This is a genomic window from Rhizobium sp. 01N48 (assembly GCF_056399145.1).
Genome location: NZ_JBFTQT010000003.1, coordinates 110,822 through 164,169, shown reverse-complemented (window position 1 = coordinate 164,169; position 53,348 = coordinate 110,822). Strand labels below are relative to the sequence as shown.

The 53,348-nt window shown below is 61.8% G+C and carries 60 protein-coding genes and 1 tRNA gene (2 of these 61 running past the window's edge); 29 read left to right on the top strand and 32 right to left on the bottom strand.

The genetic code is table 11. The features are described from left to right. Positions 1 to 683, bottom strand: partial view of a hypothetical protein gene (locus tag AC1DOG_RS07190; RefSeq protein WP_477927211.1) — the 5' portion only. Its footprint begins 91 nt before the window's first position; the window shows 683 of its 774 coding nt (coding positions 1-683); its start codon is at positions 681 to 683; the stop codon falls past the left edge of the window. Between the two features lie 69 nt (positions 684 to 752). On the opposite strand from AC1DOG_RS07190, the gene AC1DOG_RS07185 reads away from it, so the two are divergent. Genes AC1DOG_RS07185 through AC1DOG_RS07170 form a run of 4 tightly spaced genes read left to right on the top strand, consistent with a single transcriptional unit; the run spans position 753 to position 4,010 of the window. Then, entirely contained in the window at positions 753 to 1,142 is a 390-nt protein-coding gene (locus AC1DOG_RS07185) for a hypothetical protein (RefSeq protein WP_477927210.1), read from the top strand. After that, positions 1,135 to 1,584 carry an HK97-gp10 family putative phage morphogenesis protein gene (locus tag AC1DOG_RS07180; RefSeq protein WP_477927209.1) on the top strand — a complete coding sequence of 150 codons (450 nt, stop codon included), beginning with the start codon at positions 1,135 to 1,137 and terminating at the stop codon, positions 1,582 to 1,584. Before AC1DOG_RS07185 ends, AC1DOG_RS07180 begins: the two co-directional genes overlap by 8 nt. Next, a complete protein-coding gene (locus AC1DOG_RS07175; RefSeq protein WP_477927208.1) occupies positions 1,585 to 3,420 on the top strand; it encodes a hypothetical protein in 1,836 nt (611 codons plus the stop codon). Beyond that, the gene (locus tag AC1DOG_RS07170) at positions 3,417 to 4,010 is read left to right on the top strand and encodes a hypothetical protein (protein WP_477927207.1); all 594 of its coding nucleotides are present in this window, start codon (positions 3,417 to 3,419) and stop codon (positions 4,008 to 4,010) included. The genes AC1DOG_RS07175 and AC1DOG_RS07170 overlap by 4 nt, the downstream gene beginning before the upstream one ends. 247 nt (positions 4,011 to 4,257) lie before the next feature. Here the strand turns inward: AC1DOG_RS07170 and AC1DOG_RS07165 are convergent, their stop codons facing one another. Next, complete coding sequence (locus AC1DOG_RS07165) at positions 4,258 to 4,434, bottom strand: hypothetical protein (protein ID WP_477927206.1); 177 nt, start codon at positions 4,432 to 4,434, stop codon at positions 4,258 to 4,260. Between the two features lie 116 nt (positions 4,435 to 4,550). On the opposite strand from AC1DOG_RS07165, the gene AC1DOG_RS07160 reads away from it, so the two are divergent. After that, the gene (locus tag AC1DOG_RS07160) at positions 4,551 to 4,808 is read left to right on the top strand and encodes a hypothetical protein (protein ID WP_477927205.1); all 258 of its coding nucleotides are present in this window, start codon (positions 4,551 to 4,553) and stop codon (positions 4,806 to 4,808) included. A gap of 699 nt (positions 4,809 to 5,507) precedes the next feature. Here AC1DOG_RS07160 and AC1DOG_RS07155 read toward each other — a convergent pair. Next, entirely contained in the window at positions 5,508 to 6,044 is a 537-nt protein-coding gene (locus tag AC1DOG_RS07155) for a hypothetical protein (protein ID WP_477927204.1), read from the bottom strand. Between the two features lie 209 nt (positions 6,045 to 6,253). Then, positions 6,254 to 6,327: transfer RNA gene (locus AC1DOG_RS07150), tRNA-Gln, on the bottom strand. A gap of 259 nt (positions 6,328 to 6,586) precedes the next feature. Here AC1DOG_RS07150 and AC1DOG_RS07145 point away from each other — a divergent pair. The 3 genes from AC1DOG_RS07145 to AC1DOG_RS07135 are packed head-to-tail and all read left to right on the top strand — an operon-like array spanning position 6,587 to position 9,348. Beyond that, positions 6,587 to 8,149, top strand: coding sequence for a Ppx/GppA phosphatase family protein (locus tag AC1DOG_RS07145; protein WP_477927203.1), 1,563 nt, complete (start codon positions 6,587 to 6,589; stop codon positions 8,147 to 8,149). A gap of 23 nt (positions 8,150 to 8,172) precedes the next feature. Next, entirely contained in the window at positions 8,173 to 8,892 is a 720-nt protein-coding gene (locus AC1DOG_RS07140) for an RlmE family RNA methyltransferase (protein WP_113199297.1), read from the top strand. Between the two features lie 60 nt (positions 8,893 to 8,952). After that, positions 8,953 to 9,348 carry a VOC family protein gene (locus AC1DOG_RS07135; RefSeq protein ID WP_113199298.1) on the top strand — a complete coding sequence of 132 codons (396 nt, stop codon included), beginning with the start codon at positions 8,953 to 8,955 and terminating at the stop codon, positions 9,346 to 9,348. A 10-nt stretch (positions 9,349 to 9,358) separates the two neighbouring features. Here the strand turns inward: AC1DOG_RS07135 and AC1DOG_RS07130 are convergent, their stop codons facing one another. After that, entirely contained in the window at positions 9,359 to 10,783 is a 1,425-nt protein-coding gene (locus AC1DOG_RS07130) for an MFS transporter (protein WP_477927202.1), read from the bottom strand. Positions 10,784 to 11,037: 254 nt separating this feature from the next. Between AC1DOG_RS07130 and AC1DOG_RS07125 the strand changes: the two genes are divergently transcribed. From AC1DOG_RS07125 to AC1DOG_RS07105, 5 genes are all read left to right on the top strand, one after another. Beyond that, positions 11,038 to 12,030 (top strand): MBL fold metallo-hydrolase, encoded by a 993-nt coding sequence (locus AC1DOG_RS07125; RefSeq protein WP_477927201.1) that lies wholly within the window; start codon positions 11,038 to 11,040, stop codon positions 12,028 to 12,030. Between the two features lie 462 nt (positions 12,031 to 12,492). Further along, positions 12,493 to 13,977 (top strand): IMP dehydrogenase, encoded by a 1,485-nt coding sequence (guaB, locus tag AC1DOG_RS07120; protein ID WP_018898529.1) that lies wholly within the window; start codon positions 12,493 to 12,495, stop codon positions 13,975 to 13,977. Further along, entirely contained in the window at positions 13,977 to 14,534 is a 558-nt protein-coding gene (locus tag AC1DOG_RS07115; protein WP_477927200.1) for a hypothetical protein, read from the top strand. Before guaB ends, AC1DOG_RS07115 begins: the two co-directional genes overlap by 1 nt. 97 nt (positions 14,535 to 14,631) lie before the next feature. Further along, positions 14,632 to 15,054: an MAPEG family protein gene (locus AC1DOG_RS07110; protein WP_112944618.1), complete on the top strand. Its 423-nt coding sequence runs from the start codon at positions 14,632 to 14,634 to the stop codon at positions 15,052 to 15,054. A gap of 288 nt (positions 15,055 to 15,342) precedes the next feature. After that, positions 15,343 to 15,990: a TetR/AcrR family transcriptional regulator gene (locus tag AC1DOG_RS07105; RefSeq protein WP_477927199.1), complete on the top strand. Its 648-nt coding sequence runs from the start codon at positions 15,343 to 15,345 to the stop codon at positions 15,988 to 15,990. Positions 15,991 to 15,996: 6 nt separating this feature from the next. Here AC1DOG_RS07105 and AC1DOG_RS07100 read toward each other — a convergent pair whose 3' ends face one another. Further along, a complete protein-coding gene (locus AC1DOG_RS07100) occupies positions 15,997 to 16,953 on the bottom strand; it encodes a LysR substrate-binding domain-containing protein (RefSeq protein ID WP_477927198.1) in 957 nt (318 codons plus the stop codon). Between the two features lie 203 nt (positions 16,954 to 17,156). On the opposite strand from AC1DOG_RS07100, the gene AC1DOG_RS07095 reads away from it, so the two are divergent. Beyond that, positions 17,157 to 17,456 (top strand): DUF1127 domain-containing protein, encoded by a 300-nt coding sequence (locus AC1DOG_RS07095; RefSeq protein ID WP_477927197.1) that lies wholly within the window; start codon positions 17,157 to 17,159, stop codon positions 17,454 to 17,456. Positions 17,457 to 17,552: 96 nt separating this feature from the next. Here the strand turns inward: AC1DOG_RS07095 and AC1DOG_RS07090 are convergent, their stop codons facing one another. The 5 genes from AC1DOG_RS07090 to AC1DOG_RS07070 form a co-directional block, all read right to left on the bottom strand. Further along, positions 17,553 to 18,428 carry a DUF937 domain-containing protein gene (locus tag AC1DOG_RS07090; RefSeq protein ID WP_477927196.1) on the bottom strand — a complete coding sequence of 292 codons (876 nt, stop codon included), beginning with the start codon at positions 18,426 to 18,428 and terminating at the stop codon, positions 17,553 to 17,555. A 99-nt stretch (positions 18,429 to 18,527) separates the two neighbouring features. Continuing rightward, positions 18,528 to 19,901: a glutamate--cysteine ligase gene (locus AC1DOG_RS07085; RefSeq protein ID WP_477927195.1), complete on the bottom strand. Its 1,374-nt coding sequence runs from the start codon at positions 19,899 to 19,901 to the stop codon at positions 18,528 to 18,530. Positions 19,902 to 20,047: 146 nt separating this feature from the next. Continuing rightward, positions 20,048 to 20,788 carry a 16S rRNA (uracil(1498)-N(3))-methyltransferase gene (locus AC1DOG_RS07080; protein ID WP_477927194.1) on the bottom strand — a complete coding sequence of 247 codons (741 nt, stop codon included), beginning with the start codon at positions 20,786 to 20,788 and terminating at the stop codon, positions 20,048 to 20,050. Between the two features lie 13 nt (positions 20,789 to 20,801). Beyond that, entirely contained in the window at positions 20,802 to 22,301 is a 1,500-nt protein-coding gene (locus AC1DOG_RS07075) for an inorganic phosphate transporter (protein ID WP_477927193.1), read from the bottom strand. A gap of 64 nt (positions 22,302 to 22,365) precedes the next feature. Continuing rightward, positions 22,366 to 22,878, bottom strand: coding sequence for an NUDIX hydrolase (locus AC1DOG_RS07070; RefSeq protein WP_113199307.1), 513 nt, complete (start codon positions 22,876 to 22,878; stop codon positions 22,366 to 22,368). A gap of 446 nt (positions 22,879 to 23,324) precedes the next feature. On the opposite strand from AC1DOG_RS07070, the gene AC1DOG_RS07065 reads away from it, so the two are divergent. After that, a complete protein-coding gene (locus AC1DOG_RS07065) occupies positions 23,325 to 24,482 on the top strand; it encodes an adenosylhomocysteinase (protein WP_477927192.1) in 1,158 nt (385 codons plus the stop codon). Positions 24,483 to 24,495: 13 nt separating this feature from the next. On the opposite strand, the gene AC1DOG_RS07060 is transcribed toward AC1DOG_RS07065, so the two are convergent. Next, positions 24,496 to 25,407 carry an agmatinase gene (locus AC1DOG_RS07060; protein WP_477927191.1) on the bottom strand — a complete coding sequence of 304 codons (912 nt, stop codon included), beginning with the start codon at positions 25,405 to 25,407 and terminating at the stop codon, positions 24,496 to 24,498. A 92-nt stretch (positions 25,408 to 25,499) separates the two neighbouring features. Further along, positions 25,500 to 26,498 (bottom strand): zinc-dependent alcohol dehydrogenase family protein, encoded by a 999-nt coding sequence (locus AC1DOG_RS07055; RefSeq protein ID WP_477927190.1) that lies wholly within the window; start codon positions 26,496 to 26,498, stop codon positions 25,500 to 25,502. A 101-nt stretch (positions 26,499 to 26,599) separates the two neighbouring features. Between AC1DOG_RS07055 and AC1DOG_RS07050 the strand changes: the two genes are divergently transcribed. Beyond that, the gene (locus AC1DOG_RS07050; protein ID WP_477927452.1) at positions 26,600 to 27,451 is read left to right on the top strand and encodes a LysR family transcriptional regulator; all 852 of its coding nucleotides are present in this window, start codon (positions 26,600 to 26,602) and stop codon (positions 27,449 to 27,451) included. Positions 27,452 to 27,454: 3 nt separating this feature from the next. Here AC1DOG_RS07050 and AC1DOG_RS07045 read toward each other — a convergent pair whose 3' ends face one another. Beyond that, complete coding sequence (locus AC1DOG_RS07045; RefSeq protein ID WP_477927189.1) at positions 27,455 to 28,351, bottom strand: LysR family transcriptional regulator; 897 nt, start codon at positions 28,349 to 28,351, stop codon at positions 27,455 to 27,457. Positions 28,352 to 28,485: 134 nt separating this feature from the next. Between AC1DOG_RS07045 and AC1DOG_RS07040 the strand changes: the two genes are divergently transcribed. The 4 genes from AC1DOG_RS07040 to AC1DOG_RS07025 all read left to right on the top strand — a co-directional run bounded on the left by AC1DOG_RS07040 (position 28,486) and on the right by AC1DOG_RS07025 (position 33,177). Further along, positions 28,486 to 29,925, top strand: a complete 1,440-nt coding sequence (locus tag AC1DOG_RS07040) for an FAD-binding oxidoreductase (protein WP_477927188.1) — start codon at positions 28,486 to 28,488, stop codon at positions 29,923 to 29,925. Next, positions 29,922 to 31,121: an FAD-binding protein gene (locus tag AC1DOG_RS07035; protein WP_477927187.1), complete on the top strand. Its 1,200-nt coding sequence runs from the start codon at positions 29,922 to 29,924 to the stop codon at positions 31,119 to 31,121. Before AC1DOG_RS07040 ends, AC1DOG_RS07035 begins: the two co-directional genes overlap by 4 nt. Positions 31,122 to 31,337: 216 nt before the next feature. Beyond that, complete coding sequence (gene glcF / locus AC1DOG_RS07030; RefSeq protein WP_477927186.1) at positions 31,338 to 32,666, top strand: glycolate oxidase subunit GlcF; 1,329 nt, start codon at positions 31,338 to 31,340, stop codon at positions 32,664 to 32,666. 73 nt (positions 32,667 to 32,739) lie between these two features. Beyond that, positions 32,740 to 33,177, top strand: a complete 438-nt coding sequence (locus AC1DOG_RS07025; RefSeq protein ID WP_477927185.1) for a hypothetical protein — start codon at positions 32,740 to 32,742, stop codon at positions 33,175 to 33,177. A gap of 43 nt (positions 33,178 to 33,220) precedes the next feature. Here AC1DOG_RS07025 and AC1DOG_RS07020 read toward each other — a convergent pair whose 3' ends face one another. Both AC1DOG_RS07020 and AC1DOG_RS07015 read right to left on the bottom strand, forming a co-directional pair. After that, entirely contained in the window at positions 33,221 to 33,892 is a 672-nt protein-coding gene (locus tag AC1DOG_RS07020; protein ID WP_018898549.1) for a L,D-transpeptidase, read from the bottom strand. A 123-nt stretch (positions 33,893 to 34,015) separates the two neighbouring features. After that, positions 34,016 to 34,759 carry a L,D-transpeptidase gene (locus AC1DOG_RS07015; protein WP_477927184.1) on the bottom strand — a complete coding sequence of 248 codons (744 nt, stop codon included), beginning with the start codon at positions 34,757 to 34,759 and terminating at the stop codon, positions 34,016 to 34,018. 212 nt (positions 34,760 to 34,971) lie between these two features. Here AC1DOG_RS07015 and AC1DOG_RS07010 point away from each other — a divergent pair, with 212 nt between their 5' ends. Both AC1DOG_RS07010 and AC1DOG_RS07005 read left to right on the top strand, forming a co-directional pair. Beyond that, positions 34,972 to 35,601, top strand: coding sequence for a DNA-3-methyladenine glycosylase I (locus AC1DOG_RS07010; protein WP_477927183.1), 630 nt, complete (start codon positions 34,972 to 34,974; stop codon positions 35,599 to 35,601). Next, the gene (locus AC1DOG_RS07005) at positions 35,598 to 36,098 is read left to right on the top strand and encodes a hypothetical protein (RefSeq protein WP_477927182.1); all 501 of its coding nucleotides are present in this window, start codon (positions 35,598 to 35,600) and stop codon (positions 36,096 to 36,098) included. The genes AC1DOG_RS07010 and AC1DOG_RS07005 overlap by 4 nt, the downstream gene beginning before the upstream one ends. 12 nt (positions 36,099 to 36,110) lie before the next feature. Here AC1DOG_RS07005 and AC1DOG_RS07000 read toward each other — a convergent pair whose 3' ends face one another. The 4 genes from AC1DOG_RS07000 to AC1DOG_RS06985 form a co-directional block, all read right to left on the bottom strand. Continuing rightward, a complete protein-coding gene (locus AC1DOG_RS07000) occupies positions 36,111 to 36,815 on the bottom strand; it encodes an HAD family hydrolase (RefSeq protein WP_477927181.1) in 705 nt (234 codons plus the stop codon). A gap of 64 nt (positions 36,816 to 36,879) precedes the next feature. Then, complete coding sequence (locus AC1DOG_RS06995; protein ID WP_477927180.1) at positions 36,880 to 37,407, bottom strand: TadE/TadG family type IV pilus assembly protein; 528 nt, start codon at positions 37,405 to 37,407, stop codon at positions 36,880 to 36,882. Continuing rightward, positions 37,407 to 37,931, bottom strand: a complete 525-nt coding sequence (locus AC1DOG_RS06990; RefSeq protein WP_477927179.1) for a TadE/TadG family type IV pilus assembly protein — start codon at positions 37,929 to 37,931, stop codon at positions 37,407 to 37,409. The genes AC1DOG_RS06995 and AC1DOG_RS06990 overlap by 1 nt, the downstream gene beginning before the upstream one ends. A 5-nt stretch (positions 37,932 to 37,936) precedes the next feature. Next, positions 37,937 to 39,280 carry a TadE/TadG family type IV pilus assembly protein gene (locus AC1DOG_RS06985; RefSeq protein WP_477927178.1) on the bottom strand — a complete coding sequence of 448 codons (1,344 nt, stop codon included), beginning with the start codon at positions 39,278 to 39,280 and terminating at the stop codon, positions 37,937 to 37,939. Positions 39,281 to 39,609: 329 nt separating this feature from the next. Between AC1DOG_RS06985 and AC1DOG_RS06980 the strand changes: the two genes are divergently transcribed. Then, positions 39,610 to 40,659 (top strand): aldo/keto reductase, encoded by a 1,050-nt coding sequence (locus AC1DOG_RS06980; protein ID WP_477927177.1) that lies wholly within the window; start codon positions 39,610 to 39,612, stop codon positions 40,657 to 40,659. 63 nt (positions 40,660 to 40,722) lie between these two features. Here AC1DOG_RS06980 and copM read toward each other — a convergent pair whose 3' ends face one another. The 7 genes from copM to relB form a co-directional block, all read right to left on the bottom strand. Beyond that, positions 40,723 to 41,100 (bottom strand): CopM family metallochaperone, encoded by a 378-nt coding sequence (gene copM, locus AC1DOG_RS06975; protein ID WP_477927176.1) that lies wholly within the window; start codon positions 41,098 to 41,100, stop codon positions 40,723 to 40,725. A 74-nt stretch (positions 41,101 to 41,174) separates the two neighbouring features. Next, positions 41,175 to 41,459 carry a hypothetical protein gene (locus AC1DOG_RS06970; RefSeq protein WP_477927175.1) on the bottom strand — a complete coding sequence of 95 codons (285 nt, stop codon included), beginning with the start codon at positions 41,457 to 41,459 and terminating at the stop codon, positions 41,175 to 41,177. 139 nt (positions 41,460 to 41,598) lie between these two features. After that, the gene (locus AC1DOG_RS06965; RefSeq protein WP_112533569.1) at positions 41,599 to 41,913 is read right to left on the bottom strand and encodes a BrnA antitoxin family protein; all 315 of its coding nucleotides are present in this window, start codon (positions 41,911 to 41,913) and stop codon (positions 41,599 to 41,601) included. Then, positions 41,876 to 42,154 (bottom strand): BrnT family toxin, encoded by a 279-nt coding sequence (locus AC1DOG_RS06960; RefSeq protein WP_477927174.1) that lies wholly within the window; start codon positions 42,152 to 42,154, stop codon positions 41,876 to 41,878. The genes AC1DOG_RS06965 and AC1DOG_RS06960 overlap by 38 nt, the downstream gene beginning before the upstream one ends. A 65-nt stretch (positions 42,155 to 42,219) precedes the next feature. After that, positions 42,220 to 42,975 carry a hypothetical protein gene (locus AC1DOG_RS06955; RefSeq protein ID WP_477927173.1) on the bottom strand — a complete coding sequence of 252 codons (756 nt, stop codon included), beginning with the start codon at positions 42,973 to 42,975 and terminating at the stop codon, positions 42,220 to 42,222. Positions 42,976 to 42,985: 10 nt separating this feature from the next. Next, a complete protein-coding gene (locus AC1DOG_RS06950; RefSeq protein ID WP_477927172.1) occupies positions 42,986 to 43,255 on the bottom strand; it encodes a type II toxin-antitoxin system RelE family toxin in 270 nt (89 codons plus the stop codon). Then, complete coding sequence (gene relB / locus AC1DOG_RS06945) at positions 43,239 to 43,466, bottom strand: type II toxin-antitoxin system RelB family antitoxin (protein WP_477927171.1); 228 nt, start codon at positions 43,464 to 43,466, stop codon at positions 43,239 to 43,241. The genes AC1DOG_RS06950 and relB overlap by 17 nt, the downstream gene beginning before the upstream one ends. Before the next feature lie 150 nt (positions 43,467 to 43,616). Here relB and hisS point away from each other — a divergent pair, with 150 nt between their 5' ends. The 4 genes from hisS (at position 43,617) to AC1DOG_RS06925 (ending at position 47,523) form a co-directional block, all read left to right on the top strand. Next, entirely contained in the window at positions 43,617 to 45,218 is a 1,602-nt protein-coding gene (hisS, locus tag AC1DOG_RS06940; protein WP_477927170.1) for a histidine--tRNA ligase, read from the top strand. 180 nt (positions 45,219 to 45,398) lie between these two features. Beyond that, positions 45,399 to 46,517, top strand: coding sequence for an ATP phosphoribosyltransferase regulatory subunit (locus tag AC1DOG_RS06935; RefSeq protein ID WP_477927169.1), 1,119 nt, complete (start codon positions 45,399 to 45,401; stop codon positions 46,515 to 46,517). Then, complete coding sequence (gene hisG / locus AC1DOG_RS06930) at positions 46,517 to 47,212, top strand: ATP phosphoribosyltransferase (protein ID WP_477927168.1); 696 nt, start codon at positions 46,517 to 46,519, stop codon at positions 47,210 to 47,212. Before AC1DOG_RS06935 ends, hisG begins: the two co-directional genes overlap by 1 nt. A 53-nt stretch (positions 47,213 to 47,265) precedes the next feature. Further along, positions 47,266 to 47,523, top strand: a complete 258-nt coding sequence (locus AC1DOG_RS06925) for a hypothetical protein (protein WP_477927167.1) — start codon at positions 47,266 to 47,268, stop codon at positions 47,521 to 47,523. A 120-nt stretch (positions 47,524 to 47,643) separates the two neighbouring features. On the opposite strand, the gene AC1DOG_RS06920 is transcribed toward AC1DOG_RS06925, so the two are convergent. Next, entirely contained in the window at positions 47,644 to 48,090 is a 447-nt protein-coding gene (locus AC1DOG_RS06920) for a DoxX family protein (RefSeq protein ID WP_112944563.1), read from the bottom strand. Positions 48,091 to 48,311: 221 nt separating this feature from the next. On the opposite strand from AC1DOG_RS06920, the gene AC1DOG_RS06915 reads away from it, so the two are divergent. Continuing rightward, complete coding sequence (locus tag AC1DOG_RS06915; RefSeq protein WP_112973703.1) at positions 48,312 to 49,022, top strand: glutathione binding-like protein; 711 nt, start codon at positions 48,312 to 48,314, stop codon at positions 49,020 to 49,022. 77 nt (positions 49,023 to 49,099) lie between these two features. Here the strand turns inward: AC1DOG_RS06915 and AC1DOG_RS06910 are convergent, their stop codons facing one another. The 4 genes from AC1DOG_RS06910 to groES all read right to left on the bottom strand — a co-directional run bounded on the left by AC1DOG_RS06910 (position 49,100) and on the right by groES (position 52,218). Continuing rightward, a complete protein-coding gene (locus tag AC1DOG_RS06910; protein ID WP_477927166.1) occupies positions 49,100 to 49,546 on the bottom strand; it encodes a hypothetical protein in 447 nt (148 codons plus the stop codon). Between the two features lie 203 nt (positions 49,547 to 49,749). Continuing rightward, on the bottom strand, positions 49,750 to 50,091 hold the full coding sequence (locus tag AC1DOG_RS06905; RefSeq protein WP_477927165.1) for a hypothetical protein: 342 nt from the start codon (positions 50,089 to 50,091) through the stop codon (positions 49,750 to 49,752). A gap of 133 nt (positions 50,092 to 50,224) precedes the next feature. Next, on the bottom strand, positions 50,225 to 51,865 hold the full coding sequence (groL, locus tag AC1DOG_RS06900) for a chaperonin GroEL (RefSeq protein ID WP_477927164.1): 1,641 nt from the start codon (positions 51,863 to 51,865) through the stop codon (positions 50,225 to 50,227). Between the two features lie 56 nt (positions 51,866 to 51,921). Then, positions 51,922 to 52,218 carry a co-chaperone GroES gene (groES, locus tag AC1DOG_RS06895; RefSeq protein ID WP_018898571.1) on the bottom strand — a complete coding sequence of 99 codons (297 nt, stop codon included), beginning with the start codon at positions 52,216 to 52,218 and terminating at the stop codon, positions 51,922 to 51,924. 420 nt (positions 52,219 to 52,638) lie between these two features. On the opposite strand from groES, the gene chrA reads away from it, so the two are divergent. After that, positions 52,639 to 53,348 carry the start of a chromate efflux transporter gene (chrA, locus tag AC1DOG_RS06890; protein WP_477927163.1) on the top strand. The gene runs 718 nt beyond the window's last position, so 710 of the gene's 1,428 nt are visible here — the first part of the coding sequence; the start codon lies at positions 52,639 to 52,641; the stop codon falls past the right edge of the window.

Below are 53,348 nucleotides of genomic sequence, written 5' to 3'. Positions count from 1 at the left end.
TCAATGTTCGATTGGATATCTTCGTCAGTCCATCGCGCGTACCGGAAGAGAGCGCTGGCCCGTGCGTAGATTTCCGCCGCATCATAAACATACTGGTCAACCTCAATCAGATTAGGGCGATGGTGACCACTAAGGTAGTCCTCCCTCATCCCATTTATTCGGGATGCGTGCACCTGCACCGTCGAGACAAGCTTGGAGAACGCCTTCCGATCTTTGGCGTCGACAACTTCAATCATCTCTCTGATGACGGCCAATGCGCCATCGGGCAGTGGCGGATATTCAGGAATTACTGCTTCGAGAGAGAGGTCAAGGCCGTTGTATTTGAAGGTAAGGTCATACGTGATCCTCGCGCATTTCGTCGCGTAGTCGCACAGAGAACTCAGCGAAAGGGAGAGCATTGCCCTTGCGGCCGCATGTCTCGCATCTTTCTTGTCTTCTTCAATCCTATCAACTTGAGCCATTTGGCGACGGACTGCATCGATACTGAAATAGGCAGCGGTTACCGCCGCCAAGCCCGTCACCAGCGTAGTATCGACCCAGCCAAGCTGGCCGACCGCCGTTATGGCGTTGTTCACAACCATACCCGCCGGTCGCTCGTGAAGCGCCAACCACAGTTCGCGTCCAACTGCGAACAGCAGTAGACCGACGACAAATCCAACGAGACCGGCGACAAGCTTTTTCATCTGTAGATGGAAAGCCTGCTGCCCACCGCGCGTCCAGAGCGCAGCGCCTCTATCCCAAGGAAAAATTCAGTGCACAAATCAGTGACCGCCCAAATCGGCGGCAAATCCTACGTTTGCCAGATCCACCGCGAAGACCTGCGATTTTTCGAAGCTCTGCACGGATCGGCGTTGAACCTGTTCAAGATCATTTCGGCCGGTGGCTGGCGAGACGATGATATCCGCAAGGTGATTAAGTTTGCCACTGGCACCCGCCCGGCGGCAGATGATATCCCGCAGTTTTACGCCATGCGAAACACCATCGACGCAATTCGCCCCCCTAAGCCGACATTCCTCGACGAGGCGATCGTTGCGAAAGGTGTCGGCACGTACGCGCCGCTAGCGATGGCGATTCTCGCCGCCTGCCTGTTTGGCGCGACCGACGAAGAGGCGTCGTTCACCGACGATCCTGCCGATGGCTGACAACGGACTGGCGAGCCTACAGCGACGGCTCGCCGCCATTCCCAGGCAAATGAAGCGAGAGGTCCAACCCGCGCTGTTGAAGGGTGCCGAGGACATGGCAGCTGACATGAAGCGTCTCGCCCCCGAGGATGACGGTTGGCTAAAGGATAGCATCGTTGTCACACCGGCCGGCGAACGGACCCCAGCCCATAGCCAGCCTGGCGGATCGAAGGTCGTGCCGGAAAACGCTGTTGCGGTGACGGCAGGCGATACACTCGTGCGATACGCCCATCTCATTGAGTTCGGCACAGCACCCCACATCAACGCGGGTCAATTCCCTGGCACAAAACACCCCGGAAGTGCTGCGCAACCGTTCTTCTGGCCAGGCTACCGCCTGAACCGCAAGAAAGTGAAGTCGCGCATCAGCAGGGCTATTTCCAAAGCCGTGAAAGGCAAAAAATAGATGGCAGATCAAGAGAGGCTTGTCGTTCTCCTCGAGGCGCGCGTCAATGATTTCGAGAAGCGTATGGCGCGCGCCAGTGCGAGCGCGACGAAATCCTTCAAGCAGATCGAAAGCGGCGCGGTGTCAATGCGCGATCGGGTTGGAGCTGCAGCCTCGGCCGCCGGCGGTCTTCTCGGCAAGCTTGGCCTTGGCGGCATTGCAGCCGGAGGCATCACGGGGATCGTCGCCGGATTCCGCGAGCTGTCCGCTAGCGTTGCAGAAGTCGGTGACCGAGCTCGAATCGCCGGCGTGTCGGTGAAAGCGTTCCAGGAGCTGAAGTTTGCGGCTGACCAAGTGCGCATTCCAGTTGATGCCTTGCAGGACGGGCTCAAAGAACTATCGCTGCGGACCGACGAATTCGTCGCATCTAGCGGAAAGTCTGGTTCGGCTGCCGAATCGTTCAATCGCCTCGGCTATTCGGTCGGCGAGTTGAAGCAAAAAATCAAGGAACCTTCCGACCTGCTCGTCGAGCTGGTCGGACGCGTCCAGCAACTGGATCGGGCGGCGCAAACGCGTATCTTCGACGAGCTGTTCGGAGGGCAAGGCGGCGAGGAATTCGTCAAGTTTCTCACTGATGGCGAGGCCGGCTTACGCAAGAATATCAAAGCCGCCAACGATCTTGGCATCGTCATGGACGAGAAGCTCATCAAGAAGGCTGCGGAAGTCGATCGCCAGTTCAATCTCATTGCGACCACGGTGAGTGTAAACCTGAAGTCAGCAATCGTTGCTGCCGCAGATGCGATGGGCGAATTCACAAATCAATACGCTAAGTGGCGAGGTGCGGTAGACGCCGGCAACGCTGGCGCCGCCATGGGAGCGCTTGTAAACACAAAGCTGCCGATCGGCCCTAGGCAGCCACCCAGCAACACCACAACGCCCACAACCGGCCGCCTGCCGTCCGCTGCTGATATCCTTCGCGGCAAGTTGATCGAGCAGCGTCTGAACCAAGCGTTCGAGGATCAGGGCTCGAGTTACAAAGCAGCCGAGGGCAGTAAGGCGCGGGCAGCTGCGGTCGACCACGAGCGGCAAGCGGTCGTGGATCTCATTTCAGACCTTCAAGAAGAGCTGCGGCTGGTCGGTGCTTCGGACGAGCAGAAGCGCGCTTCGGCAGCTCTCCGAATGGCAGGTGCAAAGGCCACAGATGCTGAGCGCGCGCAGATTGTTTCGCTGACCGCAGCTATCGCGCAGGAAGAGGAAGCCAGGGAAAAGGCATCCCAACAGGCGGCTCTTTATCAGGATCTCACACGCGCCGGTCTGGACGATCTTTTTTCCGCGCTTGCGGATGGAGAGAACGTCTGGAAATCGCTTGGTGATGTGGCTGTCAACAGCTTGAAGCGTATCGGCGACAGCCTGATTGATGATGTGCTTGATAGCATCTTCAAGGTCAATGGCGCGACATCGGGTGGCGGCGGTTTCCTGTCCGGCCTCCTGGGCCTGTTCGGTGGCAACAAGGGGTTCGACCTTGGGGCCGGTTCGACGGCCTACACCGGATCTATTCCCGGCTTTGCAAAGGGCACAGATTTTGCGCCTGGCGGTCTCGCTATGGTGGGAGAAAAAGGTCCAGAGCTCGTCAACCTACCGCGTGGCTCGCAGGTCATTCCGAACATGCGGCTTCCCGCTCTAACTAAAGGCGGCGGGTCCAATGTGACCGTGCATTTCGCTCCGGTCATCGACGCCCGGGGAGCGGATGGCGCCGGGCTGGCACGCGTTGAGCAGCAGCTTGCTCGATTGAAGGCGGATATTCCTGGCACGGTGGTGTCTACCGTCAAAGATGCGCAAAAGCGGAGAAAGCTGTGACAGACATCAAGGAACTGTTGGCGTCGGGCCGCGTGCTCGACGTCTTCAACGTTCCCATTGGGACCGGTGGCGGCCGTGAAGTGTTCGGATCAGATATGTTCCCGAATCTTGTAGCCAAACGTCTGCATTGGCCAATCGCTGGCACGAATGCCAAGGAGTGGGATAACTGGCAAAAGGTCAATGCCCAGTCGGCGGGCCTCGTTCGGTGGTTCGCGCCCTGCATTGCATTTGATGCTGTCGCGGACATTTTGATAATGGGCAAAACCACTCCAATCCCGCGGAAGCGTTGGCCCATGTTCTTGCCGGCATGCTTTGATACCGACAAGCGCGAAAACTTCGGCATCTACAATGGCCATTTTGTTTGCCATGATTACGCTTCGGTGAGGCTTGAGACGCGTCCGTCTGCGCCTGGCGAGACTTTCGTCGACCCAAGCGCGCCCGTCGCGTTCGGTTGGCGCATGGCACCTTGGGGCGGCGGTGTCCGCGAAGGTGCGGATCCTAAGTGGCGGGAAACGTGGAGGTCTGATTTCTTTGATCAGTATTTTGACCACTACCATAAAAAGGTCGTGCCAAGATTTTCGGGCAGCTAGATCATCAGATCCGGCGCACCGGTGAGGCTATAAAGGAATGAGCGCAAAATTGCGCTCATTATTCCCGATGAAGGCGCTCTAGCCTGTCGACGATGGCAGCCGTGCCCAGCGTCAGAATGCCGAACCCAAAGAGAACTGCCCCGAAAGTCTGATGAATAATGGTGGGACCTAGAGCCACTACGCAGATCCCGAAAAAGATCTCAAATGCGCCTGCTATGTTCAGGAAAACATACATGGAATTCTCACCTTATCCATTGTATGCGCCCGTGCCGCTTTTCGGCAGCAAGCCTTTTTTCTCAAGGTCTTCGGCAATCAAGTTCTCAATATAAGACGCCACCGAACGGCGCTCGCTTTTTGCGGCGGCCTTTACAGCTTCATTCAATTCCGGCTCGACGCGGATGCCGATAGCGGCAGTCTTCGCCATGTCTGTCCCTCAGGTTCGTAATTTGCGAACATTTTACCGCAAAACGTTGTTGACCGCTATGAAATCATTCGATATACAAATGCTAACAAATGCACACGCAACGAGGAGCTACCGAAATGCCAGCCGCCCAGGTGCACATCGACAGAATTTCATTGCCGAGAAGTCTCGTCGGCAGACGAGAGATAAAGATCTACACCGCTACCTTCCGCTTCCATATCGGCGAGCTTGTCGCTTGGGGCGTCACACCGGCCATCATCCTTGAGCGCAGCCGCTCGGCAATGGGCCGCGAGATTTACAAGATTGTCACCTTCGACCGTGATCGGCCATTTCGCACCGTCCAAGGCAAATTGCTTTACAAGACACACACGAATTGAACCCCCCGCGGGGGAGAGCCGGTGCTTGATACACTGGCTCTGCCGGGCGGCGGTGGCGACTAGACGCCGTCGTCCGGTCCATCTTTCCTGCTGGCGTTGCCCTGCGCCAGCCAGCCCGCCGTGACGCCGCAAGCACGGCGGGCGCCCTATCGCCGAGCCCACCACAGAGCGCCCTCCGGTCTCACCATCCGGAGGGCATTTTTGTTTCGTGGCAGTTGGTAAGGAATCCTTACAAACTGAATTCGAGTATCCTCGTCGACTTGGACGAAATTTGTTAACTAATTCATGTGGTTGATGTCAGATGACAGCGACCCGTGGGAGCGACATGATCACCTTCTCAAAGACATTGACGCCTTGCTCCCCGAAATTCGGGAGCAAGCTATGTTCGTTGCAACTACATCAGAAATCGCCACGGGCTTCGGTATTCGTCAGTACCGTTCCTTTGACATGTGGGGTGGCCGGAGTTATCCTGAAATTCCGAATAACTTATTGTTTCCGAAAGACTTTAGGTGGCCGGTTGATATAGTGGGTCCGCGCAAAACTACGCACACCCAGTCCGTCTGTGCCAAGACGCTAATCCGGCCCGGATCGTACATGGAAGCCTTGCCGATCAGGCACTGTGTGCAGAAATTGCACCTACTGGCGCGCTCTCCGGATCGTACCTGAGGAACTACTTCCAAAACGGAAGCAGTTGCTACCTTACCTGACCAGAAATTCGTCAGGCCGCTTCACGTAGTCATCTGCCGTGCGCCACAGTGCCGCCACCAGGAGCGGAGTGCGCGGTGCAACGCGCTCATCATCTGTAGGGTACCTGATCGGATATTGACGCGGCTCCGCATGCAATCTGCCCAGCGCGCAAAGGTACTCCTCAAAGGTCGCAACTGGATCGGTTATCCGCGCGGCGTCCGGAAAGCGACCGCAGGTTAAGGCGTACTCGTGAGAAATTATGGAATTGTGCCGAGCCCCAAGCCGCAGGCGTTCGGCACCGGGTGTCGACCACATGTCGTTAATGCGGTGGCCGAAACCAATCACCTGAACCTTGGACATGCCGTTATGGAGAAGGCACCCTTTGAGCAGGAGCTCGACGCCGTGGCCCACCATGTGCAGCGTCGGCGTGAAGAGCATGCCACTCCTGCCGTCGGCCATCTTGTCGTCCAAGACGCCGGCGGCCTCCAAGAAGCACTTAGCGCGGCTGATGAAGCGGCCAGCATCTGTTTCCCAAAAATCATCGGCCAAGAATCGCCCCATACCGACAGATCAAGACATGCCGCCCATGTCGCAACCATGTCGCAGTAAATTGCCTAGTAGCCGTTTGTAATGATTGGTGAAATCCGCGCAACCCATTGAAATTGCTTTGTACCACGTCGCATTGCCTTGCAACACGGCTGCAACATGCAACTTCAGGCTACCCAGCTTCTAAGTGATTGTTTTCGCTTAAGAAAATTTGGCTGGGGAACCTGGACTCGAACCAAGATTAACGGAGTCAGAGTCCGTCGTTCTACCATTGAACTATTCCCCAGCAGTCGCTGCCGAAGCGTGCTTGGCTGCTGTGCGGCGCTTATAACCAAATCATCGCGGAATGCAAATAGCTGTTTGAAAAAAATTTGAGCGGTGCTGTGGAGTGTTGCAAAAGGCGGATTCTTGAGGGTTGGGAAAAAGAATTTGTCGTTTTGGCCGAGCGCTGGTATCTTCGCGCCAACGCAAAATCGAACGAGCGCCAGCAGCATACCTCCAGGAGTTCATCCTTCAGGACTTGCGCGGCGCGGTGGAAAAACAACGTGGAAGACCCCGAAGGCGGCTTTAAGTCGCAATCTGACGGGGCGTCGGCGGCAGCGCGCAAGGATGGCAAGAAGTCCAGGCGCCGCAAGGGCAAGCGTGGCGGGCAATCCCGCAATGCAGCTCAGGCCGCTTCGCATGCCCCCTCCGGCATCGCCGGCGAGGCAGCGCGCCCAATGGATGCACGTCCAACGGACATTGCGGCCGAGACATCGGCCCGCAAGCGTAAGCGCCGCCGTCGCGGTTCCGGTGCGTCGGGCGAGGGTGCTCCAAGACAGCAGCAACAGGGTGATCAGGTCGCGTCTGCCAATCGCGCGCTAGCGCATGATGGCGACGCGGCTTCGGGAAAGCGCGGGCGGCGAAAGCATCGCGGCAAGCGTGGCCTGCAGGGCCGGCCGCTGGCGCAGACAAAACCATCAGGCCATCAGCCCACGCAAGCGCCTGCGAATCAGCCGAATGTCGGCCGTGGTCCCGCGCAGGAAGCGCGTCGCGAAAACGACAATCGTGTCCAGCGTCATCATCAGGAGCGCGGCGAACGGCCGGCTTCCGCCCATCCCTGGCCGGATGAGCTCTACGCAGCGCTCGACCTCGGCACCAACAATTGCCGCCTGCTGATCGCGCAGCCGACCCGTCCGGGCCAGTTCCGCGTCGTCGATGCCTTCTCGCGCATCGTGCGTCTCGGCGAGGGGCTGGCTGCGAGCGGGCGTTTGTCCGACGATGCCATGGACCGCGCCGTCGATGCGCTGCGCGTCTGCGCCGGCAAGCTGAAGAACCGCGAGATCCGCCGCATGCGGCTGATCGCCACCGAAGCCTGCCGCCAGGCAAGCAATGGCGAGGAGTTCCTTCAGCGCGTCGTTGCTGAAACCGGGCTCGAACTTGAGATCATCGATCGCGAGACCGAGGCGCGGCTCGCCGTCTCCGGCTGCTCCTCACTGGTCGGGCGCGAGACGCGCTCCGTCGTGCTCTTCGATATCGGCGGCGGCTCGTCTGAGATCGCGGTCATCCGCATCGGCGACAGCCGCTTCAGCCGGCTCGCCAATCACATCACCCACTGGACCTCGCTGCCCGTCGGCGTCGTTACGCTCTCGGAGCGCCATGGCGGCCGCGATGTCACGCCCGATGTTTTCGAAGGCATGGTGCTTGAGGTCGAGGGCATGCTCTCCGGCTTCGATTGCCCTGTGATCGATGGCGACCTCGGCGATTTTCACCTGATCGGCACCTCGGGCACGGTCACCACGCTTGCCGGCGTCCATCTCGATCTGCCGCGCTACGATAGGCGCAAGGTCGATGGCATCTGGCTGTCGGATGATGAGGTCTCGGCCATGCAGGCCAAGCTTCTTTCGTGGGATTTCGCCAGCCGCGCCGCCAATCCCTGCATCGGGCCCGATCGCGCTGATCTGGTGCTGGCAGGCTGCGCTATTCTCGAGGCCATTCGCCGCCGTTGGCCGAGCCCGCGCATGCGCGTTGCCGATCGTGGCTTGAGGGAAGGCCTTCTCACCGACATGATGGCGGATGACGGCGTCTGGCGGCGCCATCGCCACCGCCGCGGCCAGCGCGGCAAGTAAGTGCGGCAAATAGGGGATCAGCTATGACCAAGCCAACCATTGCGGGCAACCGCACCGGCCGCAAGCTCGGCCAGCGCGTCAAGAACAAGAAGATGAAGGCGTCCTCGCGCCAGTGGCTGCAGCGCCATATCAACGATCCCTATGTGCAGCGCGCCCAGCTTGAGGGTTACCGCGCCCGCGCCGCCTTCAAGCTTTTGGAGATCGACGAGAAGCACGGCATCCTGAAGGGCGCGCGCCGCATCATCGATCTGGGTGCCGCACCGGGCAGCTGGTCGCAGATCGCCGCCAAGGTCACCGGCTCGACGGATGAGGACATCCGCGTCGCGGCCATCGACTTCCTGGAGATGGCGCAGCTCCCCGGCGTCAAGATCCTGCAGCTCGACTTCCTCGATCCGACGGCGCCCGACCAGCTGATGGAAGCCGTTGGCGGCACGCCCGATCTCGTCATCTCCGACATGGCGGCGCCGACCACGGGCCACCACAGAACGGACCATCTGCGCACCATGCATCTGTGCGAAGTGGCCGCGCATTTCGCGATCGAGGTTCTGGGCGAGGGCGGCCACTTCCTGGCCAAGACCTTCCAAGGCGGCACGGAAAAGGACCTGCTCAATCTGCTGAAGCAGAATTTCAAGCAGGTCGTCCACGTCAAGCCGGCCTCCTCGCGCGCCGAATCCGTCGAGATGTTCCTGCTCGCCAAGGGCTTCAAGGGACGCAAAGCTGCCGCCGACGAAACGGAGGCTTGATTTCGGGCGCATTCCGGGTGGAGTATGACACGCCCAAGACCGGAATGACCGCGGATATCAATGCTGCTTTACGTCACGCTCGGAACCAACGACATCGACCAGGCCCGGCATTTCTATGATGTCGTGCTCCCCGTGCTGGGCTACCGCCGCCAGCGCTATTCCGAAGAAGAAATCGGCTACGCCGCCGATGGCGATATCCGCTGCCGGCTGTGGATCGTCACCCCCTTCAATCGCCGCCGCGCATCGGATGGCAATGGCACGATGATTGCGCTCGCGGCCGAGACCAGGGCGGATGTCGATGCCTTCTATCGCGCCGCGATATCAGCCGGCGGCGTCAGCGAGGGCGAGCCGGGTCTGCGCCCCTTCCACGCCAATTTCTATGCGGCTTACGTGCGCGATCCCGATGGCAACAAGCTGAGCGCCGTCTGCGAGGCGCCCGAGCCGGCCGCCGAGTAAAGACGGCTGCTTACTTTACCGCCTGCTGTTCGGCTTCCATCACGCTTGGCGCCAGCGGCTTGACGCGATGGCCGGAAACCAGCGCGCCGGCATGCTTGTCCATGCGGATGAAGGGGATGGTCGCGACCACGGTCATAACCGCGATCACGTAGAAGGCAATGTGGAAGTCCACCACCTGCAGCGCTTCGCCGCGAATGAAGATCGAGGTCTCGAGGATCGCCGCGGCCACGGCCACGCCAAGCGCCAGGCTGATCTGCTGCATCACGGAGCTCATCGAGGTCGCCTGGCTCGCCTGCGCGTCGTCGATATCGGCATAGGCGAGCGCGTTGACGCCGGTAAAGAAGAAGGAGCGCGAGAAGCCGCCGATCAGAAGCACGAGAATGATGACGAGATGCGGCGTGGTCGGCGTGAAGAAGCCGGTCGTGACAGTCACCAGCGTGGTCACGCCCGCCGCCGTCAGCAGCGTCGAGCGGAAGCCCACGGCCGCGAACACCCGCTTGGCCATGAACTTCGTGGTGATCGCGCCGATCGCGCCGGCGAATGTGATGAGGCCGGATTGGAACGGCGTCAGCCCGAAACCGAGCTGCAGCATCAGCGGCGTCAGAAACGGCATGGCGCCGATGCAGATGCGAAATAGCGTGCCCCCCGTCGTCGATGCCCGGAAGGTCGGGTTCTTGAAGAGCTGCAGATTGAGAATCGGCGCCGGGTGCTGTCTCGCATGCCGCACATAAAGCGCGCCGCAGACGACGCCGATCGCGGTCGCCGCGATGCCGATGATCGGCGGCAGCGCCGGCAGGCTGACGACGGAGAGGCCGAAGACCACGCCGGCTGCGGCAAACGAGGTCAGCACAAACCCGGTGATGTCGAGTTTCGGCGGCGCCGTCGCCTCGACCTCCGGCAGGAAGATCGTTGCCAGCCACACGCCGATGATGCCGACGGGCACGTTGATCAGGAAGATCCAGTGCCAGGTGAAATAGGTGGTGATGAAGCCGCCGAGCGGCGGTCCCGCGAGCGGCCCGACCAGCGCGGGGATAGTCAGCAGCGCCATCGCCGAGACCAGATCGCTGCGCTTGGTGGTGCGCAACAGCACCAAGCGGCCGACAGGCGTCATCATCGCTCCGCCCATGCCCTGCAGGAAGCGGGCGACGACGAATTCGATAAGGCCGGACGAGATCGCGCAGAAGATAGAGCCGACGACGAAAACGCAGATGGCGAGGCGGAAGATGCGCTTGGCACCGAACCGGTCCGCCATCCAGCCGCTGATCGGGATGAAGACGGCGAGCGACACCATATAGGATGTCAGCGCCAGCTTCAGCGTGATCGGCCCGACATGCAGGTCGTTGGCGATCGCCGGCAGCGCGGTCGAGATGACGGTGGAATCCATCTGCTCCATGAAGAGCGCGACGGCAAGGATCAGGGGAACGATGCGGTTCATGCGCGAAAGCCTTGGGGGTCTAGCAAAGGCGGCTTGGAAAGCCATTGCTCTTTAGTCCTCGCACCGGCGTCTGCCAAGTGCGCATTCATCTTAGGAAATACGAATGCATCACGTCTGCGTGAGACGGATGGTTCAGGGATTTCAACGCGCGGAATTGACATATGTTCGTTTCAGCGGATTGCGATAAACGGTGATCCGCGATGACGACGGGGGCGGCGCGCCAATGCGCCGTGCGTTATTACAAAGGATGGAACATGGCGATTTCGATGGGGATGAACAGGCGCGCGTTTGTAGCGGCAGGCGTTGGCCTGCTGGCCGCGCCGATGATTTTGAAAGAGACGGCCGTGATGGCCGCAACCGGAGATAACACCAAGATGGATGCGACGACGCAGCCCCAGTTCAATCAGTTCAAGCTCGGCTCCTTCAAGTTCACAGTCGTGAAGGACGGTGGCGTGGTTGGCGAAAAGCCAAATGAAACTTTCGGCACCAACCAGACGCCGGAAACCGTTCAGGCGCTGCTCGCCAAGAACTTCCTGCCGACGGACAAGTTCGTCAACACCTTCGCGCCCTTCGTGGTTGATACCGGCTCTGACGTGATCCTTGTCGATACCGGCTTCGGCGAAAGCGGCCGCGCCAAGGGCAATGGACAACTCGCCGCCGGCCTCAAGGCTTCCGGCTATTCGACCGACGACATCACCATCGTTGCGCTCACCCATCTGCATGGCGATCACATCGGCGGCCTGATGGAAGGCGGCAAGCCGGCCTTCGCCAAAGCCCGCTATGTCGCCGGCAAGACCGAGTACGATTTCTGGACCGACAAGGCCCGCGAGGGAACGCCGGCCGAAGGCGGCCACAAGGCGGTGCTCGCCAATGTCGCTCCGCTTGCCGAAAAGATGACCTTCATCGGCGAGGGCGATACGATCGCCTCCGGCATCACCGCCATGCTGGCCCCCGGCCACACCCCCGGCCACATGATCTTCAACATCGAGTCGGATGGAAAGCGCCTGGTCGCCACCGGCGATACCGCCAACCACTATATCCTGTCGCTGCAGAACCCGACCTGGGAAGTCCGCTTCGACATGGACAAGGCCCAGGCAGCCGCCACCCGCAAGAAGGTGTTCGACATGATCGCAGCCGACAAGGTCCCGTTCCTCGGCTACCACATGCCGTTCCCGGCCGTCGGCTATGCGGAAGTTTACGAAAGCGGCTACCGCTTCGTTCCCAAAACCTACCAGTTCGACCTCTGATCCTGCTGCATGGCAGCCATACCAAGCCCGGCCGCCGCGCCGGGCTTGTCGTGTTTTTGGGACAGGCTTGGGTCGTATTCGCGATCGCTTCTCCTCTCCACCCTCATTCCTGTGCTTGTCACAGGAAACCAGCCGATGCGCGTCGGCGCGGCGAGAAGAGTCTATTTTGTTCAATGACTTGAGCGCGCTGGATCCCTGTGACGAGCACAGCGATGAGGACGGGAAACGGGGTGCGCTGAAAGAAAGCCGGCTTTTAACCGGTGGCATCCGGTTTATAGCGAGCGTCTCTACAACGCCTTCGCCATCCCGACGCCACCCACGGCCGGCCACATTTTTTACTATTCCCTTAACGCCATAGACGTGGTACCAGCCCTCGCCAACTTCCAAAGCAACCTTACACATCGCCGGTGCGGATAAGACGTTCCGGGTGAGGGTGCATTTTTCTTTTATAAGGAATTGGCCATGGCTCGCATCATTGAAACGCCGACCGGTTTAGACGCACTCACCTTCGATGACGTGCTGCTGCAGCCCGGTCACTCCGACGTCCTTCCGGGCCAGACCAGCGTCGCGACGCGCATTGCCACCGATTTCGAACTCAATATTCCGATCATCTCGTCTGCCATGGACACGGTCACCGAAAGCCGTCTGGCGATCGCCATGGCGCAGGCCGGCGGCCTCGGCGTCATTCACAAGAACCTGACCCCGATCGAGCAGGCCGAGCAGGTCCGCCAGGTCAAGAAGTTCGAAAGCGGCATGGTCGTCAACCCTGTCACGATCGGCCCGGATGCGACGCTCGCCGATGCGCTGGCGCTGATGAAGATCCACAGCATCTCCGGCATCCCGGTTGTTGAAAAGTCCGGCCGCCTCGTCGGCATCCTCACCAACCGCGACGTCCGCTTCGCCTCCGATCCGGCCCAGAAGATCTATGAGCTGATGACCCGCGAGGGCCTCGTCACAGTCAAGGAAACCGTCGACCAGCAGGAAGCCAAGCGTCTGCTGCACGCTCACCGCATCGAAAAGCTGCTGGTGATCGATGGCGAAGGCCGTTGCGTCGGTCTCATCACCGTCAAGGACATCGAGAAGTCGCAGCTCAATCCGAACGCCTCCAAGGATGCGCAGGGCCGCCTTCGCGCCGCTGCCGCAGTCGGCGTCGGTGACGATGGCTTCGAACGCGCCGAGCGCCTGATCGAGGCCGGCGTCGACCTGCTCGTCGTCGATACTGCCCATGGCCACTCGCAGGGCGTTCTGAACGCCGTCGCGCGCGTCAAGAAGCTCTCCAACTCCGTTCGCGTCATGGCCGGCAACGTCGCCACGTCGGATGGCACCAAGGCGCTGATCGATGCAGGTGCTGATGCCGTCAAGGTCGGTATCGGCCCGGGCTCGATCTGCACCACCCGCATTGTCGCCGGCGTCGGCGTTCCGCAGCTTGCGGCTATCATGTCGGCGGTCGAAGCGGCTCGCGCCCAGGATGTCCCCGTCATCGCCGATGGCGGCATCAAGTTCTCCGGCGACGTCGCCAAGGCGATCGCATCCGGCGCATCCGCCGTCATGATCGGCTCGCTGCTGGCTGGCACCGACGAAAGCCCGGGCGAAGTCTACCTCTACCAGGGTCGCTCCTTCAAAGCCTATCGCGGCATGGGCTCCGTTGGCGCCATGGCCCGCGGCTCGGCGGACCGCTACTTCCAGGCGGAAGTGCGCGACACCCTCAAGCTCGTTCCCGAGGGTATCGAAGGCCAGGTACCCTACAAGGGCCCGGTCTCCGGCGTCCTGCATCAGCTCGCCGGCGGCCTGAAGGCTGCCATGGGTTATGTCGGCGGCAAGGACCTCAAGGACTTCCAGGAACGCGCCACCTTCGTGCGCATCTCCGGCGCCGGTCTGCGTGAAAGCCATCCGCACGACGTCACCATCACCCGCGAAAGCCCGAACTACCCGGGTTCCGGCGCCTGATGAACGACGCGAGCAGCCGTATTCCGACCTCGGTCGTCGCGCTGCTCGCGGCCATCTCCCTGGGTGTCTTCATCTGGATGCTCCTGGGCTATGTCCTGCCGTTTCAGGATATGACCCACGCCGCGATGCTCGAAGCGCGGCTGGGTCGCTATGATGCGAGCGATATCGACGCCATGCGCGGCTTGCTCGAGCGAAAGCCGGAAGCGCGCGACTTGCTTGTCGCCATGCATCGCGGGCCTGATCTCATCCTGCCGTTCGTACTGACGGCATTCCTCTTTACCGTTCTCGCCAAGCTGCGCCCCGCCGGCCGCTACTTCAATCGCCCGATGCATCCCTTGATGATCGCTGCGATCTATGCGCTGCCCTTCCTCTACGGCTTTTCCGACTATGCCGAGAACATCCTGACCGACAACCTCTTCGCCGGCGACGCCGAGTGGAGCTTCGCGACGGCATTGCTGCCCTGGGCGTCGAGCCTCAAATTCGCGAGCCTGACCGTCTGCGTCATCGTCATCCTGCGCTTCCTCGTCTACCGCATCGTGCCGCCGACGGATCGCTGACGTCGCTGGCCCAACCGACACTGGAAACGCCGGTTCGTTTGCTCTAAAGCTCTGACACCAAAAGAAAACTGGCAAAGGAGACGAGCGTATGACTGGAATGACAGGCTATGAGATGTTCTGGCCCATCATCGCCCATGCGGCGCTGGTCTACATGCTCTACATGCTGCTCGGCTACCGTCGCCAGAAGATGCTTAAGTCGGGCAAGGTGCATGCATCCGACTATCGCGAAAACCGCGGCGAGCCGACCGAAAGCCTGATCGTCAAGAACAGCCTGGCGAACCAATACGAGCTGCCGGTGCTGTTCTACGCCTGCTGCATCCTTCTCTACATGACCGAAGCCGACAATCTGATCGCGCTCGTGCTCGCGTGGATCTTCGTCGCCTTGCGCTATGTCCACGCCTTCGTCCACGTTACCAGCAACAACCTGCGCTACCGCAGCCCGCTCTTTGCCGCCGGCTATCTTGTGCTCGGCGTCATGTGGGTCTGGCTTGCCGTCTGGATAATGTTCCCGAACGGCTGAGCGGTCGGGAATCATCATCTCTCTCCACGAATCAGCCATGCGGCCGGTTTTCTATAAGCGACACGGCTAGCAGCGTGTCGCGGCCAGTGTTCGGCCCGAAAGTGGCGTAAATTTACCCTCCGGAACCGACCAAATCAGGGCTTATCACCCCGGTTTGGTTGAGCTTTTGCCGATCGTTAGAATACAAGCTTTCTCGTTTACGCCTCATGAAGGCCTGCATGTCATATCGGCCGAAAGGGCCGGTTTTGGGCAATGTCCGGTCTGCGAATAAGAGGGATGGGGAACGACATGAACGTCGGGAGCTTCGATCGCATTGGCCTCCGTAGGAAGCCGAAACAGGAACGCAGTATTCAAAGGCTGGACCTGATCTTGTCCGCCGCCTCGGAGCTGATTGCGGCCAAGGGTGTCGGCGCCATGCGCATGACCGAACTCGCGGTCGCCGCCAATGTGCCGATCGGCTCGGTCTACCAGTATTTCCCCGAGAAGGCGGCGATCGTCAAAGCGCTGTTCGACCGCCACTCGCTGGCCATCCGCGCCAGGGTCGCGGACGCCTTCGCGTCGGTGCAATCCGTGCCGGAAGCGCTCGATGTGCTCGAAGCCACAATCGACTGGCATTATGAGGACTACCGCAATGATGCCGCGAGCCTTGGCATCTGGCTTGGTACCGAGACCGATCAGGACCTCTCGCAGCTCAATGTGGAACACAACAGCCGCATCGCCCGGATCTTTCGCGAAACGGCCCAGCGCATCGCGCCCGAACTCAGCAATGTCGATAGCGAGGCGCGCACCTATCTCTTCAGCCACCTGATCGGTTCGTCGGTCAGGCTCGCGGTGACGAGCGACCCGTGCTTCGCCGCCCGCATCCTGCAGGAATGCAAGTCGCTCGTGCGCAGGTCCTTCTTCACATCCATGCCGACGGAGCTGGTCGCCGGCTGATCCCAATTACCAGCTGGTCACCGTGTTCGCGACCTTCAGGCGCGGCTGCGCGCGCACGTAAGTGCCTTTCACCTCGGCGTCGAGATTGTCCTCCACCACGGCAGGCGTGATGYTGTCGAGGCAGGCGGTGATGTGCGCGGTGATCGCGTTCATCAGCGAGATCGAAACGCCCGGCCGCTTCATGATGCCGATCTGCACCGGGGGGAGCGCCGGGAAGCCGTCCGCCTGAGTCAGCACCTTCATGCCCGTGCGCAGCGCCGATTCCGGCATGGTCGAAACGGCAAGTCCGGAGAGAACCGCCGCCGCGATGACGGTGCAAGACCAGCTGGTGAACAGAATCTGATGTTCGCGCCCGCCCGCGTCGAGCGCGGCTATGGCGGTCTGTCTCCACGGGCAGTCGCGGCGCCCGACGGCGAGCGGCACCGGCGCATCGTCGCGGATCGGATGGTTGGCCGAACCGACCCAGCAGAGCGGTTCGGTCCTGACCACGTCCGACATGCGCACGCGCGGATTATGCGTCACCAGCGCAATGTCGAGTTCGCCCCTGTGCATGCGCTCGGCCAGATCGACCGACGGCTCGCAGACGATATAGAGCTCGACGTTCGGATGCGTCTTGGCGAAGCGGCCGATGATCTCCGGCATGTAGCGTTCGGCATAGTCGTCAGGTGTGCCGATCCTCAGCGTGCCCTCGAGCCGGTTGTCGTCGAAGGCTGCGATCGCTTCGTTGTTGAGGCGGATGATGCGGCGGGCATAGTTGAGCAGCTTCTCGCCCTCGACGGTCAGCCGGTTGCCGCGGCCGTCCTTGATGAACAGCTGTTTGCCGATCCGCTCCTCGAGGCGGCGCATCTGCATCGAAACGGCGGATTGCGTCTTGTAGACCCGGTCGGCGGCCTTGGTGAAGCTGCCGGAATCGATGATGGCGATGAAGGTCTGCAGCTGGTCAATATCAAGAGGCGCGGCCATGGTTCTCACCTATAAACATCTCTGATGATAATCATTAGAAACATTCGTTGGACTGATCAATAGCCGTTTGGCATCTTGTGGCTGCAAATCAATCAAAGTGATGGCCAGGCAAATCGGCCTGTCCGCTCGAAAACCAACTTGCCTCTCCGTGCCCGATCGCGCGGAAAGGGCGGGTTGTTGCGCGCCCATGAAAGGATCATCCCATGCGCACGACAGACCGGATATTAGAACTCGACTGCAACCCCGCGATCAAGACCTATTCGCAGCGTCTCGTCGCCGGTTTCGCAACGCTGGCATCCGTACTGCGCGTGTTCCGCAATCGTATGGAGATCAACGCGCTGCACGAGCTCGACGACAACCAGCTGAAGGATATCGGCCTTTCGCGGGCCGATCTCGACGCGGCCTTCCTGGCCTCGACCTTCTTCGAGGATCCGTCGGATCAGCTGACGCGGTCCGCGCGCAATCGCGGCCGCAATTCGCTTCACCGGCTCCGCCAGGATTAAGCCGAAACCAGTTTTCCCCGCAGGGTGATAGCCAATAACCCTGCCTCTTGCCCGGTGCCGACCTCCCAGTCGTCTCCGGGTTTTTTTATGCGCGTCTTATGGCTTGGGGGAGGAGGGCGGCGTCTTCGGCATATAGCTCTCGAAGATCGCTTCCATGTTCTTCTGGTAGCCCTTTTGCACCTCAAGCCCGCTGTCGAACATGGTGTTCAGCATGTCCATGTAGCTGGAGGCCTCGGGTGCCTTCTCCGCTTTCTCGCTGGCCTTCGGCGTTTCCGTGGGCTTCTGCGGCGCGGGCTGGGCGAAGCTTCCCATCATTTCCTGGAATGCCTTGGTAAAGGGATTGTCGAGGAACGGATTGGCCGGTGCCGCCTTTTCGGGCTCCGGCTTCGGCGCGCTGAACATCAGCTGCATCGCCTGCGTGAATGGATTGTCGAAGATGCTGGGCTGCGGCGTCGGCGTCTGTTTCGGCGCGAAGCCGGTGGCCTGCAGCCATTGCTGGATGCTCTCGCCCATCGCCGTGTTGACGAAAGGATTCACCGGCGCGTTCATCTGCCCCATCGATTGCTTGAACAGCCCGCCCATCAGCGTGCCGGCCATGATCGGCAGCATCTGCTTGTAGATTTCCTGGCCGATCCCGGTCATCTGCGCGGCCTGCGCCGCCACTGCCCGCGACACGTCCTTGGAGCCGAAGAGCTGCGCCAGGATGTCGTTGCCGTCGGAGATCCCCTGCGGCGTGAACGCCTTGCTCATGTCCTCGAAATACTTGGCATAGTTGCCTGACGACACCGCCTGCATCAGGCCCATGAAATCGTAGGGGTTGCTGCTGCTCCGCTTCAGCCCGGCCGAGAAAGCCGGCATCAGCGCGGCCATCGCCTGCGTCGCCTGCTCCTGCGCCAGGTTGAACTGCTTGGAGATCGCGTCCATCGCCGCGCCGTTCTGCGCCTGCATCATCATGTCGAAGAGTGGCAGCATGGAAAAGCCCTTTCCCGGTTCGCGACGCATGATCGCGTCACTATAGCCGGAAAAAGGAATGCGCAAACCGCTTTTTGCAGAAGGGCTTAGTGGTTGCCCTTAGTATTGGTACTCTTCGAACGCGGGCTCGACCGAACCGTTCCAGCGGCCGTTGTAGAGCGCGAGCAGGTCTTCCGCCAGCGTCGCCTTCTTGGCCATCACCTCATCGAGCGGCGACAGGAAGATCGTCTCGTCCTGGCCTTCGCTGTTGAGCTTGCCGCGCGCCTTGAGGCCGGCCTTGGAAATGGCAAGAACCTCGCGCGCAGTATCGTAAAGCGTGTGGCCACGGAATGCCGCCGTCAGCCCCTCGGCCGGCACCGCGTTGCGCAGTGCGTTCACCTCGTCGAAGCCCCAGTCCTTGGTCAGCTGGTCGGCGGCCTCGAGTGCCGTTGCGTCGTAGAGCAGGCCAACCCAGAAGGCCGGCAGCGCGCAGATGCGGCGCCACGGGCCGCCATCGGCGCCGCGCATTTCGAGGAAGCGCTTCAGGCGCACGTCGGGGAAAAGCGTCGATAGATGGTTCGTCCAGTCGCCCATCGTCGGCTCCCAGGCGGCGATCTCGCCCTTCAGCTCGCCGTTCATGAACTGGCGGAAAGTGATGTGGGTACAGTCCTTGTAGCGGCCGTCGCGGACGATGAAGTACATCGGCACGTCGAGCGCCCATTCCACATAGTCGCTGAAGCCGAAATCGTCGCGGAAGGTGAAGTCGAGCAGGCCCGAGCGGTTGTTGTCGGTGTCGCGCCAGATATCGCCGCGCCAGGACTGCAGCCCGTTGAGCTTGCCTTCGGTAAAGGGGGAGGAGGCAAACAGCGCCGTTGCCAGCGACTGCAGCTTCATCGAGACGCGCATCTTCTTGCGCATGTCGGCTTCCGAGGAGAAGTCAAGGTTCACCTGGATCGTGCAGGTCCGGTACATCATGTCGAGACCCTGCGTGCCAACCTTCGGCATGTAGCGGCTCATGATGCCGTAGCGCGACTTCGGCATGACGGGGGTCTCGGCCAGCGTCCACTTCGGGCTGCCGCCGATGCCAAGGAAGCGGATGCCCATCGGTTCCGCGATCTCGCGCAGCACGGCCAGATGCGCGTTGGATTCCTTGCAGGTCTGGTGAATGTTTTCGAGCGGCGCGCCCGAGAGCTCGAACTGCCCGCCCGGCTCGATCGAGATCGCGCCCATGCCCGATGGCTCGGCAAGGCCGATGATGTTCTCGCCGTCAAGGATAGGCTCCCAGCCGCTCTTCGCTTCCAGACCCTTCAGCAGTCCGGAAATGCTGTTTTCGCCAAAATATGGAACCGGGCTGTTATCGGCGCGGAAGAAGGCGAACTTCTCATGTTCGGTGCCGATGCGGAACTTCTCTTCCGGCTTGTTTCCCGCCGCAAGATAATCGGTCAGCTCCTGAACCGAAGAGAGCGGGGTCTGGTCGGTGGTATCGCGAGCCATTCAAGTAACCTGTATTCGGGAAACGCCCGGAAAGTATCCGGACAGTAGGAAGGGTGATTAGGACCGCTGGCACGTATGTTGCAAGTGAAATTGTTTCAACCAGCCATCAAAAAAATACCAGCAACTGTGGCCCGTTGCCCACGCGGCTATTGGTTCCAGTCGCCGAGTGCCACCTGTATCACTGCCATGGCGGCAACGGCTGCGGTATCGGCGCGCAATATTCTCGGCCCGAGCGGGATCGCGGTCACGAAATCAAGGCTGCGCAGACGCGCGCGCTCGTCTTCGGAAAAGCCGCCCTCGGGTCCGACGAGCAGCGCCAGCTTGCGCTCCTTTACCGCCGAGAGGATCGGCAGCGGGTTCTGCCCGGCGTCGCCCTCGTCGCAATAGATGATCCGCCGGTCGCTCGGCCATCCGTCGAGCATGTCGAAGAGCCGCACCGGCTCGGCCACATCTGGGATGCCGAGAATGCCGCATTGTTCCGCCGCCTCGATGACGTTGGCGCGGAGCTTGTCGAGGTTGTTGATCTTGCCCTGCACATGCTGCGTCATGACAGGCTGCAGTATGCCGGCGCCCATCTCCACGGCCTTCTGCACGAGATAATCCAGCCGCCCGACCTTCAGCGGCGCGAAGAGATAGTGCAGGTCGGAAGGCGCTGGCTGCGGCCGTGTTTGTTCCTCCGGCACGATCATGATGCGCTTGCGGGTCGGCAGCGAAAGCTTCGCCTTCCACTCGCCGTCGCGGCCGTTGAAGACGAGGATCTCGGCGCCGTCGCCCATCCTCAGCACATTGGCCAGATAATTATACTGGTCCGGCGTCGCCTCGGCGGCCACGCCTTTGGAGAGGGGAGCGGCGACAAACAGCCGTTGCATTCTGAAATTGGCGCGCATCGAAATGTCCTGGCTAAACGAAGAGCGCGACCATAGCCCAATAGAGCACGGCCGCAAGCACGGCGGATGCCGGCACGGTGATGACCCAGGCGGCGATGATCGTCATGAAGTGCGAACGCCGCACCAGCCGGCGCCGGCGCACCTCGTGGGTGTTGGGGTCGTCGGGCTCCTCCAGCATCCAGACCTCGGCCTTGCGGCGCATATATTCGATCCGGCGCTTGGAGTTGCGGGTGTACCATTCGCGGAAGAAGCCGACACCGAACACCGCACCAACGGCGATATGCGTCGTACTGACCGGCAGTCCGAACCAGGAGGCGACGATGACGGTAAACGCCGTCGCCATCGCCACGCAGTAAGCACGCATCGGGTTGAGCTTGGTGATCTGCCCGCCGACGAGGCGGATCAGGCGCGGTCCAAACAGCAAAAGACCGACCGAAATGCCGAGCGCCCCGATCAGCATCACCCAGAGCGGCGGTTCTGAGCCGCGGATGAGAGGCTGTCCAAAGGACACGCGCACGATCGCCGAAAGCGGGCCTACGGCGTTGGACACGTCGTTGGCGCCGTGCGCGAAGGACAGAAGTGCCGCCGCGCCGATCAGCGGCATCTGGAACAGCACCCGCAGCGAGCTGTTGCGGTTCTCCAGCCCCTGCGCCCGCATATTGACCAGCGGCCGCGCCACCAGCCAGCCGACCACGCCGGCTGCGATGCCGAGCAGGATGATCGTCGACGCTGAGAACGCGTTCATGCTTTCAAGCTGAAGGATCATATAGGCGGTGAAGCCGCCCACCATGATCGCGATGAGCACCGGCACCCAGCGCTTGGCCGAGGTGATCTTGTCCTCGCGGTAGATGATCAGCGTCTTGACCAGATAGAGCATGCCGGCGGCAATCACGCCGGCGATCAGCGGCGACGTCATCCAGCTGGAGGTGATCTCGGCCAGGACCCGCCAGTTGACCGGCCCCGGGCCGAGCGCGCCCACGCCCGCGCCGATTACCGCGCCGACGATCGAGTGCGTGGTCGAAACGGGCGCGTTCAGCCATGTCGCGAGGTTGATCCAGAGTGCCGCCGCCATCAGCGCCGCCATCATGATCCAGGAGAGCGTGGCGGGCGGGATCTGCGATGCGTCGACGATGCTGGACGAGATCGTCTTCACCACCGCGCCCCCCGCTATCGTCGCGCCGAGGATCTCGAAGATAGCGGCGATGACGAGCGCCTGGCCCATGGTCATGGCACGCGCACCGACGGCGGCGCCAACGTTGTTGGTCACGTCGTTCGCGCCGATGTTCATGGCCATGTAGGCCGCAAGGGCCGCGGCCGCGATCACCAGCCCGGCGTCGGGACGGCCGAACACGTATATCGCCGCAAACAGCATGGCGAGGCCGAGAAAGACGAAACCGATCCCCGGCGCCACCAGCTTGCGCGAGACGTATTTCGACGCGTCTTCGACCTGCGTGAGCTTGTCGAGATCCTTGTCGAGCGTTCGTTTGGTGAGGACGGTGGGGCGGTCGGCCATGCTGTTCCTTGTGATTGAGGCCCGCTTTTGCGCCGCTAATTCTAGCAGCGCAAGATGGCAGGAATCATTCAGCCGGAATCTGCTGCAGCGCGAGAGGTTCGAGTTGCCCGGTCATGCGGCGCTTGAAGAGCAGGAAGAGATCGCGCAGTTCCGGCTCGTTGACGCGCTTGGCGGCCTCTTCGCAGGAGACCCACTCGTAACGCCGCTCGCCCTTCTCCTTGAAGTTCTTGGCGATCGTCGAGACCTCGAGCACGTAGACCTGAACCTTGCAGGTCACCTTCAGCCCGTTCTTCAGAACCTTGGGATAGTGGTAGCAGCCGATCGTCTGGCTCTCGACCGTACCGCGCACACCGGCTTCCTCGTAAGCCTCGCGAGCGGCCACCTCGTAGGAGGTCTTGCCGTCCATCGGCCATCCCTTGGGGATCACCCAGCGGCCGGTATCGCGGCTGGTCAGAAGCAGCACTTCAAGCGCGCCGGTCTTGCCCTTCGTCCGGTAGCAGAGCGCAGCATATTGCTGGCGCGGAGGGCGCCGGAACATCAGCTGGACATCGGAGGCAAGGCGGGCAAGTAGGCTCAACGGTCGGGTCACCTTTATCGGTTGGGTGCGTATATTAGTGTCTCATGGAAAGCTTGCGCGATCCATGTGTGTGTTTTGCTTTCGGTTCAGGCTTTATATCTATCAATAGAGCCTTTCGTTTTGGTTTCGGTTTCAAAAAACCGCCATCGAATGCTCTATTTCCGTCACGTCGAGTGCCATTTAATATGATATCGACTTTCGTCATAATCAACGACGACGTGAAGCTGTCCCGCGATAGCCCCAAACATTGGCAATTCTGCGTCGGTTCTCCACAGAAAAGATTGCCCGGCTAACATCCTGAAGAGGTAAATGAGACCCTCAAAGCCTGCTCAGACAGGTGATCCGGCGCAATGAGTCGGCGTGTTTGCGTTGCTCTCGGCGAAAAATATCCTTGGTCGCCACCTGCCATTCGGCTTATCAATGCGTCGAAAACAGGAGGATGGTTCATGGTATCGGAAGCAACGCGCATCGATTGGATTGGGGGTAGCTGCCGGCTGCTACAGGCAACGGCGGCGGAGTTCCGCGACACCCGGCCCTTCAAGGGCCTGACGATCGGCACCGGCATCCATCTCGAACCGAAAACGGTGGCGCTTCTGATGACGCTCAACGCCGGCGGCGCGCGTCTGGTCTGCACCGGCAACCTGAACAGCACCCAGCCCGCGACGGTGGAATATCTGCGCAGCCAGGGCATCACCGTCTTCGCCACCCAGACCACCGATCCCGCCGCGCATCATCAGAGCCTTGTTGCCGTGGTTGCGGAAAAGCCGGATCTGCTGCTCGACAATGGCGGCGATCTCTTCGCCATCGCAGCGGAAAGCCCCTACGCCAATCTCCTGGGTGGCACCGAGGAGACCACCTCCGGCCGCACCCGCCTGCTGCCGCTGCGCGACAAGCTCAACATGCCGATCCTCGTCATCAACGACAGCCCGATCAAGCAGTTCGCCGAAAACAAGCATGCCGTTGGCCAGAGCCTGTTCGAGAGTTACATGCGTTTCACCAACCGCTCCACCAACGGCAAGCGCGTCACGGTCTTCGGCTATGGCGCCTGCGGCAAGGGCACTGCCGCCTGCTTCCGCAATGCCTTCTCGCAGGTCAGCGTCGTCGATATCGACCCGGTGACGACGCTCGAAGCGCATCTGGATGGTTTCGTCACACCGCTGCGCGATGACGCCATCCGCTCCGCCGACGTGCTCGTCACCGTCACCGGCCATCCCGATATCATCACCTTGAAGGACCTGCCGCTGATCAAGAACGGCGCGATCCTGATGAACGGCGGCCATTTCCCCAACGAGATCGACGTCGCCGCCTTCCGCGCCCACAAGGACGTCGTCGCGACCGACCGCTATCCGGCCGATGGCATCGAGACCCTGCATCTGAAGGACGGCCGCGCCATCCACATCCTGGGCGGCGGCCATATGGCCAACCTCGCCGGCCCACGCCCGCTAGGTAATTCCGTGGAATCCATGGACCTCGGCTTCACCCTGCAGGTCCGCTGCCTGGAACTCGTCGCCAAGCGTGGCGTCGGTCCCGAAGCCTGCATCGTGCCGGTCCCCGCGGATATCGACGCGATGGTGGCGAGCGCTTATCTCGATCTGGCGCGGTAGGCGCGAATGCCCGTCAGATTTGGCGGGCGATTGTGCCGATGACGTTGGTGACCAGCCGCGCTGCCGTCAGCGCGGAAATACCGTCGATATCGGCGGGCGGATAGAGTTCGACGAGATCGAAGCCGACAATCCGGCCCCGTCTGCCGACGCCGGCAATCAGATCGATGACCTGTGTGTAGGTAAGGCCGCCGGGCGATCGGGCAGCCACGCCGGGCATGATGCTGGGGTCGAGGCCATCGCAGTCCAGTGTGATTGCGACCCGCGCGCCCTCGGGAACATGCCGGAGGGCGGCGTCGACACCGAGGGAGTGAACCTCCCGAGCGGTGACGAAGCGGCTGCCATAGGCCTCGGCCGCTTCGATTTCCGCGCGACGAGCGCTTCCGACGCCGCGCATGCCTACCTGCACCATCCCGGCAATATGTCCCATCTCGCTCGCCCGGCGCATCGGGTTGGAATAGCCGTAACGCTCGCCATGGAGCTCATCACGCCAGTCGATGTGCGCATCGATCTGGACAATCCAGATCGGCCCGTGATCCGCGAAGCCGGCGAAGAAAGGAATGGGGACTGAATCGTCGCCGCCGAGCAGGATCGGCACGGCTGACATCGCCAGTATTTCCCGTGTCTTTGCCTCGATCAGCGCCCGATTCCGCGCGTTGTCATGCATCTCGGTGGGCAAATCACCGGCATCGAAGCAGCATGCCGGCTTGCCGTCAAAAATCGGTCCGCCGAGATCAAAATCCCAATGCTCGACAAGTGATGCGTCTTCTTGGCTCGCGGCGCGGATGGCATTGGCCGCTGTCGCGTAGCCGCTGCTGTCCTTGTCGCGATAGGTGCTGCCGTGAGCGGCGCTGAAGATCACCATGCGAGGCGTGGCGCCGTCGGGCATATGAGAGTTGAGACCAAGAAAGGCAGGCGAAGCGGTCATTGCGGGATCCGGATCATTGTTCGATGGGCGCATGCACTCAAACACCGGCGGCGCTCAACGTCCATGAGAATGTTGAGCGCCGTAACCGAGCCTCAATCGATCTCGATCACCAGCTTGCCCTCAGCCTCGCGGCTTTCGATCAGCCTGTGTGCTTCGGCGACATCGGCAAGCGAAAACCGCCGGCTGTCCATGCGGGGCAAAAGCTTGCCTGCTTCGGCGAGCCGGGTCACCTCGCGCAGGATCTCGCTATGATGCGCTCGGCCTTCGCCCGTCAGTAAGGGCAGCAGCGTGAACACGCCGGAATAACTCGCCGCCTTGAACGAGAGCGGCGCCAGCGCATACGTGCCCCAGCCGAGCGCGCTGACAACATGGCCGAACCGGCTCGCCGCCTTGAACGCCATGTCGAGCCCGGCGCCGCCGACCGTATCGTAGACGACATCGAAGCCGCGCCCCGCGGTATAGGTCGCGACGTGATCCTCGATGGTGCCGACGGCGCGGTCGATCGGCGTTGCGCCGAGGCTGCGGAGATAGTCGGCCTTCGCTGCGCCGTCGATTGCATAGACCTCGGCGCCGACAGCCCGGGCGATCTGCACGGCGATATGCCCGACCCCGCCGGCACCGCCGATGATGAGAACACGCTGGCCGCTTGCGACCTTCGCCCGGTCCACCAGCCCTTCCCATGCGGTCATAGCCGCCAGCGGCAGCGCGGCGGCTTCCCGCATCGACAGATTGCTCGGCTTGAGCGCGACGAGATCGGAGTCGACAGCCGCGAACTCGGCCAGCGACCCCTGAATGCCGCCGACCCCGCCGGTCATGCCGTAGACCGCGTCGCCGCGCCGGAAACCGGTCACATCGGGGCCGACCGCCTCGACGATACCAGCCATGTCGATGCCGAGGATGGCGGGCAGGGGGTGGCGGGCATGGGCGGCGTTGCCGGCGCGGATCTTGGTGTCGAGCGGATTGACGCCGCTGGCCTGGATGCGCACCAGCACCTCGCCCTTGGCGGCCTCAGGCCGGGCGATCTCCGTCTGCCGAAACGCGCCCTGCGGCGCGTTGACGACAAGCGCTTTCATCTTGGATTTCGAAGACATGGGACACTCCTTTCGTGTTGGTGAAAGGAGGATGCGCCGTTGAAGATCGAATGGAAATCATAGATAAAGCATGAAGATCATGCAGAAATGTTTGGGTGGCCATGGAGTGGAGCGATCTCAGGCTGTTCCTGGCCATTGCCAGGCTCGGCACCTTGGGTGCGGCGGCGCGCAGCCTCGGGCTGACCCAGCCGACCATGGGCCGGCGCCTGCGCGCCCTTGAGGCTGCACTCGGCCAGACGCTCTTCCAGCGCACAGCCGATGGTTTTGTGCTGACCGACGAAGGCGTGGCGGTCTTCGCCCATGCCGAGCGGATCGAGGAGGAGGCGCTCGCCCTGCAGCGCGAACTGGCCGGCACCGCCAGCGACCTCACCGGCTTTCTGCGCCTCTCGTCCTCGGATTGGTTCGGCACTCATCTGTTGGCGCCCGTCATTGCCGAGTTTTCGCACGCCTATCCCAAGGTTGTCGTCGAACTCCTGACCGATAGTCGCCTGCTCAGTCTCTCCCGGCGCGAGGCCGATCTCGTCTTCCGCATCGCACCCTTCACGGAGCCGGAAGTGATCTCCCGCCGGCTGCTGCGCATCGAATATGGCCTCTATATCAAGCGTGGCCTGCCGCACCCGGTGGCGGGAAGCGGGGAGGGCGCGCGTCTGGTCACCATGGACGAGGCCTTCGGCGGCATGCCCGATGTCTTGTGGCTCCAGCGTCTGCTGCCGAAAGCCGCGATCGCGCTTCGCAGCAACAACCGCGATGTGCAGGCAACGCTCTGCGCCAACGGCGCCGGCCTCGCCGTGCTGCCGCGTCCGCTTGGCGACAGCCTGGCCGCGATCGAGCGGGTCGACCTCGGTGAACCGCCGCCGGGGCGCGACACCTGGGTCGGCTATCACCGCGACATGAAGCGGATGGCGCGGCTGCGCGCGCTGCTCGATCACGTCATCGAGCGGCTGGCCAACTGACCGTCACCGCTCCCAATAGGGCACCGGCCCATAAAGCTCCGCGAGATAATCGATGAACAGCCGCACCTTGGCCGGCAGGAACTGGCGGCTTGGGTAGACGGCCGATAGCGTCACGTTGCGCGACCCCTCATAGGCCGGCAGCACCTGCACCAGCTGCCCGGATTTCAGCTCCGCGCCGATATCCCAGGTCGAGCGCAGCGCAATGCCGAGGCCGGCAATCACGGCCTCGCGGATCACCTCGCTGGAATTGGTGACAAGCATCCCCTCCGGCCGGATCGACAGCGCGCCCTCAGGCCCCTCGAGCCGCCAGACATCGTTATTGTGGGCCGGCAGGCAGCGGTGCCGCTTGAGATCGTCGATGCTATCGGGCGTGCCATTGGCCTTGAGATAATCGGGAGAGGCGCAGAGCACGCGGCGCACCGGCGCCAGCCGGCGGGCGACGAGGCTGGAATCGGTGAGCTCCGCGATGCGGATCGCCAGATCGAACCCGCCGCCGACGATGTCGCTGAACTCGTCGGAAAGCACGAGGTTGATGGCAAGATCGGGATGGGCGTCCATGAAGCGCTTCAGATACGGCGCGATATGCATGCGCCCGAACGAGGTCGGCGCCGAGACCTTCAGCGTCCCATGCATCTGTGCCGAGCGCCCGGAAATGTAGAACTCCGCCTCTTCCAGCCCGGCCAGAATGCCGAGCACCCGGTCGTAAAAACCCTGGCCGGCTTCGGTCAGCGAAATCTGCCGCGTCGTGCGCTGCAAAAGCCGCGTTCCCAGCCGATCTTCCAGCCGCTTGATGCGCTTGGAAACCACAGCCGGCGAGAAACCGAGGGCGCGCCCCGCAAGCGACATGCTGCCCGTCGCCGCCACCTTGGCGAAGATTTCGAGATCTCCCAGATTGGTCATGTCGCCCCGATAATTTCTTATTTTGTCATAAGTGCTTAGCATTTGCGCCAGATTGGGGAAAGTGTTAAGCCCGAAGCCTTGGCAGTATGGAGGATACGGCCGGTTTCGCCTGATGTGGCGAAGGGAGGAAAGGCATGTCCGACGCCATTTCGTTTCTTGCCCCGCGCGCCGATGTCATGGCGCGCCGCCGGCAGATCGTTGCCGATCTCGCCGATCTCCTGCCGCCGGAATGCCTGGTTTCCGAGCCGCGCGAACTCATGCCCTTCGAGACCGACGCCTTCGTCTCCTACCGCCGCATGCCGCTTGCCGTGGCGCTCCCGCGCAGCACCGCCGAAGTGGCGGCGGTGATGAAATACTGCCATCGCTACGGCATCCCCGTCGTCCCGCGCGGCGCCGGCACGTCGCTGTCGGGTGGCGCCATTCCGCAGGAAGATGCGGTTGTCGTCTGCGTCTCGAAGATGAACCGCATCATCGAGATCGACCTTTTCAATCGCGCCGCCGTCGTCGAGGCCGGCGTGACCAATCTCAACATTTCCGAAGCCGTCTCCGCCGATGGCTTCTTCTATGCGCCCGATCCGAGCTCGCAGCTCGCCTGCACCATCGGCGGCAATATCGGCATGAACTCCGGCGGTGCCCACTGTCTGAAATACGGCGTCACCACCAACAACCTGCTCGGCGTGAAAATGGTGCTGGTCGATGGCACGGTCATCGATCTCGGCGGCAAGGGGCTGGATGCCGGCGGCTACGATCTACTCGGTCTCGTCTGCGGCCACGAGGGCCAGCTCGGCATCGTCACCGAAGCAACGGTGCGGCTGATCGCCAAGCCGGAAGGCGCGCGGCCGGTGCTCTTCGGCTTCCCGACCTCGGAAGAGGCGGGCTCCTGCGTCGCCGATATCATCGCATCCGGCATCATCCCCGTCGCCATCGAGTTCATGGACAAGCCGGCCATCGAAATCTGCGAGGCCTTCGCCAAGGCCGGATATCCGCTCGATGTCGGCGCGCTTTTGATCGTCGAGGTCGAGGGTTCGGAAGCCGAGATGGACGACATGCTGAAGGATATCGTCGACATCGCCCGCCGCCATGGCGTCAGCACCGTGCGCGAATGCCAGTCGGCCACCGAAGCCGCACTCATCTGGAAAGGCCGGAAATCCGCCTTCGGCGCCACCGGCCGCATTGCCGATTACATTTGCATGGATGGCACCGTTCCGCTCAGCCAGCTCTCCTATGTGCTGAATAAGACCTCCGAGATCATCGAGCGCCATGGCCTGCGCGTCGCCAATGTCTTCCACGCTGGCGACGGCAACATGCACCCGCTCATCCTTTTCAACGCCAATGATCCAGACGACGCCGCCCGCGCCGAGGCGGCCGGCATGGAGATATTGAAGCTCTGCGTCGATGCCGGCGGCTGCCTCACCGGCGAACACGGCGTCGGCATCGAGAAGCGCGATCTGATGCGCCATCAATATTCCGATGCCGATCTCGCCCAGCAGATGGCTGTCCGCGCCGCCTTCGATCCCGGCTGGCTGCTCAATCCCTCCAAGGTCTTCCCGCTCGAAGGGCGCCAACCCACATGATCGAGCTATGCCCGACCACAGAGGAGGAAGCGTCGGAGATCATCCGCGCCCATGCGCAGGCCGGCACGCCGCTGAGCATAGCTGGCGGCAACACCCGCTCCGGCTTCGGCAATGCTGTCGCAGCCGAACACCGCCTGCGCTCGACCGAGCTCTCGGGCATCGTTGCCTATAACCCCGGCGAGATGGTGCTCACCGCCCGCGCCGGAACGCCGCTTGCCGAAATCGGGGCTGCGTTGGCCGAGAGCGGCCAGACCATGGCCTTCGAGCCGATGGATCACCGCCCGCTCATGGGCACATCCGGCGCGCCGACCATTGGCGGGGTCTTCGCCGCCAACGTCTCCGGCCCGCGCCGCCTGATATCAGGCGCCGCCCGCGACAGCCTGCTCGGTGTCCGTTTCGTCAATGGACGCGGCGAGGCGATCAAGGCCGGCGGGCGGGTGATGAAGAACGTCACCGGCCTCGACCTCGTCAAGCTGATCGCCGGCTCGCACGGCACGCTCGGCCTCATCAGCGAGGTTACCTTCCGCGTGCCGCCGAAGCCGAAGTCCGAAGCGACGATCGTGATCTCGGGCCTCAACGACGCCGAGGCCGCCAATGCCATGGCTGCGGCAATGGCGCTGCCGGTCGAGGTCTCGGGCGCCGCCCATCTGCCCATGACCGTCGCCTGGACCTTCCTCGGCAACCGTCTGCCCGAGGGCGAGGCCACCGTGCTGCGCATCGAGGGCCTGCCGGCCTCCGTCGCCGTTCGTGCTGAAAAGCTCGGCACCACGATGTCCGCCTTCGGCCCCGTCGCGCGGCTCGGTGAGGACGACAGCGCCGCCCTCTGGCGCGAGATCCGCGATGTGAAACCCTACGCCGATGGCGGCCCGCGCCCGGTCTGGCGCGTATCCGTGGCACCCTCGGTCGGCCACCAGCTGGTCGCGGCACTGAGGCTGGAGACCGGCGTCGACGCCTTCTACGACTGGCAGGGCGGCCTCGTCTGGATGCGCATGGAAGCGGACGCCGAAGCGAACCTGCTGCGACGTTTCATGCACGCACTCGGCGGCGGCCACGCCACGCTGATGCGCGCGCCTGATGCGATGCGCGCGATGACCTCGGCCTTCGAGCCGCAGGTCGATGCCGTGGCGCTGCTGTCGGCGCGGGTAAAGGAGAAGTTCGATCCGGCGGGGATTTTCAGTCCGGGGAAGATGGGGTGATTTTGATGCTGTACCGTGCCGCGCACCCCCCTCTGTCCTGCCGGACATCTCCCCCACAAGGGGGGAGATCGACTCGTGGCTTGCTCTCAGCCAACCAATGGGAGTGGAACGAGCGGTTGCGCCCAGCCGATCTCCCCACCTGTGGGGGAGATGCCCGGCAGGGCAGAGGGGGGTACCCCACCCACCAATGCAGCGAGAAGGGCGGATAAGCCTGACATGCAAACCAACTTCACCCCCACCCAGCTTGCCGATCCCCATGTCGCGGCCTCCGAGCAGATCCTGCGCAAATGCGTTCATTGCGGCTTCTGCACCGCCACCTGTCCCACCTATGTCACGCTTGGCAACGAACTCGACAGCCCGCGCGGTCGGATCTATCTCATCAAGGACATGCTGGAAAACGACCGCCCGGCCGACACGGAGGTGGTCACCCATATCGACCGCTGTCTCTCCTGCCTCGCCTGCGTGACGACCTGTCCCTCCGGCGTCGATTACATGCACCTTGTCGATCACGCCCGCGCCCATATCGAAAAGACCTACAAGCGCCCCCTCATGAACCGGCTGACGCGCGGCATCCTGGCCGCCGTTCTGCCCTATCCCGGCCGCTTCCGCCTGGCGCTTCGACTGGCCCGCATCGGCCGGCCGCTCGAAAGCCTTTTTCGTCGCCATCAGGCCCTGAAACCCTTCGCCGCCATGCTGGCGCTCGCCCCGCGCAGCCTGCCCGCATCCTCGCATCTGGCAACGCCGGCAACCCACCCAGCCGAAGCTGGCGAGAGGCAAGGCCGCGTGGCGATCCTCACCGGCTGCGCCCAACAGGTGCTCGACCCATCAATCAACGCGGCGACCATCCGGCTTCTCACCCGTCTCGGCGTCGAGGTCGTGGTGCCGAAGGGAGAGGTCTGCTGCGGGTCGCTGGTCCATCACATGGGCCGCGAGGAGCAGGCGCTGGCGAGCGCCCGGGCCAATGTCGATGTCTGGACCCGCGAGATCGAAAAGGGCGGGCTCGATGCCATCATCATCACCGCGTCCGGCTGCGGCACGACGATCAAGGATTACGGCCACATGCTGCGGCTCGATCCCATCTACGCCGAAAAGGCCGCCCGCGTTTCCGCGCTCGCCCGCGATGTCACCGAGTATCTGGCGACGCTAGACCTTCCCTCGCACGTGCCGAGGGGGCTGACGGTCGCCTATCACTCCGCCTGCTCGATGCAGCACGGCCAGAAGATCACGCTGGCGCCGAAGCAGTTGTTGAAGGCGGCGGGCTTTACGGTGCGCGATCCGGCCGAAGGTCACCTCTGTTGCGGCTCGGCCGGCACCTACAACATCATGCAGCCGGATATTTCCGACGCGCTGAAGGCCCGCAAGGTGAAGAATATCGAGGCGACGAAGCCCGATATCATCGCCACAGGCAATATCGGCTGCATCACCCAGATCGCGTCCGCCACCGCGATCCCCATATTGCACACCGTCGAGCTGCTCGATTGGGCCTATGGCGGCGAGAGGCCGGAAAAATTGAAGGCCAGCCAAGTTGACGGCCAACAAAATTAGCGGCCAGAAAAATTTAAGGGTTTCGGGCTAGCCTGACGCGGCCGGATCGTCCGGCGGCATTTGGAGCTCAAGCATGCATCGTTTCATCCTGGCGTTCACCGCTCTTCTTGGCGCCACCGAAGTCGCACACGCCGACAGCCGTTTCTTCTGTTCCGCCGACGACAAGAATGTTCGCTTCACCGTCGAAAGCGGCTTCAAGGCGGAGAACGGGCACGTGCTCAATCATTTCCGTGGCGCGCTTATTCTGAAGAACGAAACTGCGCCTCAGCCGCTGGGCCGGATCGATCTCGATTCCGACAGCCTAACGAACCACTGGTCGCACAATGGCGAGCTCAGGCTCGAGGTTCTCTATGATGGCGGGAAAGCGGCGGGTGGCCAGACGGCCAATCTGATCGTATCGGCCGAGCAGCGCAACAATGCCAAGGCCTTTGCCGGCACCTACGAACTCGCGATCGAGGGCGGTGCGGCGCCGCAGGCCTTCAACGGCAAAGTCAGCTGCGGATCGAAATAGGCGGCCGGAAACCCAGCCGCCCTTCTTTTCATGACATGAGGCGTCAGCCGCCGAAGATCGTTCTCAGGACGTCGATGCCGCGGTCGTCGAAGGCGACGTTGCCCTGCTTGTTGCCAGGGCCGACGACGATCACCTTGGTGCCGACGGGAACGCGGTCGTAGAGATCGGCGACGTCGTCATTGACCATGCGGATGCAGCCGGAAGACAGGTTGAGGCCGATTGTCCAGGGCTGGTTGGTGCCGTGGATACGGAAAATCGTGTCGCGGCCGCCCTGGTAGAGATACATCGCGCGGGCGCCGAGCGGATTGTCGGGGCCACCCGGCTGTACGGCCGGCAGATTGTGGCCGGCGCGGGCCTCGCGGACGCGCATTTCAGCCGGCGGCGTCCAGGTGGGCCATTCAGCCTTGCGGCCGATCTTCACCACGCCCGACCAGCCGAAGCCTTCGCGGCCGACGCCGATGCCGTAGCGCGTGGCCTTGTTGCGGCCTTCGACGAGGTAGAGATACTTGTTGACCGTATCGACGATCACGGTGCCCGGCGCTTCATTGGTGATGAGGCGGACGACACGCTTCTTGTATTGCGGCTTGATCTGCTGGCTGTGCTTGACGCCACGAACGGCGTCTGTCGCCGTCATCACGGGCTCGGCGCTGGCAACGGCCACCATACCCGACATCGCGACGGCAACGGCCGCCACGAGCAGAGACACTTTCTTCATTTCGATTTCCCTCTCAAGGCACGATCGCCGGCAAAGCTAACCGAATCGACCGGGATTTCAAGCTGGAAACCCTGAAAATGCGGGGGTAGGCGGCAAGGTGTGTCCTTGCCGCCATAAGAAAATTCAGATCACGATGACCCGCGTGCCCACTTTGACACGCTCGTAGAGGTCGACGACGTCCTCGTTGCGCAGGCGGATACAGCCCGAGGAAACCGCGCTTCCGATCGTCCACGGGGCATTGGTGCCGTGGATGCGGTAGAGCGTCGAGCCGAGATACATGGCGCGCGCGCCGAGCGGATTTTCCGGTCCGCCATCCATGCGCGCCGGCAGATAATGGCCCTTCGCCGCCTCGCGGCTGATCATTTCCGACGGCGGTGTCCAGTCCGGCCACTCGGACTTGCGGGTCACCTTGTGCACGCCGGCCCACTCGAAGCCCGGCTTGCCGACGCCGACGCCATAGCGCCGCGCCTTGCCGTTTGCCATGACCAGATAGAGGAAGCGGTTGTTGGTATCGATGACGATGGTGCCGGGCGGCTCCTTGGTCTGGTAGTCGACCATCTGCGGCAGGAACTGCGGCTCGATCTGGCCACGGATCACCGGAACGCCGGGATTGATCGCCGAGACCTGCTGTGCTGCCGGCGCGCGACGAACGGCGCGCGGGGCGAACAGTCCGCGCTGCTGCTGCACGACAACGGGGCGCTGGTAGACGACGGGGCGAACATTGCCGCCGCTGAGCTGCATGATCCACGGTGCCGCGAGATCGGGGCTCAGCACGACAGGTGGACGGGAAACATAACGGTCGTCGCCAAGGGCGGCCGTGGAAAAGACGCCGAGCAGGGCTGCGGCGAGCAAAACGGATTTCATCATCGGACGAACTCTCTACAATGGCCGAAAATGGACGGGCGGCATCCGCCACCTGCCGATCATGCTGCCACCGCGCTCGCCAGCGAATGGTAAACCCGCGTTCACTAAAAGCCGAACTGGCCCATAAACTTTTCGTCAGGGTTATCGTTCGGTTTGGAAACAGGGTTTGCAAATGGTAAAGCCGGATTCGCAGCCGCTGAAACGAATGGAACGTGATGAGCGAGACAGGCATTACAATCGGTGAGGACGGCAAGAGCCGCTGTCATTGGCACGGCAACCTGCCGGATTATCTGCGCTATCACGACGAGGAATGGGGCAGGCCGGTCGTGAACGACATCCGCCTGTTCGAGAAGATCTGCCTCGAAGGCTTCCAGTCCGGCCTCTCCTGGCTCACCATTCTGCGCAAGCGCGAGAACTTCCGCGCGGCCTTCGCCGGCTTCGATTTCGAGAAGGTGGCGCTGTTTAACGATGAGGATGTCGAGCGTTGCGTGGCCGATGCCGGCATCATCCGCCATCGCGGCAAGATCGTCTCGACGATCAACAACGCCAAGCGCGCGATCGAGCTGCGCGACGAGTTCGGCTCGCTGGCGCATTATTTCTGGAGCTACGAGCCCGGTCATAACGAACGCCCCAAGGTGGTCGATCGCGCCACGATCATGGCCAATCCCACGACGCCCACCTCGGTCGCCATATCCAAGAATTTGAAGAAGCGCGGCTGGACCTTTGTCGGCCCGACCACAGTTTACGCATTCATGCAGGCAATGGGTCTCGTCAACGATCATCTCGAAGGCTGCTACTGCCGTCCCGAAGTAGAGGCGATGCGCGACGCATTGGTACGTCCATGAAAAAACTGAAACTGATGGCAATGGCGGTCGCCGTAATCGCGATCGCGCCCGCCGCCATGGCGCAGACACCCGAGCTGCAGCGCGGCGAAAGGCTGGAAAAGCTGCAGTTTCCGGCGGCAACAATGGAGCTCAAGGGCTGGACGAAATTCGGCAACGGCAAGGTCTATACCTTGCCCGTCAAGGCTGGCCAGCATGTGAAGATCGATTTCTCGACGAAGAGCCAGTTCGCTTTCCTCGCGATCTTCGATCTCGCGGCCCCTGATGATGAGGCGATCTTCGGCACCGACGAGGACGGGCAGACCTTCCAGACGACGGTCAAGCAGGACGCCACCTGGCTGCTCCGCCCTTATTATTCCAAGGCCTCGCCAAGACGCGGCCTCGGCGCACCCTACAGCATTCTCGTGGAACCGCAGGCAGCCTCGGCCACGCCGGCAACACCCGCGCCGGCCCCTGCCGACGACAGCAAGCCGTCGCCGCTCTTCCCCTCGCGCAAGTAAGCGAAGCTTCGTCTAACCCAAACTGTCGATCACGCCGCGCAATTCGCCGAGCCGTTCGATCTTGCGAAAGCGCGGCGCCTCGGTCGGCTCCTCGACATGCTCGAGCACCCAGGTCAGTTCGTGCGGCACGAACACGCCGTAGCTGCCGGCGGCGATCGCCGGCACGATGTCCGATTTCAGCGAGTTCCCCACCATCATCGCCCGCTCCGGCCCGCCGCCGATCTTGGAGAAGATTCGGCGATAGGTGACCGCCGTCTTGTCGGAAACGATCTCGACGGCATGGAAGAAATCGCCAAGGCCCGATTGCGCCAGCTTGCGCTCCTGGTCGAACAGGTCACCCTTTGTGATCAGCACGAGCAGATACTGGTCGGAAAGCGCGGCCAGCGTTTCGCGCACTTCAGGCAGCGTCTCGACCGGATGCGAGAGAAGATCCCGCCCGGTATCGAGGATCTGCGCGATCACCGAAGCCGGCACATTGCCTTCAGTGATTTCGATCGCCGTCTCGATCATCGATAGCGTAAAGCCTTTGATGCCAAAGCCGTAATGCTGAAGATTGCGCTTCTCGGCGGCCAGCAGCCGGTCCGAAACCACCGTACCCTCGGCGTAGTCGGAGAGCAGTTCGGTGAAGTGCGTTTCCGTCAGCCGGTAGAATTGCTCGTTCTGCCACAGCGTGTCGTCGGCATCGAAGCCGATCGTGGTCAGCGTGCGGGTCGTCATGGGCGCACCCTCTTGTTCATCCAAAACAATTAGGAGCCTCGCGCCTTCACCGCAAGGGATTGCGTCACTGATAGACGATGGCGCCGATGAAGCGCGGGCGCGAAAAGGCGGTTTCCGCGAACGTCATGCTGCCGAAGCCCATGATGTTCGACATCGCCGTGTAGCTTGCCGCGCCCTCGACATAGATCACCGAGTCGCCGTCCGTCAGCTGCGGCAGCGTCGATGCGCTGAGCACCTGCGCCTTCAACAGGCCGGCCGTGCCGCTCTCCTTCGTCCAGTCCAGCTTGTAGACCCCGGCGGTCTTCTTGATGCTGGAAATCCGAAGCGCGATCGGGGCCGTGCTGTTTTGCTGCAGATGCGTGAAGACGCTGTAGAGATTGGACACGAAGGTATTGTCGATCGAGGTCTGGCGCGAAATCACGTCGGCGACGATACCATTGGCCTGCACGATATTCTGGTAGGTTCGGTACATGTCGAACACCGTGATGCTCGCCAGGAAGAAGAACAGCAGGATCGGCGCCAGCAGCGCGAACTCGATCGCGGATGCGCCGGAGCGCTCGCGGATCAGGCGGGAAAAGGCGTGCTTCAACATCAGGTCGGCTCGTTGACGAAGGCAAAGCTGGAGGTCAGCTGGATGGCGCCGGTGTTGTCCTTGGGAAAACTCAGGCCGAAGCCGAGTCCCGGCACCAGCGGATCGACGACATAACATGCGCGGGTGAAGATGATCTGCGAGGGCTGGCCGGAATTGTAGGTCGTGACAGGATCGATGGCGACGGAGCGGTCGACGCAGGGCGTCCCCGTCGTCGGAAAGTCGGACGCTTTGCTCACCGGCGTGAACTCGATGCGGATCGACTTGACGCAATCGCTGAGGATCACCGCTTCCTTGCACACTGAAGCCTTGAAATCGGCATAGCTCATCTTGGCGCCGTTGATCTGCAGCGCGCGCGAGCTGCGGCTGACGGCACGGTCGAGCATGATCGACTGCGTCATGATGAAGCCTGCCTCGAAGATCGAGAAAATGACGGCAAAGATGATCGGCGCCAGAATGGCGAACTCGATCGCCGCCGCGCCCTTGCTGTCGTCGAAAAGCCGGCGCGCGCTACTGAAAAAGCCCATTCTCATTACTGCGTCAGTCTCAATTTGCGGATCGATGTCGAGATCGACTTGAACGCGTCGCCGATGCCGGAGCCGGAGGCCTGGTAGAAGTGGGCGGAGCTCGTCGCGCAGTTCTTCATGGCGTTGATCGCCGTGCTGTCGCTGCCGAGCTCGAAGCCAATGGTGAAGATGGTGATGCCCTTCGCCTTGGCGGTCGTGCAGATCTTGCTCAGGAAGGACGCAGTGTCGCCGGCCAGCGTCTTGTTGCTTTCCTTGAGATCCGGCGAACGCGTGTAGTCGTTCGGGCGATACTGCGCGGTGATCACGCCATCCGTCATCAGCACAAGCACCTTCATCGTATCGGCGTCGCTGAAGCTCGAGGGGCGGTTGGAGAACTTCGAGGACATCTGCCCGCTGGCAATTGCCGCCTGGACGATGCTGGAGGAGGCCGGGTTGAGCAACATATAGCCCCACTGCATGGCGTTCTGTGTGCCGGTGCCGTCATAAAGCTGCAGCGCGCTCAGCCGCGCTTTGAGATAGGTCGCGTCATTGGAGAAATAGGTGATTGCGTCCTCTTCGCCAGGACACCACCACCATCTCTTTTCCTTGTCCGTCGTGTTGTAGTTCCAGTTCGTGAAGATCGGCAGGTTCGACCGAGCCTTGAAGCTTGGGATCGCATCGCTGCCGTAGCCCGTATTGTCGAGCTCGAAGCAGGAGCCCTTGTAGGTCGGATCCTTGGTCGGCTGGGCCTGACCGGTCAGGCGCGTACCGCCCAGCTTGTCGAACACCGCGGCTCCGGCATTGACGTGTCCCGCATAGGGCACGACGCTGATCGTCGTATAGTCCTTGGTGTCGTCGGTCAGGATCTGGTCGATGAACTGCTGCGACGCGAGCTTGAGGTTCTTGATCTTGCTCCCCACCATCGAGCCCGACATGTCGAGCATCAGCGACAGCTCGATATTCTGCTTGGCTTCTTCCGCGCTCGACGCCGTCTTGATCGTCAACGTCTTGACGCCGGCAAGATGCATGAAGGCGGTGTTGATCGTGTAGGAGGCGTTGGCCGAGATCTTGCGCGAGTTCATCGCCGTCGCTTCGGAAAAGTCGATGGCCACGTCGGCGCCGTAGGCGAGATTGTTCATATAGCTTTTCAGGACGTCGGCGGTCTTCTGCTTCTGCGACAGCGATGCCGCCGCCAGCACGCCGCGGTCGAGCCCATCCTGCATTTCCACCCGCACGGCCTCGTAGCGCGCGAGATCGACCCCGGCACCACCGGCCAAGACCATTGGCACGAAAAGCAGCGCGACGATCATCGCCACGTTGCCGCGCTTGTTGCGCAGCAGTGAACTCACAAGCTGAACCAAGAATGTCATGATTGCCCCCGCATCTGCGAGGATTGTTTAGGTGGGTATCAATTAGAATTTTATGAATCCGCTCGGAAAACGCAGTAAATACAATCACTAAGAGCGATAATTATTGGGTGCAATCAAGGTTGCGCGCCAATGAGTTGCGGGCGTCCGATATGGCTGCAACCCCTGCGTATCGCGCGAGCCGTTGAAACCGCTCACGCGCAACTTATGTCTGATGGGTTCATGCCTGCGGCAGGCGCCGCCACCCCAGCGCCTCGCCGCCCAAAAATCATAGAACCGGGATCATTCCCTCCGCCGGCTTCACGGCGGTCCTCACAAGGAAACGTTTGACCATGCGTTACAACCAGCTTGGAAATACCGGCCTGTTCGTCTCCGAAATCTGCCTGGGCACGATGACCTTCGGCGCCGCCGACGACAAAAGCCCCTGGGGCGCCATCGCCGATGTCGATCAGAAGGCGGCTGATGCGATCGTCGAGCGGTCGCTTTCGGCCGGCGTCAATTTCATCGATACCGCCGACGTCTATTCCTTCGGCGACTCCGAGAAATTGCTCGGCCAGTCGTTGAAGAACCTCGGCGTCGCCCGCAAGGACGTCGTCATCGCCACCAAGGTCTATGGCGCGATGGGCGACAAGCCGAACGACCGTGGCGCCTCGCGTGGGCACATCATGGATTCCGTCGAAAAGAGCCTCGAGCGCCTGCAGACCGATCATATCGATCTCTACCAGATCCACGGCACCGACAGTGTCACCCCGATCGACGAGACACTCAGAGCGATGGACGATCTCGTCTCGCGCGGCCTTGTCCGCTATGTCGGCGTCTCCAACTGGCAGGCCTGGCGCATCGCCAAGGCGCTCGGGATTTCGGAGCGCCGAGGCTTCGCCCGCTTCGAGACCGTGCAGGCCTATTACTCCATCGCCGGCCGCGATCTTGAGCGCGATATCGTGCCAATGATGAACGAGGAAAAGGTTGGGCTGATGGTCTGGTCGCCGCTCGCCGGCGGCTTGCTGTCGGGCAAATACGGCCCCGGCGCGCCCGGCAACGGCGAAGGCCGCCGCGCCGCCTTCGACTTCCCGCCTGTCGACAAGGACCGCGCCTGGTCCTGCGTCGCCGTCATGCGCGAGATCGCCGAAAAGCACGGCGCAAGCGTCGCCACCGTGGCGCTCGCCTATGTTCTCGCCAAGCCTTTCGTGACGACTGTCATCATCGGCGCCAAGCGCATCGAACAGCTCGACCAGAACCTCGCAGCCGTCGGACTGAAACTCGATGCCGACGACCTGAAGAGGCTGGACGAGGTGAGCCAACTGGCGCCCGAATATCCCGGCTGGATGCTCGCCCGCCAGGGCACCGGCCGCCGCCCCGCGCCGTTCGAACCGAAGGCTTGATCACATCGAAACGCTGGACGCCAACACAAACCCGGCGTCCAGCATATAACCGCGGAGGCGGCCTTACTTGGCGTGCGCCTTCAGCCACGCCTGCATCTCGGTGATTTCGGCTTCCTGCGCCTTGATCACGCCCTCCGCCAGCTTGCGCATCTCGGGATCCTTCCCGTATTGCAGCTCCACCTTGGCCATGTCGATCGCCCCCTGGTGGTGGGCGATCATACCGCGCACGAAGTCGATATCGGCGTCGCCGCTATATTCGATCATCATGTCCTTGTGCATCTTGTTGTTGGCCTCGGAAAAGGCATGGCTGGACGGGCTGTGGTCGCCCATCGGCATGCTCATGTCCATATCCATCGGCTTGTCTTCCGCGCTTGCGGGAAGAGCGCTGAACGAGAGGCCGGCGATAAGACCGGTGGTGAGAGCGAGTAGTTTAAAAGACATAGGATTTCCTTCCTCAGTCTGGCAATGAAAGTCCGATGCGGCTGATCTTGCCGCGTTTCTCAGGGTCTAGATTGTCAGATCAACCGGGGAGGGGGCGCCTGCGGCGCCGGCCGCGCGCCGGGGAAGGCAAGTGCGATCGCCGGCGAGGGATAGGCGAAAACCTGCTTGCCATCGGCATGAACGATCACGTCGACCGGCACGACCAGGCAGGCGGAACAGAGCGGCATATGCGCCATGCCGCCGTCGGCACACGGGTTCTTCTCCCGCTCCGAGACCTTGACGGTCTCGCCCATCTCCATATCAGGCATATGATGGTGCAACTCGCCGGCAGCCATATCGACAGCGGCAGGCTGGCTCATCGACGCGCACATCGGGCATCCCGCCCACGCGAACATCGTTCCGTAGATCAGCCAAGCCACTATCATCGCCGCGATAGAGAAAATCCGCATCGGCCAAACATAGGCAAGCCCGCCACCGCTGCCAAGACGCCGCGTCGCGCTAATCGAGCTTGGCGGCCTTGCGTAACGCATCGTTGATCCGCCCTTGCCACCCCTTGCCGGTCGCCTTGAAGGCGTCGATCACATCGGGATCGAGCCTCAGCGATATCTGCCGCTTCGGGCTCTCCACCGCCGGCCGCCCGCGCGAACGCCGGATGCTCTCGGCAAGCTCGGGGAAAACCTCGGCAAAGGGGCGAGCCTTCTTGAAGTCCTCTTCCGTCCATTCGGGGTTCTCTGGGTCCTCCGCGATACCGCGCTGGATAGCGGCCTCTTCCTCGTCAGTGAGGCCGAGGATCTTTCGACTTGAACTGTTCATAGAGCCTCCTTTCCTGGCGGCTTGCCCGGCGCATCGAGATAACGGAAATCCCCTCGCTCCCGAGAACGGCAAAAACGACGGCAATCACATCCTCGATCAGGACACCCACGGCCTTCAGCCTCGGGCTCCTGGCGTCGAGGATCACCGCCGCGGCGAAGAACTCCTCATCCAGGTCACAAAAATCCAGCCCATGCTTTGCAGCATTGCGGACGCGTTTCGGCTCATCCCAAACGATCTTCATCGATACGATATCGCAAAATAAAAGTGATACAATAAATCTTTGATTGCATCACGATATCTTGCAATTCACCAGGCCGCAATCACCTGATGGATAACCTGATAATCCGCGCTTTCCTCGCCTATCGGCACCACCGGCCAGGCCCAAGCCGCCCGCGCCTCCGGCACCGCCACCCCGTGCATCAGGTCGCTCTCCTCGTGGGTCTTTCCATTACGGTCGATCACCGCATATGAGATGTCGGTAACAAGGCAACTCTTGAACGGCATGCGCGACAGGCCGGAAAGATGTGCCGCAATCAGCTGCTCCACCGTATCCTCAGGCATCCGCTGCCGCTCGGCCTCGAACCGCCGCTGCACCCCGCGCCCGATCTGCGACAGGAGATTGGCCGAAACCACGAGATCCAGATAGGGTACATTGCGCAGGAACCCCAGCGGCTCCGGCGTCTCGCCGGCCGCGAGCGCATCATAGCCAGAGAGATCACGCTCGATCAGCCGGACATTGCGATAGGCCTTGCGGCGCATCTTCATCCTCACCGTCGCGACATGCACGAGATCGATCAGAACGACAGTATCGAAGCTGGCCGCCAACTCCCGGATCGGCACATCGCGCAGCAAGCCGGACCCCAGCACCACGGCCGTCCGCCGCTGCTTGCAGCCCGCTATCGCCGCAAGGATCGCCCGCCTCGTATTCGTTTCATGCTCCGCCCACTGCCGGCTGCAACGATTGGCGCGCGACCAGAGATTGACGGAGTAGCGGATGTATTTGCGGTGCAGCTTGCTGGTGGAGGGGAGGGTGGCGGCGTAGAGGAGGGCTTCGGCGATCACGGACTGGCTTTCATCGATAAATTTCGCGGCGATGGCCGATGTCGATCACGAGAACGACGAGCCGGTTGTCTTGCAGGTCGCAGATGACGCGGTAATCGCCAACACGATAACGCCAGAAGGTCCCAAGCTCCGATCCCTGCAGGGCGTCGCCGATCTGCCTCGGGTCGTCGAGTGATGCGAGCCGATCGTACAGAAAGCTGCGAATGCGGCGTCGTGTCTGCTGGTCGAGTTTCTCGACATTTTTGCGGGCGTGGCGGTCGAACTCAATCGTCCAGGCCACGCCAGAACTCCTCGGCGCTGATGATCTCGGACTCGCCGCTCTTGATCCTGAGCATCGCCGCTTCCGCCAGATAGAGATCCTCCAGATCCTCCAGATGCGTCTCGATCGCCTCGCGGATATAATAGGTGGCGGTGCGGCCGGTGCGGTTTGCCAATGCCTGCAGCCGCTCGTAGGTTTCGTCGGGAAGACGGATGGCTGTTTGCTTGCTCATGTCGGCGGCCTTCGAGGATTGGGATGCGTGTATCCCAATCTATCACGGCCCAACTTGTCTGTCATGTCGGATTTGTCGACCGACACTTGCCGCATCCGGCCCTTTCCGCTAGGAAACCGCCACTGTCACACTGAGCGGAAGACGTTGGAAATGAACGACAAGCAGAAGAAACCACAAAAGCTCAAGGCCAGACTTCCCCGCGGCTTCGTCGATCGTTCGGCGGCCGATATTCGCGCCGTCAACGAGATGACCGCGAAGATCCGGGAGGTCTATGAGCATTATGGTTTCGATCCTGTCGAAACGCCGCTCTTCGAATACACCGATGCGCTCGGCAAGTTCCTGCCCGATGCCGATCGGCCGAACGAAGGCGTCTTCTCGCTGCAGGATGACGACGAGCAGTGGATGTCGCTGCGCTACGACCTGACGGCGCCGCTCGCCCGCCATGTCGCGGAAAACTTCAACGAGATCCAGCTGCCCTACCGCACCTACCGCGCCGGCTATGTCTTCCGCAACGAGAAGCCCGGCCCGGGCCGCTTCCGCCAGTTCATGCAGTTCGACGCCGATACCGTCGGCGCGCCCGGCGTTCAGGCCGATGCCGAGATGTGCATGATGATGTCGGACACGCTGGAAGCCCTCGGCATCAAGCGCGGCGACTATGTCATCCGCGTCAACAACCGCAAGGTTCTCGACGGCGTTTTGGAAGCGATCGGTCTCGGCGGCGACGACAAGGCCGCTCAGCGCCTCAACGTGCTCCGCGCCATCGACAAGCTCGACAAGTTCGGTCCCGAGGGCGTGGCGCTGCTGCTCGGCCCCGGCCGCAAGGATGAGTCCGGCGATTTCACTAAGGGTGTTGGCCTTGAGCAGGGTCAGATAGACAAGTTGCTCGGGTTTATGAGTATTCTGCAAAGCGCGGAAGCAGCTTTGGACTCGCATCCACTCGTGCAAAACCCAGTGCCTGGAGTTGAGATCGACGGTCCAAAGGCTGTGCGGGGTGCGATTTTCGATACTCTGCATAACAACTTCAAAGATTCACCAACCGGTGTCGAAGGCGTCTTCGAGCTGAAGCAAATCTGGCAGCTGGTCGAAGCGGCCGGCTACCAGTCCGACCGCATCAAGATCGACCCTTCCGTCGTCCGCGGCCTCGAATACTACACCGGTCCGGTCTACGAAGCCGAACTCACTTTCGACGTCACCAACGAAAAGGGCGAAAAGGTCGTCTTCGGCTCCGTCGGCGGCGGCGGTCGTTATGATGGTCTGGTCTCCCGCTTCATGGGCCAGCCGGTTCCGGCAACAGGCTTCTCCATCGGCGTCTCGCGCCTGATGACGGCGCTGAAGAACCTCGGCAAGCTCGGCCAGAGCGAGGTTATCGAACCCGTCCTCGTCACCGTCATGGATGGCGATGTCGAGGCCATGGGCCGCTATCAGCGCATCACCCAGGAACTGCGTGCGGCCGGCATCCGCGCCGAAATGTACCAGGGCAACTGGAAGAAGTTCGGCAATCAGCTGAAATACGCCGACCGCCGCGGCTGCCCAGTCGCCATCATTCAGGGCGGCGATGAGCGCGCCGAGGGCGTCGTGCAGATCAAGGACCTGATCGAGGGCAAGCGCCTCTCCGGCGAGATCGAGGACAACGCTTCGTGGCGCGAAGCCCGGGTTGCGCAGGAGACGGTCAAGGAGGCCGATCTGGTCGCCAAGGTGAAGGAAATCCTGGCGGCGCAGGCGGAAGATCGCAAGCGAGCGTCGAATGGTTGAGCGGGGAATACCCCCCTCTGTCCTGCCGGACATCTCCCCCACAAGGGGGGAGATCGGCCAGGTTCATCCGCTCGCCCCACATTCACTGTTTGGCGCAAGCCGCGCAACACATCGATCTCCCCCCTTGTGGGGGAGATGTCCGGCAGGACAGAGGGGGGTAGCCCCGGAGACACCAACCCCATGCCCCTGATCAACCTCCCAGCCTTCTCCGAAGACCTGCTCGCCGAGTGCGCCGCCCGCAGTACCGAGCGCGTCGACACCCCGGTCATCCAGCCGGCCGAACCCTTTCTCGACATCGCCGGCGAGGATCTTCGCCGCCGCATCTTCATGACCGAGAGCGAAACCGGCGCCAGCCTTTGCCTGCGTCCGGAGTTCACCATTCCCGTCTGCCTGCGCCATATCGAAAGCGCCATGGGCACGCCGAAGCGCTATGCCTATCTCGGCGAGGTCTTCCGCCAGCGCCGCGAAGGCGGCAATGAGTTCTATCAGGCAGGTATCGAAGATCTCGGCGATATCAATATCCCGAGCGCCGACGCCCGCGCCATCGGCGATGCGGCCGGTGTGCTGTCGCGCCTGCTGCCGGGCAAGAAGCTGGCCGTTACGCTCGGCGATCAGGCCGTGTTCGAAGCCGTCGTCCAGGCGCTCGGCCTACCGCTCGGCTGGCAGAAGCGGCTGATCCATGCCTTTGGCGACACGACCCATCTCGAGGCGTTGCTCGCCAGCCTCGTCAGCCCGCAATTCGTCACCGGCCTCAGCGACGATATCGCGCGCCTTCTCGGCGCCGACGATGAAGAGGCGCTGGTCGCCCATATCGACGCCACCATGCAGGCGACAGGCTATTCCACCAATGCCAGCCGCTCGCCGCAGGATATCGCCCGCAGGCTGAAGGAAAAGCTGATCCTGTCGGAAACCCGGCTCGATGACGCGGCCTTCCTTGTGCTCCAGGAGTTCCTGTCGCTCAACGTGCCGCTGATCAATGCATCTGCGGCCTTGTCCGGCTTCGCCGATGCCGCCGGCCTCAAGCTCGGCAACGCCCTGTCGCGCTTCGATGGTCGCGTCGCCGCACTCGCCAATGCCGGCGTCGATCTCTCGCTCATCGATTATCGCGCCGCCTTCGGCCGACCGCTGGATTACTATACCGGCCTCGTCTTCGAGATCGGCGTCGAGGGTTCGGATGCCGTGCTCGCCGGTGGTGGTCGCTTCGACAAGCTGATGACCCTGCTCGGCGCGAAAGAACGCATCCCGGCCGTCGGCTTCTCGCTGTGGCTGGATCGCATCGAAACGGAAAGGGCCGCCTGATGACCATCACCATCGCGCTGCCTTCCAAGGGCCGGATGAAGGACGACGCCTCGGCCATCTTCGAGAAGGCCGGAATGAAGATCACCGCTGTCGGCAACGACCGTTCCTATCGCGGCCGCGTCGAAGGCTGGGATGATGTCGAGGTCGCCTTCCTCTCGGCCTCCGAGATTTCCAAGGAGCTCGGCAACGGCACGGTCGATTTCGGCGTCACCGGCGAAGACCTGATCCGCGAAGGCCTGGCGGAGGCCGACAAGCGCGTCGAGTTCTGCGCCCGCCTCGGCTTCGGCCACGCCGATGTCATCGTCGCCGTGCCGGAGATTTGGCTCGATGTCGACAGCATGGCCGATCTCGGCGATGTCGCCACCGATTTCCGCGCCCGCCACGGCCGCCGCCTGACGATCGCCACCAAATACTGGCGCCTGACGCAGCAGTTCTTCTCGCGTCAGCACGGCATCCAGCTCTATCGCATCGTCGAGAGCCTGGGCGCCACCGAGGGAGCGCCGGCCTCGGGCTCGGCCGATATCATCGTCGATATCACCTCGACGGGCTCGACGCTGCGCGCCAACCACCTGAAGATCCTGTCGGATGGCGTCATCCTGCGCTCCGAGGCCTGCCTCGTGCGCGCCCGCAAGCAAAGCCACGCCAACGAGCCTTCCGTTACCCGCCTGATCGAAGCCGTCCGCGCCGCGCTCTGATGGCCGGCGAGGACGACAACATTGTAGCGGGCAATGACAATCCGGGCGCTGCCATGGCGGAGCCACTTTTCCGATTTCAGCCACGCTGGAAGGAAGAACTCGTCGTTACCGGCAGCGGTGGCTCCTTCGTGCTGGAGCTGCCGATGGGCGTATTGTCGGCCTACCTTCCAAGCGAGAACGAGTGGAAAGAGCACGGGCCGGAATGGGCGCGTGACCTCTGGCCCGAGTTGCGGCGAGACCTCGACGAATGGTGTCGCACCCATAACGCCGATCTCTATATAATCGCAACGGCAAGCGTTTATTCGCTTTAGCCGCTCGACTGCTGCAGAGACCGCCGTGCAACCTCCTCACTTGATTGAGAACGCAAAAAAAAGCCCGCCGCCAGATGACCTGACGGCGGGCTTTTCATACTTGGGAGGATGCTATGCCGATTATGCAGCGACCGGCAGGGCGCCACGGCGGGCGTCGATCGAGTAGAGGCCCGGGCCGAAGGTGGCGAGCAGGATATAGGCGCCGGCCAGCGTGAAGTTCTTCATCAGCATGATGCCGTTGAGAGCGTTGATCCAGCCGAGAGCGGCATCCGGCCAGCCTGGGACGGCAACGGTGCCGGAGTGGAAGACGAGACCGGTGAAGACGCAGAATGCGGCCAGTGCCCAGCCAACGATCTTCGTCTGGAAGCCGATGAGAACGGCAAGGCCGGTGACGAGTTCGAACAGGCCTGCGAGGTAGGCAAGGGCGGTGGCGGCAGGCAGGCCGGCGCCGGTGATCATGCCGGCGGTGCCAGCCGGGTCGGTCAACTTGCCAAAGCCGGAATAGATGAAGATGAAGGACAGAAGAATGCGGGCGACGAGAATGACAATGTTCTGGGTATTCGACATGGAACTGTCTCCGGTTGAATGAGTTGAGACCGGTGTGCCCCCCGGCACGGTTGTCGATCTCGTATGCACCGTTTCTCCTCTATTTTGGTCGTCATGGAAAGATGGACGGGAGCGGACAGTTCGTTCAGCAATAGTGAACGATAATAGCGAATGATGGCGGCTTGCCATTGCGCCGCGCGCTCTTTTATGGTCGGGCCACCTACCGCAACTGGAGACCTCAGATGGCAGACCTTTCCGCATTCCCGATCACCAAACGCTGGCCGGCGAGCAACCCCGATATCATCCAGCTCTATTCGCTGCCGACGCCGAACGGCGTGAAGGTGTCGATCGCGCTTGAGGAGCTTGCTCTGCCTTATGAGCCGCATCTGATCTCCTTCGGCACCAATGATCAGAAATCGCCGGAGTTCATGTCGCTCAATCCGAATGGCCGCATTCCGGCAATCATCGATCCCAATGGCCCTGATGGAAAGCCGATCGGCCTGTTCGAATCCGGAGCGATCCTCGTCTACCTCGCCGAAAAGACCGGCAAGCTCATTCCGGCGGACGCTGCCGGCCGGTACGAGACGCTCCAGTGGGTGTTCTTCCAGATGGGCGGCATCGGCCCGATGTTCGGCCAGTTCGGCCACTTCCACAAGTTCGCCGCCGACAAAGTCGCCAACAATTCCTATCCGGTGGAGCGCTACCGCGACGAGTCCAAGCGCCTGCTCGGCGTTCTGGAGGAGCGCTTGCAGGGCCGACAGTGGATCATGGGCGACACCTACACCATCGCCGATATCACCACATTCCCGTGGGTACGCGGCGCCGATGTCTTTTATGGCGGTCGGGAGCTCCTGGAATACGACAAGTTCCCGGCGGTCATGGACTGGCTCAAGCGTTGCATCGCGCGCCCGGCCAGCGAGAAGGGCCTGAACATCCCGGCGCGCCCGGCCTGAGTCCTCGGCGCAAACGCGGTGCCCATGACGTCAAAAGCCGGCCCACTGGGCCGGCTTTTCCGTGACAGCAGTAGATTTTACTGGCGGCGAATGGCGGCCTTGCCGGTGTCGGCTTCGATGCGCGGGAAGATGAACATGCCGATCATGCTGCCATTGCCTTCCTCTTCGTAGCCGTTCGATTCACCCATGCAGAAAAGCGGCTGGCGGTAGCCGTTGGGCATGATGATCGTGGTCGAAAAACAGAAGGACGAGGACAGGGCAGCTGCCTGTTCGAAAATCTGGACGATGCGGCCGCGATCCTTGGGATCGTAGCAGCGCATCAGACTGAGCAAGCCGCATTCGGGTACGCTCAGGCCATGAAGCCGGGCGCTGCGTTCCTGAAGGCGGATCACGCCGCTTGAAAAGTCGCCGACCCAGCTTTCCGATATCGAGAGCTGAGCGAGCATGTCGGGATTGTTGTCGTTGAGTTCCAGCGATCCGCGCATCAGCGGTGCGGATGCGTTGGTTTTTGTTATCTTAAACACATTGTTCCCCAGTTTGGGCGCAGCGTTCTCCCGTGCTGCACACCCGGCAAACATTACAGTTTCAGTCGACGCCGCGCTTCATGCTCGGTGGCCGGAAAATAGCGTTCCGAGCGGTCGCCCCAAGAAGTGAGCCCACTCTGCCCAGCCTTTCCAAAATATGCAACTTCTAATTTAATTTCAGGATAAGAAACTYGGTCCATGCGTCAATGCAATTCTGAGCGGTGTCGGCGATGCACCGGCAAGAACGCCTGAACGAAGCGCCGAACACAGCGCGAATCTATAAGTTTTTTTGCAGAAACGGCAACGGTTTTTAACACGCAGGCATACCCGCGCATCCAGTCATTAATGATCAAAAATAGCGGAAAGGTTGATGAAACCACTGCTAAATAATGCGAAATTGATAGAGTTGCGGGCGTTTCCCGTCTCTGACGGCAACCATTGGCACGAAAACTCGATTGCTGCGAGAATTTGACCCGTCGGTAAAAAACGCCCGTCGAGCAAGCTTCACGAAAGCCTCGCCAAACGACGAGGCCGGCAGGTGCCATGATTATACGTTTCATCAGGCGGTTGAAAAATATCGGGGCGAATGTGAGTACGAATCACAAAACGAAAAGGGCGACCCGAGGGCCGCCCTTCCGTAACCTGAACCGGTTGGCTCAGATGTAAAACCTTTCGGTCTTACATCATGTCCATGCCGCCCATTCCGCCCATGCCGCCAGGCATGCCGGCAGGAGCGTCCTTCTTCGGCAGCTCGGCGATCATGGCTTCCGTGGTGATCAGCAGCGAAGCAACCGAAGCTGCGTTCTGCAGAGCCGTACGAACGACCTTGACCGGGTCGACGATGCCCATGGCAATCATGTCGCCATATTCAGACGTCTGGGCGTTGTAGCCGTAGTTGTCTTCGTTCTTCTCAAGGATCTTGCCAACAACGATCGATGCTTCGTCACCGGCGTTCTCGGAGATCTGGCGAACCAGCGACTGCAGAGCGCGACGGATGATGTTGACGCCAGCTTCCTGGTCGTCGTTTGCACCCTTTGCGGTGATCTTGGAAGCCGAACGGAGGAGGGCAACGCCACCACCAGGTACGATACCTTCCTGAACAGCAGCGCGCGTCGCGTTCAGAGCGTCGTCGATGCGGTCCTTGCGTTCCTTGACTTCGATTTCGGTCGAGCCGCCAACGCGGATGACGGCAACGCCGCCAGCGAGCTTGGCAAGACGTTCCTGCAGCTTTTCGCGGTCATAATCGGAAGAGGTTTCTTCGATCTGAGCCTTGATCTGAGCAACGCGGCCTTCGATGTCGGACTTGGCGCCAGCGCCGTCGACGATCGTCGTGGTTTCCTTGGAGATCGAAACCTTCTTCGAACGGCCGAGCATGTCGAGCGTTACGGATTCGAGCTTGATGCCGAGGTCTTCGGAGATGACAGTGCCGCCCGTGAGGATAGCGATGTCTTCCAGCATGGCCTTACGGCGATCGCCGAAGCCAGGAGCCTTGACGGCAGCGATCTTCAGGCCGCCACGCAGCTTGTTGACGACGAGCGTAGCAAGAGCTTCGCCTTCGACGTCTTCAGCGATGATGAGGAGTGGCTTGCCGGTCTGAACGACGGCTTCGAGAACCGGGAGCATCGCCTGCAGGTTCGAGAGCTTCTTCTCGTGGAGGAGAATGTAAGCGTCGTCGAGGTCGGCGACCATCTTTTCCGGGTTGGTGACGAAGTAAGGCGACAGGTAGCCGCGGTCGAACTGCATGCCTTCGACGACTTCGAGTTCGGTTTCAGCGGTCTTGGCTTCTTCGACGGTGATGACACCTTCGTTGCCGACCTTCTGCATGGCTTCAGCAATGTCGTCACCGACCTGCTTGTCGCCGTTTGCGGAGATCGTGCCGACCTGGGCAACTTCAGCCGAGGTGGAGATCTTCTTTGCCTTGGCCTGCAGGTCCTTGACGACTTCGAGAACGGCGAGGTCGATACCGCGCTTCAGGTCCATCGGGTTCATGCCGGCAGCAACTGCCTTGGCGCCCTCGCGAACGATTGCGCGGGCCAGAACGGTAGCCGTCGTGGTGCCGTCGCCAGCGATGTCGTTGGTCTTCGAAGCAACTTCGCGGACCATCTGGGCGCCCATGTTTTCGAACTTGTCTTCGAGTTCGATTTCCTTGGCGACCGATACACCGTCCTTGGTGATGCGCGGAGCGCCGAAGGACTTGTCGATAACGACGTTACGACCCTTCGGGCCGAGGGTTACCTGCACTGCGTCAGCGAGGATGTCGACGCCGCGCAGCATCTTTTCGCGCGCAGAGCGGCCGAACTTTACTTCTTTAGCTGCCATTTTGAGAACTCCTGAAAAGGGGTGTCAGCGAACTGAGATGGATGGGAACCGGCTGATTAGCCGATGATGCCCATGATGTCGGCTTCCTTCATGATCAGAAGGTCTTCGCCGTTGATCTTGACTTCGGTGCCGGACCACTTGCCGAACAGAACGCGATCGCCAGCCTTGACGTCGAGAGCGACGACCTTGCCGGACTCGTCACGAGCGCCGGTGCCGACGGCGACGATTTCGCCTTCCTGCGGCTTTTCCTTGGCGGTGTCAGGAATGATGATGCCGCCCTTGGTCTTTTCTTCGGACTCAACGCGGCGAACAACGACGCGATCGTGAAGGGGGCGGAAGTTGGTGCTTGCCATTGTCTAATCCCTCGATCAAATGACACTCGCAGGCCGGTATGGCCCACACGGATGGGTGTTAGCACTCTACCTTGGTGAGTGCTAGCGACCTGCATTTAGGAGCGGCCATCTGGGGAGTCAAGGGAAGCTGTCGTAATTTTCCGACGCCCCGTGTCTATAGCCGTTTGATGGCAAAGTTGTGAACCTGCCGCGCGCCTGTGGAGGCGGGGAAAACGCTTCGATGGTTAATGCCGGAAAGGGCAGGGGCCGTCCGCATCTCCCGGCGCCGAGCTTTGTCATAAACCCGTGTCCGGAATTTGCGAAATGCCAACAGGCAGCGCCGTCTCGGCCACGCCGCCGGGCCGGGATTGTCCAGCCTCGATACGGGTGATATCGAGCGACAGGGGCAGCCGGCAGAGGTCGGCAAAAGGGTGGATATATATGAGCGTGGACGGAGCGGTGATGGCGGATGACAGCGTGGCATCGGTGCCGTTTGGCGAAGCCGTCCGCGTGTGGGCCAGGATCGGCTGTCTGAGCTTCGGCGGCCCCGCCGGCCAGATCGCCCTGATGCACCGTACCATCGTCGACGAAAAGCGCTGGATCTCCGAGGATCGCTTCCTCCACGCGCTGAACTACTGCATGCTTTTGCCAGGCCCCGAGGCGCAGCAGCTCGCCACCTATATCGGCTGGCTGATGCATGGCGTACGTGGCGGCATCCTCGCCGGCCTGCTCTTCATCCTGCCCGGCTTCGTGGTCATGCTGGGGCTATCCGCCCTCTACGCCGTCTTCCAGGAAACGACCTGGCTTCCCGCCCTGTTTTTCGGCCTAAAGGCCGCCGTCCTTGCCGTCGTCGTCGAGGCGCTGCTGCGCCTTGCCCGCCGCGCGCTGAAAACCCGCGCGCATTATTACATCGCCGGCGCCTCTTTCCTGGCGCTGTTCATGCTGAACGCGCCGTTCCCCATCGTCGTCATCCTCGCCGGCCTGACCGGATTTGCGCTGCACCGCTACGCCAGCCGCCACGCGCCGACGAAGGAAGCCCAAGCCCAACTCAACACGAAATCGCCCCGCCGCCTGCCCACGTTTACGACCCACGCTATCGCCCGGCCGCTGCTGGTCCTCGTCTTCTGGATCCTGATCTGGCAGGCGCCGTT

What these genes read in the sequence shown, in the direction of transcription:
- AC1DOG_RS07180 (WP_477927209.1), top strand. Translation starts at nt 1,135, where the DNA reads ATGGCTGACAACGGACTGGCGAGCCTACAGCGACGGCTCGCCGCCATT.
- AC1DOG_RS07175 (WP_477927208.1), top strand. Translation starts at nt 1,585, where the DNA reads ATGGCAGATCAAGAGAGGCTTGTCGTTCTCCTCGAGGCGCGCGTCAAT.
- AC1DOG_RS07165 (WP_477927206.1), bottom strand. Translation starts at nt 4,434, where the DNA reads ATGGCGAAGACTGCCGCTATCGGCATCCGCGTCGAGCCGGAATTGAAT.
- AC1DOG_RS07160 (WP_477927205.1), top strand. Translation starts at nt 4,551, where the DNA reads ATGCCAGCCGCCCAGGTGCACATCGACAGAATTTCATTGCCGAGAAGT.
- AC1DOG_RS07140 (WP_113199297.1), top strand. Translation starts at nt 8,173, where the DNA reads ATGACCAAGCCAACCATTGCGGGCAACCGCACCGGCCGCAAGCTCGGC.
- AC1DOG_RS07135 (WP_113199298.1), top strand. Translation starts at nt 8,953, where the DNA reads ATGCTGCTTTACGTCACGCTCGGAACCAACGACATCGACCAGGCCCGG.
- AC1DOG_RS07130 (WP_477927202.1), bottom strand. Translation starts at nt 10,783, where the DNA reads ATGAACCGCATCGTTCCCCTGATCCTTGCCGTCGCGCTCTTCATGGAG.
- AC1DOG_RS07125 (WP_477927201.1), top strand. Translation starts at nt 11,038, where the DNA reads ATGGCGATTTCGATGGGGATGAACAGGCGCGCGTTTGTAGCGGCAGGC.
- guaB (WP_018898529.1), top strand. Translation starts at nt 12,493, where the DNA reads ATGGCTCGCATCATTGAAACGCCGACCGGTTTAGACGCACTCACCTTC.
- AC1DOG_RS07115 (WP_477927200.1), top strand. Translation starts at nt 13,977, where the DNA reads ATGAACGACGCGAGCAGCCGTATTCCGACCTCGGTCGTCGCGCTGCTC.
- AC1DOG_RS07110 (WP_112944618.1), top strand. Translation starts at nt 14,632, where the DNA reads ATGACAGGCTATGAGATGTTCTGGCCCATCATCGCCCATGCGGCGCTG.
- AC1DOG_RS07105 (WP_477927199.1), top strand. Translation starts at nt 15,343, where the DNA reads ATGAACGTCGGGAGCTTCGATCGCATTGGCCTCCGTAGGAAGCCGAAA.
- AC1DOG_RS07095 (WP_477927197.1), top strand. Translation starts at nt 17,157, where the DNA reads ATGCGCACGACAGACCGGATATTAGAACTCGACTGCAACCCCGCGATC.
- AC1DOG_RS07090 (WP_477927196.1), bottom strand. Translation starts at nt 18,428, where the DNA reads ATGCTGCCACTCTTCGACATGATGATGCAGGCGCAGAACGGCGCGGCG.
- AC1DOG_RS07085 (WP_477927195.1), bottom strand. Translation starts at nt 19,901, where the DNA reads ATGGCTCGCGATACCACCGACCAGACCCCGCTCTCTTCGGTTCAGGAG.
- AC1DOG_RS07080 (WP_477927194.1), bottom strand. Translation starts at nt 20,788, where the DNA reads ATGCGCGCCAATTTCAGAATGCAACGGCTGTTTGTCGCCGCTCCCCTC.
- AC1DOG_RS07075 (WP_477927193.1), bottom strand. Translation starts at nt 22,301, where the DNA reads ATGGCCGACCGCCCCACCGTCCTCACCAAACGAACGCTCGACAAGGAT.
- AC1DOG_RS07065 (WP_477927192.1), top strand. Translation starts at nt 23,325, where the DNA reads ATGGTATCGGAAGCAACGCGCATCGATTGGATTGGGGGTAGCTGCCGG.
- AC1DOG_RS07060 (WP_477927191.1), bottom strand. Translation starts at nt 25,407, where the DNA reads ATGACCGCTTCGCCTGCCTTTCTTGGTCTCAACTCTCATATGCCCGAC.
- AC1DOG_RS07055 (WP_477927190.1), bottom strand. Translation starts at nt 26,498, where the DNA reads ATGTCTTCGAAATCCAAGATGAAAGCGCTTGTCGTCAACGCGCCGCAG.
- AC1DOG_RS07050 (WP_477927452.1), top strand. Translation starts at nt 26,600, where the DNA reads ATGGAGTGGAGCGATCTCAGGCTGTTCCTGGCCATTGCCAGGCTCGGC.
- AC1DOG_RS07045 (WP_477927189.1), bottom strand. Translation starts at nt 28,351, where the DNA reads ATGACCAATCTGGGAGATCTCGAAATCTTCGCCAAGGTGGCGGCGACG.
- AC1DOG_RS07040 (WP_477927188.1), top strand. Translation starts at nt 28,486, where the DNA reads ATGTCCGACGCCATTTCGTTTCTTGCCCCGCGCGCCGATGTCATGGCG.
- AC1DOG_RS07035 (WP_477927187.1), top strand. Translation starts at nt 29,922, where the DNA reads ATGATCGAGCTATGCCCGACCACAGAGGAGGAAGCGTCGGAGATCATC.
- glcF (WP_477927186.1), top strand. Translation starts at nt 31,338, where the DNA reads ATGCAAACCAACTTCACCCCCACCCAGCTTGCCGATCCCCATGTCGCG.
- AC1DOG_RS07025 (WP_477927185.1), top strand. Translation starts at nt 32,740, where the DNA reads ATGCATCGTTTCATCCTGGCGTTCACCGCTCTTCTTGGCGCCACCGAA.
- AC1DOG_RS07020 (WP_018898549.1), bottom strand. Translation starts at nt 33,892, where the DNA reads ATGAAGAAAGTGTCTCTGCTCGTGGCGGCCGTTGCCGTCGCGATGTCG.
- AC1DOG_RS07015 (WP_477927184.1), bottom strand. Translation starts at nt 34,759, where the DNA reads ATGATGAAATCCGTTTTGCTCGCCGCAGCCCTGCTCGGCGTCTTTTCC.
- AC1DOG_RS07010 (WP_477927183.1), top strand. Translation starts at nt 34,972, where the DNA reads ATGAGCGAGACAGGCATTACAATCGGTGAGGACGGCAAGAGCCGCTGT.
- AC1DOG_RS07005 (WP_477927182.1), top strand. Translation starts at nt 35,598, where the DNA reads ATGAAAAAACTGAAACTGATGGCAATGGCGGTCGCCGTAATCGCGATC.
- AC1DOG_RS07000 (WP_477927181.1), bottom strand. Translation starts at nt 36,815, where the DNA reads ATGACGACCCGCACGCTGACCACGATCGGCTTCGATGCCGACGACACG.
- AC1DOG_RS06995 (WP_477927180.1), bottom strand. Translation starts at nt 37,407, where the DNA reads ATGTTGAAGCACGCCTTTTCCCGCCTGATCCGCGAGCGCTCCGGCGCA.
- AC1DOG_RS06990 (WP_477927179.1), bottom strand. Translation starts at nt 37,931, where the DNA reads ATGGGCTTTTTCAGTAGCGCGCGCCGGCTTTTCGACGACAGCAAGGGC.
- AC1DOG_RS06985 (WP_477927178.1), bottom strand. Translation starts at nt 39,280, where the DNA reads ATGACATTCTTGGTTCAGCTTGTGAGTTCACTGCTGCGCAACAAGCGC.
- AC1DOG_RS06980 (WP_477927177.1), top strand. Translation starts at nt 39,610, where the DNA reads ATGCGTTACAACCAGCTTGGAAATACCGGCCTGTTCGTCTCCGAAATC.
- copM (WP_477927176.1), bottom strand. Translation starts at nt 41,100, where the DNA reads ATGTCTTTTAAACTACTCGCTCTCACCACCGGTCTTATCGCCGGCCTC.
- AC1DOG_RS06970 (WP_477927175.1), bottom strand. Translation starts at nt 41,459, where the DNA reads ATGAGCCAGCCTGCCGCTGTCGATATGGCTGCCGGCGAGTTGCACCAT.
- AC1DOG_RS06965 (WP_112533569.1), bottom strand. Translation starts at nt 41,913, where the DNA reads ATGAACAGTTCAAGTCGAAAGATCCTCGGCCTCACTGACGAGGAAGAG.
- AC1DOG_RS06960 (WP_477927174.1), bottom strand. Translation starts at nt 42,154, where the DNA reads ATGAAGATCGTTTGGGATGAGCCGAAACGCGTCCGCAATGCTGCAAAG.
- relB (WP_477927171.1), bottom strand. Translation starts at nt 43,466, where the DNA reads ATGAGCAAGCAAACAGCCATCCGTCTTCCCGACGAAACCTACGAGCGG.
- hisS (WP_477927170.1), top strand. Translation starts at nt 43,617, where the DNA reads ATGAACGACAAGCAGAAGAAACCACAAAAGCTCAAGGCCAGACTTCCC.
- AC1DOG_RS06935 (WP_477927169.1), top strand. Translation starts at nt 45,399, where the DNA reads ATGCCCCTGATCAACCTCCCAGCCTTCTCCGAAGACCTGCTCGCCGAG.
- hisG (WP_477927168.1), top strand. Translation starts at nt 46,517, where the DNA reads ATGACCATCACCATCGCGCTGCCTTCCAAGGGCCGGATGAAGGACGAC.
- AC1DOG_RS06925 (WP_477927167.1), top strand. Translation starts at nt 47,266, where the DNA reads ATGGCGGAGCCACTTTTCCGATTTCAGCCACGCTGGAAGGAAGAACTC.
- AC1DOG_RS06920 (WP_112944563.1), bottom strand. Translation starts at nt 48,090, where the DNA reads ATGTCGAATACCCAGAACATTGTCATTCTCGTCGCCCGCATTCTTCTG.
- AC1DOG_RS06915 (WP_112973703.1), top strand. Translation starts at nt 48,312, where the DNA reads ATGGCAGACCTTTCCGCATTCCCGATCACCAAACGCTGGCCGGCGAGC.
- AC1DOG_RS06905 (WP_477927165.1), bottom strand. Translation starts at nt 50,091, where the DNA reads ATGGCACCTGCCGGCCTCGTCGTTTGGCGAGGCTTTCGTGAAGCTTGC.
- groL (WP_477927164.1), bottom strand. Translation starts at nt 51,865, where the DNA reads ATGGCAGCTAAAGAAGTAAAGTTCGGCCGCTCTGCGCGCGAAAAGATG.
- groES (WP_018898571.1), bottom strand. Translation starts at nt 52,218, where the DNA reads ATGGCAAGCACCAACTTCCGCCCCCTTCACGATCGCGTCGTTGTTCGC.